The organism is Streptomyces sp. A1277, from assembly GCF_004795015.1.
Taxonomy (GTDB): domain Bacteria; phylum Actinomycetota; class Actinomycetes; order Streptomycetales; family Streptomycetaceae; genus Streptomyces.
Genome location: NZ_SSBI01000022.1, coordinates 1 through 56,779, shown reverse-complemented (window position 1 = coordinate 56,779; position 56,779 = coordinate 1). Strand labels below are relative to the sequence as shown.

The following is a 56,779-nucleotide window of genomic DNA, read 5'->3' as shown; positions in this document are numbered from 1 at the left end:
TCGGGGTCGGCGTCACCCTGGCCGGCACCATCACCTCGTACTACCAGGACGTCCCGCCCGGCGCGACGATCGTGCTGCTGGCCATCGGGGTCTTCGTCGCCCTGACCCTGCTCGCCGCCCCACTGGCCCGCAGCCGCGCCCGGCGCGGCGAAACCGAGACGGAGCGGTGCACCCTGGAAGTACCGGCGGCCCGCCCGGCACCGGACGACGCCCGAGTCTGATCCCCCGGACGGGGCGGGCTGGCACAATGGCCCGACAGATGTACGGGCGACACGAGGAGGCTCCTGTGGCGACGGCGCCGATCAGTGGAACGAACGCGGCTCCGGTCCGCGGCCGGTCGACCCGGCAGCGGGCGGCCGTGGCGGCGGCGCTCGACGAGGTGGACGAGTTCCGCAGCGCCCAGGAGCTGCACGACGTTCTCAAGCACCGGGGCGACTCGGTCGGCCTCACGACGGTCTACCGCACCCTGCAGTCCCTGGCCGACGCCGGCGAGGTGGACGTCCTGCGCACCACGGAGGGCGAATCCGTCTACCGGCGCTGCTCGACCGGCGAGCACCACCACCATCTGGTCTGCCGGATGTGCGGCAAGGCGGTCGAGGTCGAGGGCCCGGTGGTCGAGCAGTGGGCGGAGACCATCGCGACACAGCACGGCTTCGTGAACGTGGCGCACACGGTCGAGGTCTTCGGCACGTGCGCGGACTGCGCGAGCGGCGAGAAGTGAAGTGATCCGGGCCCGGCGTAGGCGTACAGCACGTACGCCCCCGCCGAGCCCGTTGCTCAGCTGCCGGAGGCGGCGGCCTCTTCGGCGCCGCCGAACCGGCGGTCGCGCTGGGCGAACTCCAGGCAGGCCCGCCACAGGTCACGGCGGTCGAAGTCCGGCCACAGCACGTCCTGGAAGACCATCTCGGCGTAGGCGCTCTGCCAGATCAGGTAGTTCGAGGTGCGCTGCTCGCCGCTGGGCCGCACGAACAGGTCGACGTCCGGCATGTCCGGGTAGTAGATGTACTTCGCGAACGTCTTCTCGTTGACCTTCGACGGGTCGAGCCGCCCGGCGGCGACGTCCTGCGCGATCCGCTGCGCGGCGTCCGCGATCTCGGCCCGGCCGCCGTAGTTGACGCAGAAGTACAGCGTCATCCTGTCGTTGTCCTTGGTCTGCTCCTGGGCGACCTGGAGCTCCTGGACGACCGACTTCCACAGCTTGGGCATGCGGCCCACCCAGCGGATGCGGATGCCCAGCTCGTCCATCTCGTCACGGCGGCGGCGGATGACGTCCCGGTTGAAGTTCATGAGGAACTTCACCTCCTCCGGGGACCGCTTCCAGTTCTCCGTGGAGAAGGCGTACAGCGAGAGGTTCTTGACGCCCATCTCGATGCACCCCTTGAGCACGTCCATGACGACGCCCTCGCCGACCTTGTGCCCCTCGGTGCGGGGCAGGCCCCGCTCCTTGGCCCAGCGGCCGTTTCCGTCCATCACCACGGCGACGTGCTTGGGCACCAGCTCACCGGGGATCTTCGGGGGCGTGGCACCGGACGGGTGCGGCTCCGGGGTCTTGTAGTCGCGCCGGTTACGGCCGCCGAGCATCCCGCGTACTGCCATGAGCTTCTCAGTCTCCCTGTGTCACTTCTCTACGTACCGCAGTGAACGCAGCCCGCGCTCCAGATGCCAGTGCAGATAGGCGGACACCAGCCCGCTCCCCTCCCTGACATGACGCGCCTCGCACGCGTCCGCCGTCTCCCAGTCGCCGGTGAGCAGGGCGCTCAGCAGGGCGACGGCCTCCGCCGAGGGTACGACGCTGCCGGGCACCCGGCAGTCGCCGCATACGATGCCGCCCGCCGCGACGGAGAAGAAACGGTTCGGTCCTGGCAGCCCGCAGCGCGCGCAGTCGTCGAAGCTGGGAGCGTAGCCGTTGACGGCGAGGGAACGCAGCAGGAAGGCGTCCAGGATCAGGTGCGGCTCGTGCTCGCCCCGGGCCAGCGTGCGCAGCCCGCCCACCAGCAGCAGGTACTGCTGGACCGCGGGTTCGCCCTCGTGGTCGGTGAAGCGCTCGGCGGTCTCCAGCATCGCGGTGCCCGCGGTGTAGCGCCCGTAGTCGGTGACGATTCCACCACCGTACGGGGCGATCGTCTCGCTCTGGGTGCAGAGCGGCAGCCCGCGTCCGACCAGTTCGCTGCCGCGCGCGAAGAACTGCACGTCCACGTGGGAGAACGGCTCCAGCCGGGCCCCGAACTTGGATTTGGTGCGGCGCACGCCGCGCGCGACGGCCCGCACCCGGCCGTGGCCCCGGGTCAGTATCGTGATGATCCGGTCGGCCTCGCCCAGCTTCTGCGTGCGCAGCACCACGCCGTCGTCCCGGAACAAGCTCATGCGTCCATTGTCCGGTACGCCACCGACACGCGGGGCCGGCCCCCGTGCCCCGGCCCGGTCAGTGCCCCGCCGCGCCGCCGCCCGCGGGCCCGACCGGCCCCGGTTCGTAGGCGACGATCACCAGCTGGGCCCGGTCGCGGGCGCCTGGCTTGCCCATGATCCGGCTGACGTGGGTCTTGGCGGTGAGCGGGCTGAGGCCGAGGCTCTCGGCGACCCCGGCGTTGTTGAGGCCGCGCGCGACCAGGGCGAGGACCTGGCGCTCGCGCTCGGAGAGCCTGCCCAGGGCGCCGGGGCCCGGCCCGGCGGGGGCTTCCGGGAAGGGTGCGGCGCTCCGGTTACTCCCCGGGGCGTACCGGGGCGGTGGGGGCCTGCGGCCGGGCGGGCCCGTGGGGGAAGCGGTCCCAGTGGGGGTCGTCCCAGCGGTCGGCGGCGAGGCCGAGCAGCCGTATCCGGTCGATGAGTTCCGCCGGTGCGCCGTGGGCGCGGAGCCGGGCGGGGGCGTACCGGACGAGCCAGGCGGTCAGCGCGGCCCGGATCTCGTCCTCGTTGTCCCAGGCGGTCCAGGGCAGTTGGTCCCCGAGCAGCTCCCACTCCCACGCGGCGACCAGGCCGGCCAGGTGACCGTCCGCCGGGGGTCCGGTCAGCGCCTCCCAGGCGGCGAGCCAGGGCCCGGCGGTGGCGGACGCCTCGATGACCGTCGTCAGGACGTCGTGCGCAGGCACCACCGGGTCCGGCTCGCTCAGGGTGGACGCCCACCAGGCGTGCAGGAACTCCCGGACCGCCGCGGCCTGCGCGTCGGGCCACTCCTGCCAGCGGCCGAGGGAGAACGAGCGGCCGACGTCCGCCGGCCAGGCGTCGTCGAGACCGCCGGCGAGGGCGCGGGCGAACTGCGGCAGGATGCGGCGCAGCACGGCGCCGTGGTCGGTCCAGTCCGGGGCCTGCCAGCTGCGCCGCAGCAGGTCGGGGTCGAGCGCGGTGTCCGGCGTCTTGAGCTGTGCCAGCTCCTCGGGGCCGCCCCAGTGGCACTCGCAGTTGTGCTCGTCGGGGCGGGCGGTCATACCGGCGAAGGTGACGCTCAGGTGGTCCAGCGCGGCGGCGAGGCGCAGGCGTGCGCCGGTCTGCTCGGGGCTCATCGGGGAGCTCGCAATCAGGGCTCCGGGGGCTTGCGCCGTCCGAAGGGACCCAATCTACCGGGGCGCGGGTCCGGAGCGTCAGGAGGGCGTACGCGCCGCCGCGGCGAGGAGGCGGGCGGTGTCCTCGGCGCGGAGCCGCAGCGCCCCGCCGACCGTGGTCAGCACCTCGCGCTCGGCCGGGCTGTACGCCCCGTCGGCGAGGGCGATCCGGGCGCCCTGCAGCAGAATCGATTCACGTCCGGCGGGGGCGAGGTGCGGGGCGAGCGGTTCCAGCGCCTCGTGGAGCTCGATGGCGAGGGCCGCGCCGCATGCCTCGGCCGCGGGGTCGAACGCGGAGCCGTGGCCGATGTCGGCGGACAGGACCTCCACGACGGTGGCGAGCTGCTCCGCCGTACAGTCCTCGAAGCCGGCGCCGCGCACGGTCTCGACGGCGGTCTCCAGGACCGTACGGGAGGTGCTGCCGCCGGCCGCGAGGACGCCGAGGGCCACGGTGTGCACGGCGTCCCTGAGCATCGCGGAGAACCGGGTGGTGGTGGGGTGGTCGAGCGCCTCCGGCTCGAAGTGCTGGTGGCAGGCGGCGCATTCGACGACCGGGCCCGTGGTGCCGCGCCGCACCAGCGGCACGCCGAGCACGGCGAAGCGGCGACGCCCGGTGAGACGGCGGTAGTTGCGGTCGCCTCCGCAGCCGGGGCAGAAGAACTCCCCGTCGCCCACGGCGTCCCACAGCGTGCGGGTGCCGCAGATACGCAGCTTCATGGCGCGTTGTCCCAGGGCTGACCGCACGTCGCACACCTCCGTAACTCCCCCGTGGCCCCAAGGTCGCGGGAGGTACCCCTCGGCATCATTGCCGTGTGAACGTGATGTTAACCACATCCCCGTGGCGCCGTCAGCACCTCGCCTGTCACAACCGTCCGGAGATGGCCGAACCCCGCCCCCCGGAAGCGGGTGGACGGGGTTCACGGACCGTACGACTTCGGGCTCTTTCGGGCGCCGGATCAGCGGGTGGCGCGGTTGACGGCCGAGACGACCGCCTTCAGGGAGGCCCGGGTGGTGTTGGCGTCGATGCCGATGCCCCACAGGACCTTTCCGTCGATGGCGCACTCGATGTACGAGGCGGCCTGCGCGCTCGCGCCCTCGCTCATGGTGTGCTCGGTGTAGTCCAGCAGCCGGGCGTCGATGCCGATGGCCTGCAGCGCTTCGAAGAACGCGGAGATCGGGCCGTTGCCGGTGCCGGTCAGCACGGTGTCCGCGCCGTCCACGGTCGCTTCGACGGTGATCGTGTCGCGGCCGTCGGAACCGGTCGTGCTCTGGCCGGAGCGGATCTGTACGCGGCCCCAGGCGTTGTCCGGGTTGGGCAGGTACTCGTCCTGGAACACGCTCCAGATCTGCGTCGGCGTGACCTCGCCGCCCTCGGCGTCGGTCTTGGCCTGAATGATCCGGGAGAACTCGATCTGCATCCGGCGCGGCAGGTCCAGCTTGTGGTCGTTCTTCAGGACGTATGCGATACCGCCCTTGCCGGACTGCGAGTTGACCCGGATGACCGCCTCGTAGGAGCGGCCGACGTCCTTCGGGTCGATCGGCAGGTACGGGACCGCCCACTCGATGTCGTCCACGGTCTTGCCCCGGGCGGCCGCGTCGGCCTCCATGGCGTCGAAGCCCTTCTTGATGGCGTCCTGGTGGGAGCCGGAGAAGGCGGTGTAGACCAGGTCGCCCGCGTAGGGGTGGCGCGGGTGGACCTCCATCTGGTTGCAGTACTCGCTGGTGCGGCGGATCTCGTCGATCTGCGAGAAGTCGATCTGCGGGTCCACGCCCTGCGAGAACAGGTTCATGCCCAGCGTCACCAGGTCGACGTTGCCGGTGCGCTCGCCCTGGCCGAACAGGCAGCCCTCGATCCGGTCCGCCCCGGCCATCAGGGCCAGTTCGGCGGCGGCGACGGCGGTGCCGCGGTCGTTGTGCGGGTGGACGGACAGGCAGACGAACTCGCGGCGCGACAGGTTGCGCGACATCCACTCGAACCGGTCCGCGTGCGTGGACGGCGTCGAACGCTCCACGGTGGCGGGCAGGTTGAGAATGATCTCGCGGCCCTCCTCGGGCTGCCAGACGTCGCAGACCGCCTCGCAGACCTCCAGGGCGAAGTCCAGTTCGGTGTCGGTGAAGATCTCCGGGCTGTACTGGTAGCCGAAGATCGTCTCGTCTCCCAGGATCTTCTCGGCGTACTCCATGACCAGCCGGGTGCCGTCCACGGCGATCTGCTTGACCTCGTCCCGGGTGCCGCGGAAGACCACGCGGCGGAAGGTGGGGGCGGTCGCGTTGTACAGGTGGACGGTGGCGCGGTGGGCGCCGCGCAGCGATTCGACGGTGCGCTCGATCAGTTCCTCGCGGGCCTGCGTCAGGACGGAGATCGTCACGTCCTCGGGGATCGCGCCCTCTTCGATGATGGAGCGGACGAACGCGAAGTCGGTCTCGCCGGAGGACGGGAAGCCGACCTCGATCTCCTTGTAGCCCATGCGTACGAGCAGGTCGAACATCTCGCGCTTGCGGGCCGGCGACATCGGGTCGATCAGGGCCTGGTTGCCGTCGCGCAGGTCGGTCGAGAGCCAGCGGGGAGCCTTGGTGATCCGCTTCTCGGGCCACGTGCGGTCGGGGATGTCGACGGCCTCGTAGCGGCCGTACTTGTGGACCGGCATCCCGGACGGCTTCTGCAGCACCGTGGCGTTGGTGATCGGCGTGGGGCGGCCGACGGCGTTCGAGGCGGGGGTCTGCGCGGGATTCACTTCGGTCATGGCGTAGGGCTCCTCGGGGTCCTTCTACGGGACGGCCGACTGTGTCACTGCAACACCAGACTCCGCGGGGAGGGGGTCGGCCTACGACTACAGGCCCTCGCCGCGGCAGCTAAGAAGAAGCAGCCCGAAACGCATGATGCGTCGAGACTAGCCGAGGGGCGCCCGAGACGTCGGTGCTGTATCAGTATGCGGGATCGAGCGGCTGAAACACCCAACAGTGCCCAATCACTCTATTTCGTCAATCGCGGTTGCAACCAGTGACATTGCGCTTACGCACTGCCACAGTCGTGTGTATGCAGCCTCGATTCCAGCAGGGGTTCCACCCCGTCTTCTGCACCATCGTTCCGCCCCACCTCCTCGACAAACTGTCCCAGTCAGACGACCCCATCCTCTCGGACCCGGCCCGCCGCACCCTGCAGTCCGACGCCGCCCGGCGCACCCGGCGGCAGATGACCACCGTCGCCCGGCCCACCGCCGCACCCGAGCCGGACGACGACCGGTCCGCCAAACCCGACCGCACCCTCTACGACTGCCGCCACGGCACGGACCTGCCGGGCACCAAGGTCCGCGCCGAGGGCGAGGACCCGACGTCCGACGCCAGCGTCAACCGCGCGTACGCGGGCCTCGGCGCCACCTTCGAACTGCTGCTCAGCGCCTACGGCCGGCGCTCCATCGACGGCCACGGCCTGCCGCTGATCGGCTCCGTCCACTACGACGAGAAGTACAACAACGCCTTCTTCGACGGCGAGCAGATGGTCTTCGGAGACGGGGACGGCGAGATCTTCCTCGACTTCACCGTCGCCATCGACGTGATCGCCCACGAACTGACGCACGGCCTCACGCAGTACACGGCCAACCTGAGCTACTACGGCCAGTCCGGCGCGCTCAACGAGTCGGTCTCGGACGTCTTCGGCTCCCTCGTCAAGCAGCACTCGCTGGGCCAGACCGCCGCGCAGGCGGACTGGCTGATCGGCGAAGGACTGCTGGCACCCCGGGTCCAGGGCGTGGCGCTGCGCTCGATGAAGGCACCCGGCACGGCGTACGACGACGACGTGCTCGGCAAGGACCCGCAGCCCGCCTCCATGGACGACTACGTCCACACCGGCGACGACAACGGCGGGGTGCACCTCAACTCCGGCATCCCCAACCGCGCGTTCTACCTCCTGGCGACCGCGCTCGGCGGCAGTTCCTGGGAGCGGGCGGGCCAGCTCTGGTTCGATGTGCTCACAGGTGGTGAACTGGCGGTGGACGCGGACTTCGCCGACTTCGCCCGCCTGACCGTGGCGGCGGCACGCAGCCGCTTCGGCGACGGCGACGAGGTCGAGGCGGTCCTCAAGGCATGGTCGGAGGTGGGCGTTCCGACCAGTTAGGCACCCGCACCGACCGGCCCGTCCGTCGTGGAAGGACAGCACATGCGGATCCAGGTGAGCAGGACCGGCGGCTTCGCCGGCATCGCGCGCCACCGCGAGATCGACACCTCCGGACTGGCCGACGCCCAGGAGTGGGAGGCCCTGGCCGGCTCGGCACTGGCCGAGGGCCAGGATGCCGCGCCCAGGGGCGTGCCGGACGGCTTCAGCTACCGGATAACGGTCGACGGCCGGACCGTGCACTGCGCGGACCCGCGCCTCACCGACGCCCAGCGCGCCCTGATCTCACGCGTCCTGAAGGAGGGCGCGTGAGAGGGGCGGGCGCGAGCGGGCGGGGCTGAGACGGGGGCGGAGGCAGGCCAGGGCTGAAGCACGTCAGAGCCGGGCTTCAGAACCCCGGCTTCAGAACCCGGGCTTCAGAACCCGGGCTTCAGAACCCGAGCTTCCGCAGCTGCTTCGGGTCGCGCTGCCAGTCCTTGGCGACCTTCACGTGCAGGTCGAGGAAGACCGGTGTGCCGAGCAGGGCCTCGATGTGCTTGCGGGACTTGGTGCCGACTTCCTTCAGCCGCTTGCCCTTCGGGCCGATGATGATGCCCTTCTGGCTGGGGCGCTCGATGTAGACGTTGGCGTGGATGTCCAGCAGCGGCTTGTCCGCCGGCCGGTCCTCCCGCGGCAGCATCTCCTCGACGACGACCGCGATGGAGTGCGGCAGCTCGTCGCGTACGCCTTCGAGCGCGGCCTCGCGGATCAGCTCCGCGACCATCACCATCTCCGGCTCGTCGGTGAGGTCGCCCTCGGGGTAGAGCGGCGGGCCCTCGGGCAGGAGGGGGGCGATCAGGTCGGCCAGCAGCTCGACCTGCTGGTCCTTGACGGCCGAGACCGGGATGATCTCCGCCCACTCGAAGCCGAGCTCCTCGCCGAGCCGGGAGACGGCGATCAGCTGTTCGGCGAGCTGCTTGGAGTCGACCAGGTCGGTCTTGGTGATGATCGCGATCTTGGGCGTCTTCCTGATGCCCGCGAGTTCCTTGACGATGTACTTGTCGCCGGGGCCGAGCTTCTGGTCGGCGGGCAGGCAGAAGCCGATGACGTCGACCTCGGCCCACGTGGTGCGCACGACGTCGTTGAGCCGCTCGCCCAGCAGGGTGCGCGGCTTGTGGAGGCCGGGGGTGTCGACCAGGATCAGCTGGGCGTCCGGCCGGTGCACGATGCCGCGCACGGTGTGCCGGGTCGTCTGCGGCCGGTTGGACGTGATGGCCACCTTCCGGCCGACCAGAGCGTTCGTCAGGGTGGACTTGCCCGCGTTGGGACGTCCCACGAAGCAGGCGAAACCGGCCCGGTGGGGGTCGGTGTTCTCAGCCTGCCGCGCAGCGGCTTCAGGGTTAGGTCGAGCGCTCATGGCGCCCATTGTCCCCGATCGCGGGGGCCGCGGGGCACCGAGGCGCCCGCCACGGCCCCCCGGGCCCCGCTTCAGGCGGTGCGGCGGCGCCTGCGCCGGGCCCGTGCCCACAGCGCCGCGCCCCCGGCGAGCGCGGCCACGAGCACGCCCGCGACCAGCCAGGGCAGCGCGAAGTACGAGACGGAAGCGGACTCGCGGGTCTCGCGGGCGGTCGCGGTGAGCTTGATCTCGCCCCACTCCAGCTGCGGCGCGCCCGCCCACTCCTCGGTGAGCCGGACCGCCTGGTGCGGCAGCAGCTCCGAGGGGACGTGCGTGAGGCCCCGGGCGAGCAGGGTGCGGCCGAAGAGCCCCTGCGCCTTGAGGACGACCTTTGGACTGAGGGTGACGTTGCCCCGGTTGCGCAGGGTGTACGAGATGACGGCCCGGGAGGCGCCGGTGCCCGGGATCAGGGGCTGGGTGTGCTCGACCTTCACGTCGTCCACGGAGAGCGCGGGCATCGTCGGACCGTTGACCCGCAGATAGATCCGGGCGCCCACGGCCTTCTGGATGCCCACGGCGACGGCGCCCGCGTCGGCCGGGTCGATGCGCTCGTCCAGGGCGACGAGGGCTCCGGGGTGGTCGCCCGGCTCGGCGTCCTCGGGGACGCGGATGGTGACGGGCACGGTGAGCGAGCCGTGCGGCTTCACGGTGACCCGGTCGCGGCCCGCCTTCGCCCAGGCGCCGACGGCACGCTGCCGCTCGGTGCGCGCGCGGACCGCGAAGCCGCCGTCGCGCGGGGTGTTGTAGGCGTCGGCCGCGTACAGCCGGAAGGTCAGGGGTGTGCCGGTCTTGTTGGTGACGGTCACCCGGTCGGTGAGGGTGGCGCCGGGGTCGGCGGACAGGTAGAAGTACGGGCGCCCGCCCGCGTCGGCGGTGGCCGGGAAGACCGACCAGCTGCCGTTGTCGGCGGCGCCGGCGGCAGGGGCGCCGAACAGGATCAGGGCCCCGGTCAGCAGGGCCGGCAGGAGGACGGACAGCTTGGAACGCACGGTGCGGGCCCCCAGGGTGCACGCTCGGGCGGGATGGGCCGGCCGGGTGCGCGCCCGGCCCACCGGTCGATCGGTGAGACACACCCGAGGGGTGCTCAGGTGAGGGTGAGGGTGAGCACCCCGGTGTACGCGCCGGGGGCGGTGAACGCCGGTACGTCCAGCGTCAGCCGGGCGTCCACGGCGAACTCGCCTCCGGTGAACGTGCCGTCCGGCGTGGAGGCCAGGGTGGCTCCCGCGCTGCCGACCGTGCCCTTCGACCCGGCCGCACAGGTGCTGGGGCTGCCGGACTTCGTCGCGCAGGCCGGTTCCCAGCCGAGCGCCGAGGCGCCGATCGCGGCCCCGCCCGGCCCCGTGAAGTCGGTGACCTTGCCGGTCAGGGACCAGCCCGCGGGCCCGCCGCGGAAGTCCTTGACGGTCACCGTGTTCAGGGCGCCGGTGGAGGCGCCGCCCTGCCCGAAGTCGACCGCCGACAGGGCCACCGAGTCCCCGGCCTGGGCCATGGAGAGGGTGCCCGCCTTGACGGAGGAGGTCAGCCGCTGGCTGCCGTCCGGGATCTCGCCGCCGCCCTGGGTGACGGTGTATGCCCGCGGCCCGGCTCCCTTGGCGGCGTCCCAGCCGGTGCCCTCGTAGGCGACGACGCCGGTGGTGGCGGGGACGTTGACGGTGAGCTGCCCGCTGAAGGAGCCCGAACCGTCCGCCTTGACCGTCGCGGTGTCGCCGGTCTGCGCGTCCCCGGCCCGGCCGGCGAGCGTGACGGAGGCGCCCGCGGTGAACTTCGACCCGGTCACGGTGACCGGGGCGCCTGCCTTGCCGGAGGCCGCGCCGAGCCGGATGGACCGTTCGTTGACCTGGCCGCCGCCATCGGTGGCGATGATCTTCTGGGAGACGGGGGCGGGCGGATCGGTGACCGTGCAGGGCGTGTCCAGCTCCATGATGTAGCTGGTGTGGATGTTGTAGTCACCGGGCGAGAGGCTGATCTCGCCGGGGGCGGTGACCGTGAAGGTGCCGGTCATCGAGAACGACGGGAAGGTGCCTTTGCCGGGCACCGGGCCGTTCTTCTTCGGGCCCGTCACCGTGACGTCCCCGGACTGCGCACCGGCGACGGTGACCTTGCCGGTCGGCGTCATGATGTCGGCGGGCAGGGCGAGGTCGACCGGGTTGCTCGCGGCCGGTTCGACCACGGTGTAGGTCACCGTGACGGTGTCGCCGACCTTCGGGGCGGCGTTGTCGACGGTGATCCCGGCCGAGGTCGTCCCGTCGATCGGCGGGATGCCCGCGATGGCGGGCGGGATGCAGTGGGTCGGGAAGTCCACCGCCACCGAGGCAGTCGCCATGGCCTGCGCGGGCCCGGCGAGCAGCCCTCCCCCGGCGACGACGAGCACCCCGGCCCCCAGCACGGCGGCCCGGCGCCGGCCCACCAGGCCGGTGAGCCACAGGACGCCGGACCATCGGCCACCGGACCTTCGGTCACCGGCCGCCGCTCGGACGAAAGATCTCCGGGTGCCGGATCTTCGGATGTCGGCACGTCGGCTTGCTGGACGCATGGAGCCCCCTCCCGCGGAATCCGGCGCGACGGCTCGTCCGCGCCGGGCAGGGGGCCATTGATGGCTCCGGCCGAAAAGAAGTCAATGCGATCGGACCGCGCCGACTGATGGGCCATCAGGTGCTGTCAAGATCCGTACGCGCGAACGCCCCACACCAGCCCATGAGGTGTGGGGCATCCGTGCGCGTACGACGGGTCAGCCGGCCGTGACGCTGAGCCGCAGCCGCCCGTCCGGCCCGGCGAGCAGCACGGGCGTGTCGGCGCCGCCCAGGTCCCGTACGGCGGCCCGGTCCTCATCGGAGGGGGCCTCGGCCTCGGAGACGACCGCGGCGGCCTCCAGGGAGGTCGCCCCGCTGGCCACCGCCATCGCGACGGCCGTCCGCAGCGCGCTGAGCTTCAGCGAATCCAGCTCGACGGTCCCCGCCACATACGTGCGTCCGGTCTCGTCCCGTACGGCCGCGCCCTCCGGCACACCGTTGCGGGCGCGGGCGCTGCGCGCCAGGGTGACGATCTTGCGGTCCTCGGCGCCGAGGTCGGTGCTCTCAGTCATGTGCCGAGCATACGAAGCCCGGCGCGGGCCCGGGCACGCGGGAGTCCGGCCGGCGGGATTTCCGGAACACGCCCTACGGCGACACGCCCTACGGCCGGTCCAGCCGCAGCCGCTCCGCCTTCGGGAGGCCGGCCACCACCAGGTCGTAGCTGTCCTCGATCAGCTCGCGCAGCTTCGCATCGGGCAGTCCGGACACCGTGACGGTGTTCCAGTGCCGCTTGTTCATGTGCCACCCGGGCACCACCGCCTCGTACTCCTCGCGGAGCCGCACGGCGTCGTCGGGGTCGCACTTGAGGTTCACCGTCAGCGGCCGGGCGTCCAGCGCGCTCAGCGCGAACATCTTGCCGAGCACCTTGAAGACGGACGCCTCCGGGCCGAACGGGAACTCCTCGACGCTCTCGTTGAAGTCCAGGCAGAACGCCCTCAGCTGCTGCGGCGTCACTCCGGGATCCCCTCCTCCTCGGGAGCCACCGGCTCCACCAGCACCGTGACGATCTTGTTCCGCCGGCCCGCCGGGGACTCGGCGGTCAGCCGCAGCCGCCGCCCGTCGGGGAGTTCGACCTCCGAGGAGGCGCCGGCGATCGGGACGCGTCCCAACGCCTTGGCCAGGAGTCCGCCGACCGTCTCCACGTCCTCGTCGTCGTACTCGTCGAGCCCGAACAGGTCGCCGAGGTCGCCGATGTCGAGCCGGGCGGTCACCCGGAAGCAGCCGTTCTCCAGCGCCTGGACGGGCGGCAGCTCGCGGTCGTACTCGTCGGTGATCTCACCGACGATCTCCTCCAGGATGTCCTCGATGGTGACGACGCCCGCGGTGCCGCCGTACTCGTCGATGACGACGGCGACGTGGCTGCGCTCCTGCTGCATCTCGCGCAGCAGGTCACCGGCGTTCTTCGTGTCGGGCACGAACGTCGCCGGGCGCATCGCCGTGGAGACCGGATCGGCCTCCGACTCCCGGTTGATGTGCGTCTTGCGGACCAGGTCCTTGAGATAGACCATCCCGACGATGTCGTCCTCGTTCTCGCCGGTGACCGGAATCCGCGAGAAACCGGACCGCAGCGCGAGGGTGAGCGCCTGGCGGATCGTCTTGTAGCGCTCGATGCAGACGAGGTCGGTGCGCGGCACCATCACCTCGCGCACGAGCGTGTCGCCGAGCTCGAAGACGGAGTGCACCATGCGGCGCTCCTCGTCCTCGATCAGCGACTCCTGCTCGGCGAGGTCCACCATGGCCCGCAGCTCGGCCTCGCTGGCGAACGGGCCCTTGCGGAACCCCTTGCCCGGGGTCAGCGCGTTGCCGATGAGGATCAGCAGCTGCGGGACGGGGCCCATGATCCTGGCCAGCGGCAGCAGGACGTACGCCGCGGCGGTCGCCGTGTTCAGCGGGTGCTGGCGGCCGATGGTGCGCGGCGAGACACCGATCGCGACGTAGGAGACGAGGACCATCACGCCGATGGCGACGGCCAGCGCCTCCCAGGTCTGCGGGAACTCCTTCAGGCAGGCGTAGGTGACGAGCACCCCGGCGGCCATCTCGCAGGCGACCCGCACCAGCAGGGCCACGTTGAGATAGCGCGTCGGATCGGCCGCGACCTGTTCCAGCTTGTCGCTGCCGCGCCGGCCCGAGCGGACCGCCTCGGCGGCCCGGAAGCTCGACGTACGGGCGATACCGGCCTCCGCGCAGGCCGCCAGCCAGCCGACGACGACCAGCAGGACCACGCCGAGGATCAGGGGCAGGCTCACGAGACGGTCGGGGCGGGGGACGGGCCGGTCAGCCCGTGCTCACCGCGCCAGCCGTCCACGATGGCCGCCTGGAGGCCGAACATCTCGGCCTTCTCGTCCGGCTCCTCGTGGTCGTAGCCCAGCAGGTGCAGCACCCCGTGGACGGTGAGGAGCTGGAGCTCCTCGTCCATGGAGTGCTGCGTCTCGGCTTCCTCGCCCTGCCTCTTGGCGACCTCGGGGCAGAGCACGATGTCACCGAGGAGCCCCTGCGGGGGCTCCTCGTCGTCCTTGGCCGGCGGACGCAGCTCGTCCATCGGGAAGGACATGACATCGGTCGGGCCGGGCAGGTCCATCCACTGGATGTGCAGCTGCTCCATGGCGGCGCTGTCCACCACGATCACCGAGAGCTCGGAGAGCGGGTGGATCCGCATGCGTGCGAGCGCGTAGCGGGCGATGTCGAGGATCGCCTGCTCGTCGACCTCGGTTCCGGACTCGTTGTTGACGTCGATCGACATGGTGCGCTGCTACTGCTTCCCGTTGTGGCGGCCCCGGCCCTTGCCGCTGCCGTCCTGATCGCCCTTGCTGTCGTACTTCTCGTACGCGTCGACGATACGGCCGACCAGCTTGTGCCGGACGACATCCTGGGAGGTGAGCCGGGAGAAGTGCACGTCGTCGATGCCCTCCAGGATCTCCTGCACCTGGCGCAGACCGCTCTTGGTGCCGGTCGGCAGGTCGACCTGGGTGACGTCACCGGTGACGACGATCTTCGAGTCGAAGCCGAGCCGGGTCAGGAACATCTTCATCTGCTCGGCGCTGGTGTTCTGCGCCTCGTCCAGGATGATGAAGGCGTCATTCAACGTCCGTCCGCGCATATACGCCAGGGGCGCGACCTCGATCGTGCCCGCCGCCATCAGGCGCGGGATCGAGTCGGGGTCGAGCATGTCGTGCAGGGCGTCGTAGAGCGGGCGCAGATACGGGTCGATCTTGTCGAAGAGCGTGCCCGGAAGGAAGCCGAGCCGCTCGCCCGCCTCGACGGCGGGACGGGTCAGGATGATCCGGCTGACCTGCTTGGACTGCAGGGCCTGGACCGCCTTGGCCATGGCGAGGTAGGTCTTGCCCGTGCCGGCGGGGCCGATGCCGAAGACGATCGTGTGCTGGTCGATCGCGTCGACGTACCGCTTCTGGTTGAGCGTCTTGGGGCGGATGGTACGGCCGCGGCTGGAGAGGATGTTCTGCGTGAGCACCTCGGCCGGGGTCTCGGTGCCGTCCGCCTTGCCGTTGTCACTGGCCTTGAGCATCGCGATCGACCGTTCCACGGCGTCCTCCGTCATCGGCTGTCCGGTGCGGAGCACCAGCACCATCTCGTCGAACAGGCGCTGGATCAGGGCGATGTCCGCCGGGTCGCCCGTCGCGCTTATGTCATTGCCCCGGACGTGGATGTCGGCCGCCGGGAACGCCGCTTCGATCACGCGCAGCAGCGAGTCGCCCGCTCCCAGGAGCATCACCATCGGGTGAGCGGCCGGGATGCTGATGTGGGCACGCGCCTGCGGCTGTGTGGGTGACTGAGTCATGGGCCGGCCCTCGGGCCTGCGCATACCTCCCGTTGCAGGGTTCTCGCTGCTCGAAAACCTCGTGTGCCTCAAGCCTACGACTCCGCACTGACAACACCAGAGGTTTTCACGGGCGGTACCGGTCGGGGAGGTTACGGGCGGAAGCCGATCGTGGGTACGGCCCGGCGCAGCGGCCAGGGGCGGGCGGCCGCCGGCAGCAGGTCCTGGAGGAAGGCGTAGCGCTGGAGCGCGGCCGGGTCCTGGCCGGCGCAGGTGCGCACCCGCTGCCACCAGGCGCCGATCTCCGCCCAGCCGGGGGCCGACAGGGAGCCGCCGAACTCCTGGACGGAGAGGGCGGCGGTCAGCCCGGCGAAGGCGAGGCGGTCGGCGAGGGGCCAGCCGGCCAGGGTCCCGGTGACGAAGCCGGCCACGAAGACGTCGCCCGCCCCGGTCGGGTCCAGGGCCTCGACCTCGATGGCCGGCACCTCGGCGGCGGCCCCGGTGGCCCCGTCCACCGCGTACGCGCCCTCGGAGCCGAGGGTGACGACGGCGAGCGGTACGCGTTCGGCCAGCACGTGCGCGGCGGCGCGGGGGCAGTCGGTACGGGTGTAGCGCATCGCTTCCTCGGCGTTGGGGAGGAAGGCGTGGCAGTGCTCCAGGCCGCTCAGGGCGTCCAGGTCCCAGCGCCCGGTGTCGTCCCAGCCGACGTCGCCGAAGATCAGGGCCCCCTGGCCGGCGGCCTCGGCGACCCAGGGCTCGCTGCGGCCGGGGACGAGGGAGGTGACGGCGGCCCGGGCCCTGGGCGGGTAGCGGGGGAAGGCGGGGGCCTCCGGCGACGCGGTGGTGGGCAGGGCCGGGGCCTCGTGGCCGTGCGAGACCATCGTCCGCTCGCCCTCGTACGCCATCGAGACGGTCACCGGGGAGTGCCAGCCGCGGACCGTGTGCGACCGCGACAGGTCGATGCCCTCGCCCTGTTCGAGCGCGTCCCAGCAGTACTCGCCGTAGTGGTCGTCGCCGAACGCGGCGGCCAGTGAGGTGTGCAGGCCGAGGCGGGCCAGGGCCGTGGCCATGTTGGCGACCCCGCCGGGGCTGGAGCCCATGCCGCGCGCCCAGGACTCGGTGCCGCGCACGGGGGCGCTGTCCAGGCCGGTGAAGATGATGTCGAGGAAGACCGTGCCGGTGAGGAAGACGTCGCAGTCGGGGTCCTGCGGTGCGCGCAGCCCGCCGAGCGGGTCGATGTCGGGTACGTCAGCGCTCACCTTGCACTCCCCGGTCGTGGCGGTTGCGGCCAGTGTGCCCGATTCCCGGTCGCGTTGGACGCGTGCGCGCCGGGCGTGTGTTCACCGGTGCTGACCTGCGTAAACATGCGCAGTTACCCAACCAGGAACGACGTAAACACAAAGGTGTCCCAGATCACAGCAGGGCGCCTTTCGGTGGGCCGGGGGCGCTTGATACAAATTGGGCCGCGAGCACCGTTGGCGACGTATCCGACGGAAGCACCGATTTCCGCATATCTCAGCATCACCCCCCTCCGCACCACCCCCTTCGCATCACCCCTTCTGCGTCATCCCCCCTCCGCACCACCCCTCTGTCTCCTGCCTCCTCTGGCATGTCTTCAGGAACGCCCATGTCCTCGCGCCCGCGCGCCGCGTGGCCCCTGGTCGCCGTGTTCACCGCCGGTTACCTCGCCTCCTATCTCCTCCCCACCCTCGTGGGACGGCTCTCCGTCTACCTGGGCCTCAGCACGGCCCAGGCCGGGCTGGTCGGCAGCGCCCTGCTGCTGAGTTCGGCCTCCGCGGGCTTCAGCCTGGCGGGACGCGTGGAGACGTACGGGCCGTGCAGACCGGCCAGGGCCGGACTGATCCTGTGCGCGGTGGGGTACGGCTGCGCGGCGCTGGCCGGCTCCGTGCCGCTGGTGGTCACCGGCGCGGTCATCGGCGGCTTCGGCTCCGGTACGGCGACGGCCGTCGCGGCGGCGGGCATCGCCGCCCAGCGCGACCCGCACCGCACCTCGTCCCTGGGGCTGCTGAGCGTCTCGGCGACCGCGGGCGCCCTGTACCTGACGGTCCCGCACCTGGGCGGCGGCCACCGGCTGCCGTTCGCCTCGATCGCCCTGGTCGCGCTGCTCGCCTGGCCGGCCACCTCCCGTCTCGGCGGCTCCGCCCCCTCGGGGCCGGCCGTCCCCGCGGCCGGCCGGCTGCCGCACCGCCGCTCCGGCCTGGTGCTCGCGGGCGGCATGCTCGTCTGGTCGATGGCTCAGAACGCGCTGTGGGGCGTCAGCAGCCGGATCGGCGTGGTCCAGGTCGGGCTGTCCGAGGTGACCATCGGCGCGGTGTTCGCCGCCGCCCTCGGCGCCGGGCTGCTCGGCGTGATGGGCGCCGGGGTGCTCGGCTCCAAGCTCGGGCGCGCGGTGCCGATCGGCGTGGGCACCGCGGTCATCGCGGGGAGCATCGTGCTCAGCTCGTCGGCCGGGAGCCTGCGCTCCTTCGCGACCGGCGAGATCCTGTGGAACACCGTCTACCCGGTGGTCCTGTCGTACCTGATCGGCCTGGCCGCCTCCCTCGACGTACGCGGCCGCTGGGCGGTCCTGGCGGGCTCGGCCTCATCGGTCGGCGTGGCCTGCGGGCCGGTGCTCGGCAGTGTGCTGTCCGAGGAGGCCGGCTACGCCGGGATGGGGCTGATCCTGGGCGCGGCGACGCTGCTGGTCGCGGTGCCGGTGACGGCCGTCGCGCTGCATACCGGTGGCCGTCCGCTGGTGCCCGGCTCGGTGCGCCGCAGGGGTGGCGCACCGGCGGCCCTGCTCGCGGTCACCACGGGTGCGGTGCCCGGGGCCGTGCCCAAGGTGGGCGCGCCCGAGCAGGCCGTCACGGAGATCAGCATCCCGGCCCTGCGGCGCAGGCGCCTGGGCAGGAGCGCGTTCCGGACGGCCGGCCCGGCGGGCGGTCAGTCGAACGCGTACGCCTCGACCTCCGACAAGTAGCGTGCCCTGCGCTCCTCGTCGTGGTCGAGGAAGGCCGCCTCGAAGGAGTTGCGGGCCAGGGTGCGCAGCTGCTCGTGGTCCAGGCCGAGGGCCTCGTGGACGGCGTGGAAGGTGTCTGCGACGTACCCGCCGAAGTAGGCGGGGTCGTCGGAGTTGACCGTGCAGAGCAGCCCGGCGTCCATCATGGCGGGCAGCGGGTGCTGCTCCAGGGTGTCGATGGCGCGCAGCCGTACGTTGGACAGCGGGCACAGCGTGAGCGGCACCCGGTCGGCGACCAGCCGCGCCACGAGCTCGGGGTCCTCCAGGCAGCGCAGTCCGTGGTCGATGCGTTCCACGCCCAGGACGTCGAGCGCCTCGCGGATGTAGGCGGGCGGGCCCTCCTCCCCCGCGTGGGCGACCTTGCGCAGCCCGAGCGCCCCGGCCGCCTCGTACACCTCGCGGAACTTCGCGGGCGGATGGCCGACCTCGGCGGAGTCCAGACCCACGGCGCTGATCCGGTGCAGGTGCGGCCTGGCCGCCTCCAGGGTCTCCAGGGCCGATTCGGCGGGCTGGTCGCGCAGGAAGCACATGATCAGCTGGGTGGAGATGCCGTGCTTCTCCTCGCTGCGCTCCAGCGCCCGGCCCAGGCCCTCCACGACGGTCCCGATGGGCACGCCGCGTGCGGTGTGGGCCTGGGGGTCGAAGAAGATCTCCGCGTGGCGCACGCCCTGGGCCGCGGCGCGGGTGAGGTAGGCGTCGGCGAGTGCGGTGAAGTCGTCCTCGGTCCGCAGCACCGCCATCAGCGCGTAGTAGAGGTTCAGGAAGCTCTGCAGGTCCTCGAAGAGGTACGCGGTGCGCAGGGCCTCGGTGTCCGCGTACGGCAGGGTCACGCCGTTGCGCGCGGCGAGCGCGAAGGCCAGTTCGGGTTCGAGGGTTCCCTCGATGTGGAGGTGGAGTTCCGCTTTGGGGAGGTGCACGGTGTTTCTCGCTAACGCATGTGGTGCTGGGTGCTGGGTGGTTCCAAGGTGGCTTTACGGGTGGCGGCTCGGTACCGGGACCCGCGTCAGATCCTGCGCGACGGTCAGCTCGCCCTCGTACCCGGCCCCCCTGGCCTCGGCCTCGAATGCCTCCGGCTCCGGGTAGCGCTGGGAGAAGTGCGTGAGGACGAGATGCCGTACGCCCGCCTCGCGCGCGACCCCGGCCGCCTGCCCGGCGGTCAGGTGGCCGTGGTCGGCGGCGAGTTTCCGGTCCTCGTGGAGGAAGGTCGACTCGATGACCAGCATGTCGCACCCTTGCGCGAGCGTGTGCACGCCGTCGCAGAGCCTGGTGTCCATGATGAACGCGAACCGCTGTCCGCGCCTGTGTTCGGAGACCTGGCCGAGCGTGACACCGCCGAGGGCGCCCTCGCGCTGGATGCGTCCGACGTCCGGTCCCGCGATGCCGTGCTCGGCGAGCTTCGCGGGCAGCATCCGCCGCCCGTCGGGCTCGGTGAGCCGGTAGCCGTACGACTCGACGGGGTGCGAGAGCCGGTGGCTGTCGAGCGTGTACGCGGCGGTGGTGGCCAGCGGTCCGTCTGCGGCGACGGGGGCCTCGGTCAGCTCGACGGACTCGCGGTAGGCGGTGGCGTACCGCAGCCGGTCGAAGAAGTGCTGCCCGCTCGCCGGGTAGTGGGCGGTCACCGGGTGCGGGACCTGGTCGAGGTTGATCCGCTGGATCACCCCGGCCAGGCCCAGCGAGTGGTCGCCGTGGAAGTGCGTGACGCAGATCCGGTTGATGTCGTGGGCGGCGACGCCGGCCCGCAGCATCTGGCGCTGGGTGCCCTCGCCGGGGTCGAAGAGGATGCCCTCGCCGTCCCAGCGCAGCAGGTAGCCGTTGTGGTTGCGGTGGCGCGTCGGGACCTGGCTGGCGGTCCCGAGCACGACGAGTTCACGCGCGGACACTATCCGGGAGGCCATTCCAGGCCGCGGCCGCCGAGCACGTGGGCGTGGGCGTGGAACACGGTCTGCCCGGCGCCGGCCCCGGTGTTGAACACGACGCGGTACCCGGTCTCGTCGATCTTCTCGTCGGCGGCCACGTTCCCCGCCTCGCACAGCACGTCGGCGAGCACCTGCGGCTCGGCGGCACCGAGGGACGCGGCGTCGGGGTGGTGCAGCCGCGGGATGACGAGGACGTGCGTGGGGGCCTGGGGGTTTATGTCGCGGAAGGCGACGGTGGTGTCGGTCTCGCGGACGATGGTGGCCGGGATCTCCCCCGAGACGATTTTGCAGAACAGGCAGTCGGGCTGCGGTTCTCCTGCCATTGCTTGCGCGCTCCTCTGTCTCGGTGATCCGTTACGGGGCAGCCTATCCGGGCGGGCCCGGGACCGACCGCCTTCGGGGGCGCTGCCCCCGGACCCCCGCGTCGACGGGCAAGATCCAGCCCCGCCGGCGCTTGAGGAGCGGGGCCCGGGGCAGCGCCCCGGTTACGGGAAGGGGCGGGTAGGGGAACAGGCCCGCCGCAGGCACAGCACGCCCGCACCGCCCACCCCGCCCCGCCCCTCACCTCACCTCACCTCACTCCGAGAGCCCCGGCACCCCCGGCGCCACCTTCGCCGGCACCCGCGTCAGCGACTCCAGCGCGATCCGGATCGCCTCGTCCAACTGCGGGTCACGCCCCTCCACGTGGTCGCGCGGGGTCATCACGACCTCCACGTCCGGGTCGACGCCGTGGTTCTCGACGCCCCACCCGTATCCCTCCAGCCAGAACGCGTACTTCGGCTGTGTGACCAGCGTGCCGTCGACGAGCCGGTAGCGGCTGTCGATGCCGACCACGCCGCCCCAGGTGCGCGTACCGACCACGGGGCCGATCTTCAGGGCCTTGATCGCCGCGTTCACGATGTCGCCGTCCGAGCCGGAGAACTCGTTGGCGACGGCGACGACGGGCCCGCGCGGCGCGTCGCCCGGGTAGCTGTAGGGGCGCATGCCGCGCGGCAGGTCCCAGCCGACGATGCGGCGGGCCAGCTTCTCCACGACGAGCTGCGAGGTGTGGCCGCCCCGGTTCTCCCGTACGTCCACGACCAGGCCCTCGCGCGCCACCTCGGTGCGCAGGTCGCGGTGGATCTGGGCCCAGCCGGAGCCGACCATGTCGGGGACGTGGAGGTAGCCCAGGCGCCCTCCGGACCGCTCGTGCACGTACGCGCGCCGGTCGGCGACCCACGCGTGGTAGCGCAGCGCCTCCTCGTCGTGGACGGGCACGACGACCACGTGGCGCCGGTCGCCGCCGTCGGCCGGCGAGACGGTCAGTTCGACGGGCTTGCCGGCCGAGCCGGTGAGCAGGGGCGCGGGGCCGGTGAGCGGGTCGACGGGGTGGCCGTCGACCGCCAGGATCGCGTCCCCGGGCCGTACGGCGACCCCGGGCGCGGCGAGCGGCGAGCGGGCGGCCGGGTCGGAGGTCTCGGACGGCAGGATGCGGTCGATGCGCCAGCTGCCGTCCTCCGCGCGCGAGAGGTCCGCCCCGAGCAGCCCCTGCCGGGCCGACTCGTCGCGCCACCCGCCGGGCGGGGTCACGTAGGCGTGGGAGGTGCCCAGCTCGCCCTGGACCTCCCAGAGCAGGTCGACGAGGTCGTCGTGGGTCGCGACGCGCTCCAGGACCGGCCGGTAGCGGTCCAGGACCCCGTCCCAGTCGACGCCGCCCATGTCGGAGCGCCAGAAGTTGTCCCGCATGATGCGCCCGGCCTCGTCGTACATCTGGCGCCACTCGGCCGCCGGGTCGAGGGTGCGGCGGATGCGGGAGAGGTCGACGGTGACGGCGTCGTCGTGGTCGTCGTCGGAGCTCGCGGGCACCCGGCTGTCGGACGGGACGACGGACAGCTTGCCGTGGCTGACGAGGGCGAGCCGCTTCCCGTCGCCGCTGACCGCGAAACGGCTGACGTCGGAGGTGAGTTCCTCGCAGCGCAGCTTTTCGAGGTCGTACCGCTCCAGGACGGTTTCCGGGCGGCGGGCGTCGGGGCCCGCCCCGCTCGTGCCGAGGACCCCTGTGACCGGGTGGCGCAGCCAGAGCAGACCGTCCCGTGCGGCCCGGAGCGAGGAGTAGACGCCGGCCTCGACGGGAAGGGGCACGATCCGGTCGGCGAGGCCGTCCAGGTCGATGCGGGTGATGGGCAGGGCGGTGGGGTTGTCCTCGCCGTCGCCGCCCTTCTCCTTCTCGGTCGGCCGGCCGTGCAGCTGCGGCCCGAACGGGGAAGGGGTGGTCGCGGCGAGCGTCAGCAGGTGCGGCCGGCAGGACCCGATGAACGCCATGTCGAAGACGTGCGCGTCGTAGATCGGGTCGAAGGCGCGCTCGGAGAGGAAGGCCAGGTGCTTTCCGTCGGCGGTGAAGGCGGGCGCGAAGTCCCGGAACCGCAGCGGGGTGGCCTCGGAGACCGAGAGGTCGGCGATGTGGGCCAGTTTGAGCTGGCTGAGCGGCTCGGGGCCGGGGTGCGACCAGGCGAGCCAGGCGGAGTCGGGCGACCAGGCGAGCCCGGAGGCGTCGCCGTTCTCACTGCGGTCCACCTCGTGGATCTCGCCGCTCTCCCGCTCGACGACCAGGACCCGGCCGTCGTGGGCGGCGACCGCGAACCGGCTGCCGTCGGGGGCGGGGGCCAGGTCGAGGACGCGGCCGAGCCGGCCGGCGGCCAGGCGGCGGGGCTCGGCGCCGGGTGCGGTGCCGGTGGCGGGGGCGCACTCCAACGCGTCGTCGCCCTCGGCGTCGGTGACCCAGACCACGTGCTGGTCGCCGTCTGCCTGGAACGTGCGGGGCAGCCTGGCCCGTACGCCGGGCTCGGCGGCGAGCGCACGGGCGGGGCCCTCCCGGTGGGTGACCCAGTGGACGGCGCCCCGGGTGCAGACCGCGCTGCCACGTCCGGTGCGGTCCGGCGACGCGCTGGTCAGGTGGCTGTCGGCGTGCAGCGGGTAGGGCTGGAGGTCGGCGCGCTGGCCGCCGAGCCGGATCTCGACGCGGCGGGGCTCGTCGCTCTCCAGGCTGTCCAGAAGCCGGAGTTCACCGGCGGAGGCGTAGGCGACCCGGGTGCCGTCGGTGCTGGCGTGCCGGGCGTAGAAGCCGTCGGTGCCGGTGTGCCGGCGCAGGTCACCGCCGTCGGGCAGGGAGGAGTAGAGGGCGCCGACGCCCTCGTGGTCGGAGAGGAACGCGATGCGCTCCCCCACCCACATCGGGCACTCGATGTTGCCGTCGAGGTCCTGGTGGACCCGGACGAACTCCTGCGGGTCGTCCTCGGCCGCGATCCAGAGCTTGCCGGCCGTGCCGCCCCGGTAGCGCTTCCAGGTGGCGGCCTCGCGCCCCATGGTGGCCGAGAGCAGCAGGACCCGTCCGCCGGGCCCGTACGCGAGGTTGCCGACGGGCCCGTACGGGAGGGTCCGGGCGGGTCCGCCGTCGACCGGGACGGCCCGGGCCCAGCTGCGGCGCAGCGAGACCTGGCCCTGGGTGCTGGTGACCAGTACGTCCCCTTCAGGGGTCCAGCCGCGCACGGTGGTGCGGGCGTCGCCCCAGTGGGTGAGCCGCCGCGAGGGACCGCCGTCGGCGGGTGCGAGGTGCACCTCGGGCGCTCCGTCGCGGGTGGAGGTCCAGGCGACGAGGGTGCCGTCGGGAGATATGCGCGGCTGGGCGACGGGACGGTTGTCGGCGCTGACGCGCCACGCCCGTCCGCCGTCGAGCGGGGCGAGCCAGACGTCGTCCTCGGCGGTGAAGGCGATGAAGTCACCCTGGACATGGGGGTACCGGAGGTAGGAAGGCTGTGTCACACGGAGCAGCCTAGGCCGCGAGCGTGCCAGGTGGCACGGGGTTGGCCGGAGTCCGTCGTGTGGCGGCACCGGTGGCACGCGTATGCCCCTGGAATATGCGGCCCCGAGGTGGCGGCGGAAGCCTCCGCCAATCGCCCCCGTGGCGCCCTCACTTGCCGGGGTACGCGGTGACCGTCACCGTCACGGTGGCGGTCGGGCCGCCGCCCCGGCCCGGGGCTCCGGCGGGCGGCGCGGTCGTGGCCGGGGCGGTGCAGTTGCCGAGCAGGGTGGCCCGGAAGACGGCGCGCCCGCCGGTCTTGGCGGTCATGTCGCCGCGTACGCACCGGCCGTTGACCGCATGGGTCACCTGGCCGTCGAGCGTGATGTCCTGGCCGGTCTCCGTCTTGCCGTCGCAGTGGACGTCGGCCACCCGGCGCGCGGAGGCGGTGGGCGCCTCGGAGCGGGTGGCGGAGTCCTTCGCGCTGTCCTTGCCGAGGGAGGCCGTGCAGCTCAGCCAGCGCACGTCGACGCCTTCGTGCTCCAGCGCGCGGGTGGCGGTCCGGTCGGTGGTCACGGCGACGGTCGCGGTGTTCAGCGTGCCGAGGCCGTCGGCCGGCTCACAGGCGGTGAGGCCGGTGACGGCCGCGGCGGCGAGGCAGAGTGCGGCCGGAAAGCGATGGACCGCGCGACGGCCCCATGCCCTTGATGTCCCCATAAGGGCAGCTTCCCACCACTCCTGACGGTGCGGTAGACCGCTTGTGGCCACAACCACCCCATGGAGGCCGGGTTACGACCAGCGCCCCGTGCGCCCCAGCAGCAGGGCGGTCGCCGCGGTGCCCGCCGTGGAGGTGCGCAGGACGGTCGGGCCGAGCCGGCAGACGCGGGCCCCGGCGGCAGCGAACGCGGTCAGCTCCTGCGGCGACACCCCGCCCTCCGGGCCGACGACCAGGACGATCTCACCGGCCTCGGGCAGTGCGACGGTGGCCAGCGGCTCGCTGTCGTGGCCGCGGTCCTCGTGCAGGACGGCCGCGAAGTCCGCGGTGGCCACCAGCGCGGCGACCTGCTTGGTGGACGCCGCGTCCGCCACGTCCGGGAACCGCACCCGGCGGGACTGCTTGCCGGCCTCCCGGGCCGTGTTGCGCCATTTCGCGAGGGACTTGAGGCCCCGGTCGCCCTTCCACTGGGTGATGCAGCGCGCGGCCTGCCAGGGCACGATCGCGTCGACGCCGGTCTCGGTCATCGTCTCGACGGCGACCTCGCCCCGGTCCCCCTTGGGCAGCGCCTGCACGACGGTGATCCGGGCCGCCGGGCGGGGCTCCTCGTGGACCGGGTCCAGGCCCTCCACCAGCAGCCGGTCCTTGCCCTCGGCGGCCTTCACGACGCCCTGCGCCCACCGGCCCCGGCCGTCCGTCAGGACGACCTCCTCACCGGTGTGCAGGCGCTTCACCGAGACGGCGTGCCGGCCCTCGGGCCCGTCGAGGACGAACTCGGGCCCGCCGGGCAGCTGTTCGACGACGAAGACGGGTGCCGTCACTGTGTACTCCTTGTACTCACTGCCGCCCGTGCGGCGTCCAGTTCCTCGGCGAGCAGCCGGACCAGCCGGCCGGCGGGCAGCTCGCGGGCCATCCGGTGGCCCTGCCCCGCCCACAGCGCCATGCCCTGTGCGTCCCCGGCCCGGGCCGCCGCCTTGCGCAGCGGGGAGGTCATGTGGTGGACCTGGGGGTAGGCGGCGGGGGCGTACGGCCCGTGCTCGCGCACGAAGCGGTTGACCAGGCCGCGGGCCGGTCGGCCGGAGAACGCCCGGGTCAAGGTGGTGCGGACGAACAGCGGGTTGGCCAGGGCCTGTTTGTGCAGCAGATGGGCGCCGGACTCGGGGCAGACCAGGAAGGCGGTGCCGAACTGGGCGGCGTCGGCGCCCGCCGCGAGCACCGCGGCGATCTGGGAGCCGCGCATCAGCCCGCCCGCGGCGATGACCGGTATCTGCACGGTCTCGCGCACCTGGGTCACCAGGCACAGCAGCCCGGTCCCCTCGCCATCGGTCTCGGGGTCGTCGCGGAACGTGGAGCGGTGGCCGCCCGCCTCGGTGCCCTGGGCGCAGACGGCGTCGGCGCCGGCCCACTGCGCGGCCTGGGCCTCCTCGGGCGAGGTGACCGTGACGACGGTGTACGTACCGGCCGCGGCGAACGCGTCGAGGGTGTCGCGCGAGGGGCAGCCGAAGGTGAAGGAGACGACCGGGACCGGGTCCTCCAGCAGGATGGCGAGCTTGGCCTCGTAGCCGTCGTCCCCGCCGGTGTCGGTGTCGCCGAGGGGCGTCTCGTACCAGGCGGCCTCGCCCGCGAGCTGGTGGCGGTAGACCTCCAGGGCGCCCTGGTCGGCGAGGTTCTGCTGCGGCATGAAGAGGTTGACGCCGAAGGGCTGTCCGGTCAGCCCGCGGACCTGCTTGATCTCCTGGTACATGCCGTCCGCCGTCTTGTACCCGGCGGCCAGGAAGCCGAGCCCGCCGGCCTCGGCGACGGCCGCGGCCAGCTGCGGGCAGGAGGGACCACCCGCCATCGGGGCCTGCACGATCGGATACCGGCAGAGATCGGTCAACGCGGAGGACATGACCGCATCGTGCCATGTCCTTCCTGTCCCGTGATGCCCGCCCCACGGCAGCGTTTTGTCCGGGTGCGGTACGGGCCCGGCGGCCGGGCCCGTACCGCGTGGACGGGTGCCGTCAGCGGCCGTTGAACGCGTCCTTCAGGCGCGAGAACAGGCCCTGCTGGCCGGGCTGGAACTGCCCGGTGGGCCGCTCCTCGCCGCGCAGTTTCGCCAGCTCGCGCAGGAGGTGTTCTTGCTCGGCGTCCATCTTCGTCGGGGTCATCACCTCGACGTGCACGATGAGGTCGCCGCGCCCGCCGCCCCGCAGGTGGGTGATGCCGCGGCCGTGCAGCGGGACGGACTGGCCGGACTGGGTGCCCGGCCGGATGTCGACCTCCTCCAGGCCGTCGAGCGTCTCCAGCGGCACCTTGGTGCCGAGGGCCGCCGCCGTCATGGGGATGGTGACCGTGCAGTGCAGGTCGTCGCCGCGGCGCTGGAACACCGCGTGCGGCAGCTCGTGGATCTCGACGTAGAGGTCGCCGGCGGGGCCGCCGCCGGGGCCGACCTCGCCCTCGCCCGCGAGCTGGATGCGGGTGCCGTTGTCGACACCGGCGGGGATCTTCACGGTCAGCGTGCGCCGCGAGCGGATGCGGCCGTCACCGGCGCACTCCGGGCACGGGGTCGGCACGACCGTGCCGAAGCCCTGGCACTGCGGGCAGGGCCGCGAGGTCATGACCTGGCCGAGGAAGGACCGGGTGACCTGGGAGACCTCACCGCGGCCGCGGCACATGTCGCAGGTCTGCGCGGAGGTGCCGGGGGCCGCCCCCTCGCCGCTGCACGTCGTGCAGACGACGGCCGTGTCGACCTGGATGTCCTTGGTGGTGCCGAAGGTCGCCTCGGAGAGGTCGATCTCCAGCCGGATCATGGCGTCCTGGCCGCGCCGGGTGCGCGAGCGGGGCCCGCGCTGCGACGACGTGCCGAAGAACGCGTCCATGATGTCGGAGAAGTTGCCGAAGCCGCCCTGGCCGAACCCGCCCGCGCCGCCGCCCCCGGACTGGGAGAGCGGGTCGCCGCCGAGGTCGTAGACCTGCTTCTTCTGGGCGTCCGACAACACCTCGTAAGCGGCGTTGATCTCCTTGAACCGCTCCTGGGTCTTCGGATCGGGGTTCACGTCCGGGTGCAGCTCGCGGGCGAGCCTCCGGAATGCCTTCTTGATCTCGTCCTGAGAGGCGTCGCGGCGCACGCCGAGTACGGCGTAGTAGTCCGTGGCCACTTACGACTCCGCCAGGATCTGTCCGACGTAACGTGCCACTGCGCGTACCGCTCCCATCGTTCCGGGGTAGTCCATGCGGGTCGGTCCGACCACGCCGAGTTTGGCGACTGCCTCGTCGCCCGAACCGTAGCCGACCGCGACGACGGACGTGGAGTTGAGCCCTTCGTGGGCGTTCTCGTGCCCGATACGTACGGTCATGCCCGAGTCCGTGGCCTCGCCGAGCAGCTTCAGCAGCACGACCTGCTCCTCCAGTGCCTCAAGCACCGGCCGGATCATCACCGGGAAGTCGTGTCCGAAGCGGGTGAGGTTGGAGGTGCCGCCGATGATCAGCCGCTCCTCCGTCTCCTCGACGAGGGTTTCGAGCAGGATCGAGAGCACGGTGGACACGGTTCCCCGGTCCTCGCTCTCGAAGGATTCCGGCAGGTCCTGCACCAGCTGCGGGACGTCCGCGAAGCGGCGTCCCACCACCCGGCTGTTGAGCCGGGCCCGCAGATCGGCGAGGGAAGCCTCGCCGAACGGCGCCGGGCAGTCGACCAGCCGCTGTTCGACCCGGCCGGTGTCCGTGATCAGCACGAGCATCAGCCGCGCCGGAGCCAGGGACAGCAGTTCCACGTGCCGCACCGTCGAGCGGGTCAGCGAGGGGTACTGCACGACGGCGACCTGCCGGGTCAGCTGCGCGAGCAGCCGCACGGTCCGGCCCACGACGTCGTCGAGGTCGACCGCGCCGTCGAGGAAGTTCTGAATGGCGCGGCGCTCCGGCGACGAGAGGGGCTTGACGCCCGCGAGCTTGTCCACGAAGAGCCGGTAGCCCTTGTCCGTCGGGATGCGCCCCGCGCTGGTGTGGGGCTGGGCGATGAAGCCCTCGTCCTCCAGCACCGCCATGTCGTTGCGGACGGTGGCCGGGGAGACCCCCAGCTTGTGCCGCTCCGTGAGCGCCTTGGAGCCGACGGGCTCCTCGGTCCCCACGTAGTCCTGGACGATGGCGCGCAGCACTTCGAGTCTGCGTTCGCTGAGCATCGCGCGCACACCTCCAGCTGTCCATCTCGGTGGTTCTCGGGCCGTTCCCGGGATTCCTCCTGGCACTCGGTGCGTACGAGTGCCAGCGATCCCCGGCCAGTGTACGGCGACGGGGTGGCTCCCTAGCAAGGGCGACCGGCCACGCTACCGCGAGAGAGCGCAGGTCGCTGCCGATAGCGTCGCCCCATGGACGTCTCTTGGGAAGAGTTCGGGTGGGAGCGGCTCGGCCGCGGAATGGGCCGTCGACGCCTTCCGGTGTGGGACGCGACGGCCCTGCTGGTGGCCGGGACGGACGGGGTGCTGCTCTGCGACACCGGTTCGTCACTGCGTGAAGGCGCCGAACTGCGCATGCAGGCACAGTCGCTGCTCGGCCGGAGGGTGACGCACATCGCACTCAGCCACCCCCATTTCGATCATGTCCTGGGCACGGCGGCCTTCGCCGGGGCGCGGGTGTACGGCGCTGCGGGCACGGCGGAGCTGCTGCGGCGCGGGGCGGACGAGCTGTACGCCGACGCGGTGCGCCAGGGCCTGCCCGAGTCGGACGCCGCCGAGTCCGCCGATGTGCTGGCCGTCCCGCGCCGCGAGGTGGACGGGGAGCGGACGCTCGACCTGGGCGGCGGCCGGGAGGTGGTGCTGGTGAACGTGGGCGCCGCGCACAGCGGCCACGACCTCGCGGTGCTGGTCCCGGGCTCCTGCGGCTCCCCCGCGCTCGTGTTCTGCGGTGATCTGGTCGAGGAGTCCGGCGCACCGCAGGCGGGCCCGGACGCCCACCCCGCCCGCTGGCCGGGCGCGCTGGACCGGCTGCTGGCGCTGGGCGGCGAGGACGCGCTGTACGTGCCGGGGCACGGGGCGGTGGTGGACGCGGCGTTCGTCCGGGCGCAACGCGAGGCGCTGGCCGACCGGTTCGGCAGGTCACAGGGCGACCGGCCGGCCGCCGGGTTCGGCGTGTCGTAGCCCTTCCCCGCTTATCGTCGTGCGATGCGCAGCTACCAGCCGGACCTGACCCCGCCGTGGAAGAAGTCCGCCCCCGCCCCCGAGGTGCCCGCCGAGCCCGATCTGGTCGTGGAGGAGGCCGTCACCGGCTTCTGCGGTGCGGTGATCCGGTGCGAGAAGACCGCGGAGGGGCCGACGGTGACCCTGGAGGACCGGTTCGGCAAGCACCGGGTCTTCCCGATGGCGCCGCGCGGCTTCCTGCTGGAGGGCCGGGTCGTCACGCTGGTGCGCCCCTCGGCCGGCGGCCCGGTGCGGCCCGCGCGCACGGCCTCCGGATCGGTGGCGGTGCCCGGGGCACGGGCGCGGGTGGCGCGGGCCGGGCGGATCTACGTGGAGGGACGCCACGACGCGGAGCTGGTCGAGCGGGTCTGGGGCGACGACCTGCGCATCGAGGGCGTGGTCGTGGAGTACCTGGAGGGCATCGACGACCTGCCGGCGATCGTGCGGGAGTTCTCGCCCGCGCCGGACGCCCGGCTCGGGGTGCTGGTCGACCATCTCGTGCCCGGTTCCAAGGAGTCCCGGATCGCGGCGCAGGTCTCGGACGGCGACGTCCTGGTGGTCGGCCATCCCTACATCGACGTGTGGGAGGCCGTGAAGCCGTCGTCGGTGGGGATCGCCGGCTGGCCGGTGGTGCCGCGCGGCCAGGACTGGAAGACGGGCGTGTGCCGGGCGCTGGGCTGGCCGGAGAACACCGGGGCGGCCTGGCAGCGCATTCTGTCCTCGGTCCGCTCCTACCGGGACCTTCAGCCCGAACTCCTGGGCCGGGTCGAGGAACTGATCGATTTCGTCACCCTTCCGGACTGATGCCCGGCATGCCTTCGGGTCGATCCCGCACCGATACGGACGATGGCCTGCGCCTCGCACGCGTCTGAGCGCCCGCCTCAGTCCACGAGGTCGCGCACCACGGCGTCGGCCAGCAGGCGTCCGCGCAGGGTGAGCACGGCCCGCCCGCCGTCGAAGGGCGCCGGCTCCAGGAGCCCTTCGTCCACCGCCCGGCGGGCCGCCGCGAGCCCGGCGGGGGCCAGCAGGGACAGCGGGCAGCCGTCCACGAGCCGCAACTCCAGCAGGATGCGCTCGACGCGGCGGTCCTCGGCGGAGAGGATCTCGCGGCCGGCCCCCGGCGACCGCCCCTCGGCGAGCGCCTGCGCGTACGCCCCGGGGTGCTTCACGTTCCACCAGCGCACGCCCCCGACGTGGCTGTGCGCCCCGGGTCCGGCGCCCCACCAGTCGGCCCCGCGCCAGTACAGCTCGTTGTGCAGGCAGCGGCCCTCGGGCGTGCGGGCCCAGTTCGACACCTCGTACCAGGAGTAGCCGGCGGCGGCCATCGCCTCGTCCGCGATGAGGTAGCGGTCGGCGTGCGCGTCGTCGTCCGTCATCGGGATCTCGCCGCGCTTGATCCGGCGGGCGAGCCCGGTGCCCTCCTCGACGATCAGCGCGTACGCGGAGACGTGGTCGGGTCCGGCGCCGATCGCCGCGTCCAGGGAGGCGCGCCAGTCGTCGTCGGACTCGCCGGGGGTGCCGTAGATCAGGTCCAGGTTGATGTGCTCGAAGCCGGCCGCCCTGGCCTCGGCGACGCATGCCTCGGGCCGGCCGGGGGTGTGGGTGCGGTCGAGGATCTTCAGGACGTGCTGCCGGGCGCTCTGCATGCCGAAGGAGATCCGGTTGAAGCCGCCCTCGCGCAGCTCGGCGAGGTAGGCCGGGCCGACGGACTCGGGGTTGGCCTCGGTGGTGATCTCGGCGTCGTCCGCGAGTCCGAACTCCTCGCGGACCGCCGCCAGCATCCGGACCAGGTCGGCCGCGGCCAGCAGGGTCGGTGTGCCGCCGCCGACGAAGACCGTGCGCACCGGGCGGGGGTCGTCGCCGAGCACCTTGCGGGCCTGGCGGATCTCGCCGACGAGGTGCGAGGCGTAGTTGTCGCGGGAGGCGAGGGCACCGCCGGAGCCGCGCAGCTCGGTCGCGGTGTAGGTGTTGAAGTCGCAGTAGCCGCAGCGGGTGGCGCAGTACGGGACGTGCAGGTAGAAGCCGAGCGGGCGGTCGGCTGCGCCTTCCAGGGCATGGCGGGGCAGCGCCCCGTCGTCGGGCACGGGTTCACCATCGGGCAGTACGGAAGGCATACCGTCCATTGTCGCGCGCCTCCCGGCAACCGGACGCCACGCCCGTGTCCCCGCCTACTCGGCCTGGAGCACCAGCAGCGCCAGGTCGTCGTCCGGCGGGCGTTCGGCGAACGCGTGCACGGCGTGCTTGATGCGGTCCGCGATCTCCTCGGCGTTCAGCCCGGCGCAGCCGGACAGGGCCCGGGCGAGCCCGTCGCCGTCGTCGAACATCAGCGGACCCGAGCGCCGCTCGGTGACCCCGTCGGTTACGCAGAGCAGGCTGTCGCCGGGGGCCAGGTCGAAGCTCTGGGTCTCGTAGACGGCGTCGTCCATGAGGCCGAGCAGCAACTGCGGCTCGGCGGCGGGCCGCACGCTGCCGTCGGGGCGCAGCAGCAGCGGCAGCGGGTGGCCCGCGCTGGCCAGGGTGCAGCGGGCGCCGCCGCCGGGCAGCGGCACCAGCTCCCCGTAGAGCAGGGACAGGAAGCGGGACTGGCCGCTGTCCGCGGAGTGCTGGCCGCCGGCCGCGGCGACCATGAGCGCGGCGGCCTCGGCGGCCTCCATGGCGTCGTCCAGGAGCAGCCGGTTGAGCCGGACCAGGACCTCGTCGGCCTGGAAGCCCTCGCGGGCCAGCAGCCGCAGCCAGGGGCGGGCGAGCCCGGTGACGACGGCGGCCTCGGGACCGCTGCCCTGGACGTCGCCGAGGACGAAGCACCAGCGGTCGCCTGGGCACGGGAAGATGTCGTAGAAGTCACCGCCGACGACCCCGTCGTCGCTCGGTTCGTAGACCAGGGAGCTCGCGACGCCCGGTATCCGGGCGACCTTGCTGGGCAGCAGCCCGCGTTGCAGGATGCGGCTGATGGTGGCCTGCCGGGTGTAGGCGCGGGCCGCGCCGACGGCGAGGCCGACCCGGCGGACGAAGTCCTCGATGAGTGCGGTGAGCTCGTCGGGGACGCGCGCGGTGGACTCGCGGCCCAGGAGTACGGCTCCGAGGGTGCGGCCGCCCGAGGTGATCCGGTAGGCGAGCGCGACGCCCTCGGCCTCCGCCTCGTCCTTCTCCGGTGTTTCGCCGTCCTCGGCGCCGCCGGGCCACGGCATGGAGACGGCGCCGGTGCCGACCCGCTCGGGGAGCCGGAGCGGGTCGCCTTCCAGGAGGGCGCGCAGCTGCGGGATGCTCTCCTCGTCCACGTGCCAGACCTTGGCGAGGCGGGGGACGGCCGAGGGGCCGCCGCTCTCCGGCTCCAGCCAGATCGCGCACCAGTCGGCGAGCCGGGGGACGAGTAACTGTCCGGCGAGCGCCGCCACGATGTCCTCGTCCAGCTGCCCGGCGAGCAGGTCGGATGCCTCGGCGAGGAAGGAGAGCGCGCCGCGCCCGGCCCAGTCGCCGTCGTCGCGCCCGGCGCGCCGGGTGGTGGGGGCGAGGAGTTCGGCGGTGCGCAGTCCGAAGCCGGGCTCGCCGCGGGCGTCGGGGAAGGGGTTCCAGTCGTCCACGGGGAGACGGGCCCAGACGGTCTTGAGGCCGGTGCGGTAGGTGACGCCCCAGCGTTCGGCGAGGGCGGCGACGAGCTCCAGGCCCCGCCCGTAGTCGGCGGGCTCGCCCGCGCTCTCGGCGCCGGGCCCGTGGTCGCTGCGGACCGCGCGGGCCGGGTGGTGGTCGGAGACCTCCAGGACCAGGGCGGACGCCTCGTCCTCGGTGGCCTCCTCCAGCCGGAAGAGCAGTTCGACGGTGGTGCCCGCGTGGACGACGGCGTTGGTGACCAGTTCGCTGACGATCACCGCCGCGTCCTCGGACAGCCGGTCGCTGAATCCGACGGCGGCGGGCAGCCCGAGCGCGGTCCACTCGGCGAGGGCGGCGGTGACGAACCGCCGGGCCGCCGAGGGCGCGAGGAGGTTCCCGGGGAGGCTGGTCCGGGCGACCGGCTGCGTACCCGCGGCGGTGGTTCCGGGACGCTGCACGATGTCCCGCTGCAAGGGAATGGACCCCACAGGGCGGCTCCTGACCTGTTCTCGCTCTGCCTGTTCTCCGTTATGCGCCGCTGACGACACGGACAGAGTGACAGATCGGCCCTCCCCATACGCGCCGAGTTACCGAAGTGGGTGGTGAAGACGGTGCGACCGGAGTGCGCCGGCCCCACGCGCCGGAGCGCGCGGGGGGCTTTCTGGGGGCGTGCGAGGGTGGGGCGCCCGTCACGCCTCTCGGGAGCCGGCGTACATCTCCTCGATCAGGTCCTTGTACGTGCGCTCGACGACGGGCCGCTTCAGCTTCAGGCTGGGCGTCACCTCGCCGTGCTCGATGTCCAGGTCGCGCGGGAGCAGCCGGAACTTCTTGATGGTCTGCCAGCGCTGCAGGCCCTCGTTGAGGCGCTTGACGTAGCCGTCGATGAGCTCGACGGTCTTCGGGGAGGCGACGACGTCCGCGTAGGACTTGCCCTCCATCCCGTTCTCGGCGGCCCAGCCGAGGATGGTCGGCTCGTCCAGGGCGATCAGCGCGGTGCAGAAATTGCGGTCCGCGCCGTGCACCAGGATGTTGGAGACGAACGGGCAGACGGCCTTGAACTGGCCCTCGACCTCGGCGGGCGCGATGTACTTGCCGCCCGACGTCTTGATCAGGTCCTTCTTGCGGTCGGTGATCCGCAGGTAGCCGTCCACGGACAGCTCGCCGATGTCGCCGGTGTGGAACCAGCCGTCGGCCTCCAGCACCTCTGCCGTCTTCTCCGGCAGCCCCTGGTAGCCCTGCATGATGCCGGGGCCGCGCAGCAGGATCTCGCCGTCGTCGGCGATCCGCACCTCGGTGCCGGGCAGCGGTTTGCCGACCGTGCCGGTGCGGTAGCTCTCGCCCGGGTTGACGAAGGATGCGGCGCTCGACTCGGTGAGGCCGTAGCCCTCCAGGATGTGGATGCCGGCCCCGGAGAAGAAGAGGCCGATGTCGGGAGCGAGGGCGGCGGACCCGGAGACGCAGGCGCGGAGCCGGCCGCCGAACGCCTCGCGGATCTTGGCGAAGACCAGGGTGTCGGCGACCTTGTGCTTGGCGCCGAGGGCGAAGGGCACGGTCGCCTTGCCGGTGCGCCGGAAGTTGTCCTGGGAGACCTTGGCGTACTCGCGGGCGACGCCGGCCGCCCACTGGAAGATCTTGTACTTGGCCCCGCCGCCCGCGCGCGCCTTGGCCGCGACGCCGTTGTAGACCTTCTCGAAGATGCGCGGGACCGCGGCCATGTAGGTCGGCTGGACGACCGGCAGGTTCTCGATGATCTTGTCCACGCGGCCGTCCACCGCGGTGACGTGGCCGACCTCGATCTGGCCGGAGGTGAGGACCTTGCCGAAGACGTGGGCGAGCGGCAGCCAGAGGTACTGGACGTCGTCCTTGGTGATCAGGCCGGTGGCGACGGTGGCCTTGGCCATGTACGACCAGTTGTCGTGCGGCAGCCGCACGCCCTTGGGGCGGCCGGTGGTGCCCGAGGTGTAGATGAGGGTCGCCAGTTGCTCGGAGGTGATGGCGTCGACGCGGCCGCGGACGGCTTCCGGGTCCTTCGCCAGGTGCTCGGCGCCCAGGGCCTCCAGGTCGGCCAGGGTGAGCACCCAGCCCTCGGGGTCGCCCTCGTCCTCTCCCACGCCCTGCGCGTCGATCACGACGACGTGGGCGAGGTCCGGCAGCTCGGCACGCCGCTCGCGGGCCTTGGCCAGCTGGGCCGCGTCCTCGGCGATCAGGACCCGGCTCTCGGAGTCGGAGAGGATGAACGCCGACTCCTCGGCGTTGGTCGAGGGGTAGATCGTGGTGGTCGCGGCGCCCGCGCACATCACACCGAGGTCGACGAGGATCCACTCGACCCGGGTGGAGGCGGCGAGCGCGACGCGCTGCTCGGGCCGCACGCCCAGCGCGATCAGCCCGGCGGCCACGGCGTAGACCCGCTCGGCGGCCTGCGCCCAGCTGAGCGACTTCCACTCGTCGGGCCCCTGGCCGTCGGCCGCGGGGACGGGGTAGCGGTATGCCTCCCCGTCCGGGGTGGACGCCACCCGGTCGATGAAGAGGGTCGCCACGGAGGGCGGACGGTTCTCGATCATGGTCTGTGTGTCGCTCACGACATCCTCCGGGCCTGCGGCAGTACTTCACGACCGGCTGCTGGTTGCGGTGCGCTCTGTGCCTGTGGGTGCTTGCTGCTGCTTGCTCTGCGTACTGGAATCCTGCTTGCTTAACTGGCGAGTAACTAAGAAGCCGTGATCAGGGTAGAGCGCCCGCGCGCCCCGCGTAAGAGGCAATCGGACCCCGCTTGATAACGAACGGACCCCCGTACCGCAGCGTTCCTGCGATGCGGGGGCCCGCGTACCTACCTGCCGGTAGGACTCCTCGTGCTGCTCCGTGCCCTACTTCTTGCCCTTGCTCTCCCCGGCGGACTCGTCGGTCGACAGCACGGAGATGAACGCGTCCTGCGGCACCTCCACGTTGCCGACCATCTTCATCCGCTTCTTGCCCTCCTTCTGCTTCTCCAGCAGCTTGCGCTTACGGGAGATGTCGCCGCCGTAGCACTTGGCGAGGACGTCCTTGCGGATGGCGCGGACGGTCTCACGGGCGATGACCCGGGAGCCGATGGCCGCCTGGATCGGCACCTCGAAGTTCTGCCGGGGGATGAGCTTCTGCAGCTTGGCGACGAGCCGCACCCCGTAGGCGTACGCCTTGTCCTTGTGCGTGACCGCGGAGAACGCGTCGACCTTGTCGCCGTGCAGCAGGATGTCGACCTTGACGAGCTGAGCGGACTGCTCGCCGGTGGGCTCGTAGTCGAGGGAGGCGTATCCCCGGGTCTTGGACTTCAGCTGGTCGAAGAAGTCGAAGACGATCTCGGCGAGCGGCAGGGTGTAGCGGATCTCGACCCGGTCCTCGGAGAGGTAGTCCATGCCGAGGAGGGTGCCGCGGCGCTGCTGGCAGAGCTCCATGATCGCGCCGATGAACTCGCTGGGCGCCAGGACCGTGGCCCGGACGACCGGCTCGTGCACCTTGTCGATCTTCCCCTCGGGGAATTCACTCGGGTTGGTGACGGTGTGCTCGGTGCCGTCCTCCATCTCGACCCGGTAGACCACGTTGGGGGCGGTGGCGATGAGGTCGAGACCGAACTCGCGCTCCAGCCGCTCGCGGACCACGTCGAGGTGGAGCAGGCCGAGGAAGCCGACGCGGAAGCCGAAGCCGAGCGCCGCGGAGGTCTCCGGCTCGTACACCAGCGCGGCGTCGTTGAGCTGGAGCTTGTCCAGGGCCTCGCGCAGGTCCGGGTAATCCGAGCCGTCCAGCGGGTAGAGCCCGGAGAACACCATCGGCTTGGGGTCCTTGTAGCCGCCGAGAGGCTCGGTCGCCCCGCCGCTCAGCGAGGTGATCGTGTCACCGACCTTGGACTGCCGCACGTCCTTCACGCCGGTGATGATGTAGCCCACCTCGCCGACGCCGATCCCGTCGGACGGGGTCATCTCGGGCGAGGAGACACCGATCTCCAGCAGCTCGTGGGTGGCGCCGGTCGACATCATCCGGATGCGCTCGCGCTTGTTCAGCGAGCCGTCGACGACACGGACGTACGTGACGACACCGCGGTACGAGTCGTAGACCGAGTCGAAGATCATCGCGCGGGCGGGCGCGTCGGCCACGCCGACGGGCGCCGGAACGTCCCGCACCACGCGGTCGAGCAGCGCGTCCACGCCGATGCCGGTCTTCGCGGAGACCTTGAGCACATCCTCCGGCTGGCAGCCGATGAGGTTGGCCAGCTCCTCGGAGAACTTCTCGGGCTGGGCGGCCGGCAGGTCGATCTTGTTGAGCACCGGGACGATGGTGAGGTCGTTCTCCATCGCCAGGTAGAGGTTGGCCAGGGTCTGGGCCTCGATGCCCTGCGCGGCGTCGACCAGCAGGATCGTGCCCTCGCAGGCGGCGAGCGACCGGGAGACCTCGTAGGTGAAGTCGACGTGCCCGGGCGTGTCGATCATGTTGAGGACGTGGGTGCTGCCCTGGCCCTCACCGGTGGTCGGCGCCCAGGGCAGCCGGACCGCCTGGGACTTGATGGTGATGCCGCGCTCGCGCTCGATGTCCATCCGGTCGAGGTACTGAGCGCGCATCTGCCGCTGGTCGACCACCCCGGTCAGCTGGAGCATCCGGTCGGCGAGGGTCGACTTGCCGTGGTCGATGTGCGCGATGATGCAGAAGTTGCGGATCAGCGCCGGGTCGGTACGGCTCGGCTCGGGCACGTGGAGAGGAGTCGCGGGCACGCAGGGTCCTGATTCTTGAGACGCCGAACGCCGTGTCTCGGGTCGATGTCGGGTCGGGGCGGATCGGGGGGGCGGATCTGTACGTAGCTTCCATCGTCCCACGCCTGCGGGGCAGCGACCGGTTTGGGCCGGTCGGACCGCTCCTGCTACCGTGGACAGCTGTGCCCCGTGGCTTTTGGGCCCCGCGGACACACCCAGAAGATCCAACGAACCTGAAAAGGCTCTTTCGTGGCGAACATCAAGTCCCAGATCAAGCGGAACAAGACGAACGAGAAGGCGCGCCTGCGCAACAAGGCCGTCAAGTCGTCGCTCAAGACCGCGATCCGCAAGGCCCGTGAGGCCGTTGTCGCGGGCGACGTCGAGAAGGCCACCGTGGCCGTTCGCGACGCTTCGCGCGCCCTCGACAAGGCCGTCTCGAAGGGTGTCATCCACAAGAACTCCGCCGCCAACAAGAAGTCGGCGCTGGCTGCCAAGGCTGCCACCCTTCAGGGCTGAGCATTCTGATGTAACCGCCGGAACGGACCAAGCGGGCCCTCTCTCCCGCTCCTGCCCGGCACCCGCGCCGCACACCGAACCTGCGTTCGCCACGCGGGTGCGACGCACCCATTCTCATCCCGAGGCCCCGCCCGGTCCCTTCCCCAGGGACCGGCCGGGGCCTTCGGCATGGAGGCACACGGATGACCCGCCCCGGCCACAACCAGCCCGCCCGGCGCTTGAGGACACCTGAACGGCAAGTTCAAGCCCGTCCGGCGCTTGAGGACACCGCGGTCAGCCGGCCACCCCACCGCACCGCTACCGCGCGCTCCGCGCGCCACGCGCGGCGCCCGCCACCGCAACCACCGCCTTCTCCAACGCGTACTCGGGATCGTCCCCGCCCCCCTTGACCCCCGCATCCGCGTCCGCGACCGCCCGCAACGCCACCGCGACCCCGTCCGGCGTCCAGCCCCGCATCTGCTGGCGCACCCGGTCGATCTTCCACGGCGGCATGCCCAGCTCGCGCGCAAGGTCCGCCGGCCGCCCCCCGCGCGCCGACGAGAGCTTGCCGATCGCCCGTACGCCCTGCGCGAGCGCGCTGGTGATCAGGACGGGGGCCACCCCGGTCGACAGCGACCAGCGCAGGGCCTCCAGGGCCTCCGCCGCCCGCCCCTCGACCGCCCGGTCGGCGACCGTGAAGCTCGACGCCTCCGCCCGCCCCGTGTAGTAGCGCCCGACGACCGCCTCGTCGATCGTGCCCTCGACATCCGCGACCAGCTGCGACACCGCGCTCGCCAGCTCCCGCAGATCGCTGCCGATGGAGTCGACCAGCGCCTGGCACGCCTCGGGCGTCGCGGAGCGCCCCAGCGCACGGAACTCACCGCGCACGAAGGAGAGCCGCTCGGCCGGCTTCGTCGTCTTCGGGCACGCCACTTCACGGGCCCCCGCCTTGCGGGCCGCGTCGAGCAGCCCCTTGCCCTTGGCGCCGCCCGCGTGCAGCAGGACGAGGGTGATCTCCTCGACCGGGTCGTCGAGGTACTTCTTGACGTCCTTGACCGTGTCGGCGGCGAGATCCTGCGCGTTGCGCACGACCACGACCTTGCGCTCGGCGAACAGCGAGGGGCTCGTCAGCTCCGCCAGCGTGCCCGGCTGGAGCTGGTCGGGGGTGAGGTCGCGGACGTCCGTGTCGGCGTCGGCGGCGCGCGCGGCCGCCACCACCTGCTGCACGGCGCGGTCCAGGAGCAGGTCCTCCTGCCCCACGGCGAGCGTGAGCGGGGCGAGCGGGTCGTCGGTGGAATTCCTTCTGGTGGCCATCGCCGTCCAGCATCCCACGGGCCACTGACAGCCCGGTCGTGGCCGGGTCCACCGCGCTTCGCCCCGTACCCGAGAATGGACGGGTGAGCGATGAGAGACACGTACTGGTGCTGCCCGACCGCGACGCCGCCCAGGAGGTGGCGGACGCGCTCGCCGACCGCTTCGGGGTCGCCGAGGAGCCGCAGCTCGTACGCGATGCGCTGGCCGGCGAGGACGACGCCGAGGACGCCCAGTGGCTGGTGGTCGTGGAGGACCCGGACCGCCGGCTGGACTCCGCGGCGCTCGACGCGTTCGCCGCGGAGTACGAGGGATGGCTGGAGGCGCCGTAGCCCGACCGCCCCGCAGGTCAGCCCTTCGGCACGATCTGGATGTCCATGTCGATGGAGATGCTGGGGCCGACCACGGCGATGCCACGGGCCAGCATCGTCTGCCAGGTCAGCGTGAAGTCCTCGCGGTGCAGCTGGGTGGTGGCGCGGCAGGCCGCCCTGGTCTCGCCCTCCAGCCCGTTCCCCAGGCCGAGGTACTGGGTGTCCAGCGTCACCGTACGGCTCACGCCGTGCAGGGTCAGCGCCCCGCTCACGCCCCAGCGGGTCCCGCCCCGGTGCACGAAGCGGTCGCTGTAGAACTCCAGCGTCGGGTAGCGGCCGACGTCCAGGAAGTCGCTGGAGCGCAGGTGGTCGTCGCGCATCTGGACGTTGGTGTCGATCGACGCGGCGTCGATGATCACGTGCATCGCCGAGTCCTCCATGCGGTCGGAGATCCGCACCGCGCCCGCGAAGGTGTTGAACCGTCCGTGGATGCGGGCCATCCCGATGTGGCGGGCGGTGAAGCCGATCTGCGAGTGCGTCGGCTCGATCTCCCAGTCGCCCGGCTCGGGCAGCTGCGGCGGCGCGGAGACCTGGAGGGTCACATCGCCCAGGCTCGCGTGACCGCCCTCGGTGACCGTGGCCGAACCGTGGAACGGAGTGAACCCCTCCGCCGTGAGGGCAAGCCGGTACTCCCCCGCCGGCACCGTGGCGAACACACTGCCGTACGGGTCCGTCTCGCCCCCGACCACCTTGCGTCCCGCCCGGTCCGACAGTACGAACTCGGCCTGCGGCACCGCCTCGTTGACCGGGTCGAGCACCCGGCAGCTGAGGACACCCGCCGAGTCCGGTACCACCAGTCCGGCAAGGGCGTTGCCGCGCGCGGCGCCCGTCGCAGTTTTGTTTCCGAACCAACGGCCGAACATCTCCACACACTCCCGGGCGCGCTTTCACCTCGGGCCGAAGGGCAGACGTCGTTGTCGGAGCAGCGGCCCGCCGACGAGTATGCATTCGACCACCCTTGGTGCGTTCGAGGCAAACAGAGCATCTCGCAGTGGCTTGGGCGCAGGTGTTACCGAAGGTCCGATTTGACGGGCAGTCGGTCCAAGTGCACCCCGAAGTGCTCGCGATAGGCGGCCAGCACCTCGTCGTCGCTCTCCAGCGGCGTCTCGCGCCGCTCGGCGCCCGCCGTCGTGAGCAGCTTGCGCCCGGTGAGCGTGATCCGGCCGTCGTCCGTGCAGCGCGAGCAGACCGGGGCGCGGGTGAAGTGGGAGTCGGGTGAGGTGCGGTGGTACCAGGCGCCGGCCCGGAAGTCGGCCGGCACCCGGGGCCGCGGGTCCAGGCGGAGCCGGGGCTCGCCGTCGCACAGCACATCGAGGTCGCCGAAGTCCTCGCCTCCCCCGGCCGGAACGGGCGCGATCCGGAAGACGCCGCCCGGGTCCTGCTGGTCCGTACGGTCGGCGAGTGCGAGCGGATGCCGGGCGTGGTCGCCGAATCCGACATCGGCGAGCCACGGCCCGGTCCCGTCGTCCGTCTCCACGCGCAGCGCCATGTGGTCGTACGGGATGCCGAGCCGGCCACCGTCCCCGTGGACCCGCGCCTGGAGCAGGGTGACGCGGAAACCGAGCGCCCGCAGCAGTACGGCGAAGGCGCCGTTGAGTTCGTAGCAGAAGCCGCCGCGCCGGCCGGCCACGATCTTGTCCAGGAGCGGTTCCTCCTCCAGCACGATGTCCTCGCCGAGATGGATCGAGAGGTTCTCGAAGGGCACGGTGAGCAGGTGGCGCAGTTGCAGTTCGCGCAGGGCCGGGGCATCGGGGCGGGCGGGTCTGACCGCGCCGATGCGTTCCAGGTAGGCGTCGACGGTCTGCGGCAGGTGCGGGTCCATGGGCCCAGTCTGTTCCGGCGCAGAGGCACCGCGCCATGAGCCACTGGTCCTGAGTGTGTTGGTCGGACAGATTGGTGACGCGGCCCCTGCGCACCGGCTAGCGTGCGCGGCATGACCCGCCCGGAACCGGCCCGCAGCAGGGAACAGCGCAAGCGGGATGTACTCGATCGCCTGGAGAAGGACAAGGACGCCTGGGTGTCGACGGCCTCGGCCGATGGCGTTCCGACCCTGGTGCCGCTGTGGTTCGTGTGGGACGGGGAGGCCCTGCTGATGGCCACCCGGCGCACCAACCCGACGGCGTCCAACGTGACGTCCAACGGCCGGGCGCAGATCGCGCTGGGCCACACCCGCGATGTGGTCATGATCGAGGCGACGGCCGAGGTGGTGGAGGGCTCGGACTTCCCGATGGCACCGGGCGATGCCTTCGCCAAGAAGTTCGACTGGGACCTGCGGGGGCGCTCCGCCTGGGTGTGCCTCCGCTTCACCCCGTACGCGGTCAGGGCGTGGCGGGAGTCCAACGAGCAGCCCGGCCGCGACCTGATGACCGACGGCCGCTGGCTGGTCTGAGGCCGAGCGCCCCGGGTCCGAGGCGGCGAGCTCAGGGGCAGGAGCCGCGCGCCCCGGGCCCGGCCCCGCGAACCCGGGGCGACGGGCGCGGCCGGCGACTCCGCCCACCGGGGAGCAGCCCATGGCTCCTTCCACCGGGATGCGTAGGCCCTCATGACCGCCCCACCGCACGCAGCCGGCTCCCCGTGCCCGTCACCGCGATCGCCCCGTCCTGGTCGGTCCGTAGCACCACCGCCCCCTGCGCCGTGAGCGCGTCGAGCGTCCGGGGTGCCGGATGTCCGTACGGGTTGTCCCGGCCCACGCTCACCAGCGCGAACCTGGGCCTGGCGGCGTGCAGCAGGGCACTGTCCTGGTGAGCGGAGCCGTGGTGGGCGACCTTGAGCACGTCCACCCCGGGCAGCCCCGGATGGCTGCGCAGCAGCGCCTGCTGGGCGGGGGGCTCCAGGTCCCCGGGCAGCAGCAGGGTGAGCCCTCCGGCCCGCACGAACAGGGTGACGCTGGCGTCGTTCGGGTCCTGCGGTACGGGGCCGGCCGCCGGGCCCGTACCCGCCTCGCCCGGCGGCCACAGCACCTGCCAGTCGAGCGCCCCGATCCGCCGCCGTTCACCGGGGGCGACCCGCATCACGGGAATACGCGCCTCGGCCGCCGTTCTCCGTACGAAGGCGGCCTGCTCCGGCGGGTCGTCCAGGCTCGTCGTCTGGATCGCGCCCACCGCTCTGCCCCGCAGCACGCCGGGCAGGCCCCGGACATGGTCGGCGTGGAAATGGGTGAGCAGGAGCAACGGGACGCGGCTGACGCCCAGTTCGCGCAGGCAACGGTCGGCGAGCCGGGGGTCGGGGCCCGTATCGACCACCACGCCCGCACCGCGCCCGGCGGCGAGCACCAGCGCGTCGCCCTGCCCGACGTCGCACATAGCGAACACCCAGCCGGGCGGCGGCCATCCGGTCAGTACCCGGGTCAGCGGCACCGGTCGGAGCACGACGAGCACCAGCAGCAGCGCGGCGGCCCCGCAGATCCAGGGCCGGCGCCCCACCCACCGGGCGGCGGGCACGAGCACCAGGGTCAGCGCGGCGAGCAGCGCGGCGCCGGACAGGCCGTCGGGCCAGTGGGTCTCCGCACCCGGAAGCGCCGCTCCGGTCCTGGCCACCGAGGCGATCCACCCGGCCGGCCATCCGGCCACCCGGGCGAGCAGCACGGCCGCAGGCATCGCCACCGGTGCCAGGGCCAGCGTGGCGAACCCGAGCACCGTGGCCGGCGCCACCGCGAACTCGGCGAGCAGGTTGCACGGGATCGCCACCAGGCTCACCCGGGAGGCGAGCAGCACCACGACGGGCGCGCACACCGCCTGCGCGGCGGCCGCGGCGGCCAGCGCCTCCGCCAGGCGCGGCGGCACCCGGCGCCGTTGCAGCGCCTCGCTCCACCGCGGGGCGAGGGTCAGGAGCGCGCCGGTGGCAAGTACCGACAGGACGAAGCCGTAACTGCGCGCCAGCCACGGGTCGTAGAGCACCAGCAGCAGAACGGCGGCGCACAGCGCGGGGATCAGGGTCCGGCGCCGTCCGGTGCCGATGGCGAGCAGCGTGATCAGCCCGCACGCGGCGGCCCTGAGCACACTCGGTTCGGGCCGGCAGACCAGGACGAAGGCGAGCGTGAGTCCGCCGCCGAGCAGTGCGGTCATCCGCAGGGAGATCCCGAGCCTGGGCGCCAGTCCGCCGCGTTCGGCCCGCAGCGCCCTGCCGGGCGGCCCGATGAGCAGGACGAGCAGGATCGCCAGGTTCGCCCCGGATACGGCCATCAGATGAGTGAGGTCGGTCGCGCGGAATGCCTCGTGCAGTTCCGGAGTGACCCGGGTGGTGTCGCCGACGACGAGCCCGGGCAGCAACGCCCGTGCGTCGGCGCCGAGTCCGTCGGTTGCCTGGCGCAGTCCGGCGCGCAGCCGTCCCGCAGCGCGCTGGAGGAGGCTGGGCGGTCCCGTCACGCGGGGCGGGCCCTTGCCCTCGGGCCGCAGCACGGCGGCGGCACGCTCGCCCTTGTGCAGCGGTGGCGCCAGCCGGCCGGCGATCCGCAGACGGGTGGAGGGGAGCAACTGCTGCCATGCCGCCGTCGCACCGCCGGGCGGGACGATGACCAGCACCGGCGTGCGCAGCCGCACGGCCGTTCCGCCGGGCCGCGTCAGCAGGGAGACCTCCGCGTCCAGGAGCAGGGAGGCGGGTGTGCTGTGGTCGCCGTGCACCCGGGGGTACGTCCGCCGGGCGTCGGAGGTGAGGGTGATCTCCGCCTCGACCCGCGCGAACTGCCTGGCCAGTCCGGGCACCGGTCCCCGGCGCACATCGGCACCGTGCAGCCCCGCGGAGGCCGCCCCGGCCGCCGCGCAGAGCAGCACCGCCGCGGCGGCCGTGGCACGCACCCTCCGACGTCCACGGGCCGCGACGCGCCCGTCGGCCGTGCCGCTGCCAGCCGTGCCGCCGCCCGCGCCGTCTCGGCCACCCCGTCCGCCGTTGTCGTCGGCCGCGGTGCCTCCGCTGTCCCGTCGTCCGCCGTTGTCGCCCCGCCCGGCCACCGCGCGGGGCGACAGGGGGAGGCCCGGCGCTGCGAAGAGACCCGGCGCCGCGAGGAGGACCACCGCCGCCCCCAGGCAGAGCACCACCCCCATCGCCGTCCACTGCCCGGGGGCGCCCACGGCGAGCGCGGCACCGGCCCAGGCCGCCGCTGCCGGGGCGAGCAGCCGCAGGTCGGCCGGGCCCTCCTGGCGCGGGTCGGAGACGCCCAGCCGCAGCCCCGATGCCGCGTGGACGTCCTGCGTGCTCACGGCTGCACCAGGGGGCGCAGATCGGCGAACCGGCGGTCGCCGATCCCGTTGACCTCGCGGAGTTCGTCGACGGACCGGAATCCGCCGTGCTGGGTGCGGTAGTCGACGATGTGCTGGGCGAGGACGGGGCCGACGCCCGGCAGGCCCTCCAGCTGGTCGGCCGTAGCGGTATTCAGGCTCACCGGCCCGGCGCCGCCCCCGGCAGTCGTCGGGCCGCCCGCACCCGCCGCCGGGACCGGGGCAGGCGGGGCGCCCACCACGATCTGCTCGCCGTCCATGAGCAGCCGGGCCCGGTTGAGGCCCGCCAGGTCCGTCCCGGGGCGCGCCCCGCCCGCCGCCTCCAACGCATCGTCCACCCGCGCCCCGGAAGGCAGTCGGCGCAGCCCCGGGTTCCGCACCTTGCCGCTCACGTCCACCACGATCTGCCCGCCCGCCCCGGCGACGGCCGCCGGGCCGGGAGACGGGTCGGGCACGCCGGTCGCACCGATGTCCGCGTCCGGCTCCGCCACCGGGCCGGGCGCGTGCCCCGCCTCGCCGACGACGTCCGGAGCCCGTACACCCTCGGGGCGGGCGGACCAGAAGTGCATCCCGGCGAACACGGCGGCCGCGACCAGGATCACGACGAGCGCGGCGAGGGTCTTCGGCTCCAGGCCGCATCTGAGCTGCACCCACATCGGCAACCGCTCCCGCACCGCGAGAACTGCCGTCGCCCACCGCCCCACCGAAGCCAAGGCCGGGGCCGAGGCCGGGGCCGAAGCCGAGGCGGGACCCAAAGCCGCGGCCGAATCCGAAGGAGCCGGAATCGGGGCCGGAACCGGAGCCCGAACCCGGACCGCATCCGGGCCCGTGACCGGCGAAGCCGGACCCGCGCCCCCCGGGGCGGACACCTCAGGCCCCACCACCAGCCCCGCAGCCCCGGACATACCAGGAGCCCCAGACGTCCCAGACATCCCAGACGCCCCAGGAGACCCAGAAACCCCGGGAGTCCCAGGAGCCCCCGCAGCCTCAGAGCCCGTCACCGCCGCGCCCACGCCCCACCGCGCGACGCGCCCCCCGTACCCGCCCGCCATGAGCGCGTCGGCCCGGCTGCGGGCCGCAGCGGCCACCGCGGCCGCTTCGGTGCGGCCCGTGGTCCGACGCCGCCGGCCGGGGCCGGGGCCCGCCGTCCGCCGGAGGCGCCCGTCGGAAGCCGGGTCGCGTCCGGGCCCGCTGCCGGGTCCGCCACTCGGTCCGCCGAGTCCGCTGGTTGCACGATGTGATCGGGAAGCCATGCCCCAGGACGCTAGGCACTCCCGCCCCATCCCGCTGAGCGCACGCGATTTCCGTGGAAAACCGGCCCGTTGTGTACAACTCGGCCACTCCGGAGAGTGACGTCAGCGCGGCGAGACCACCGCTCCCAGCAGCCCCGGGCCGGTGTGGGCGCCGATCACCGCGCCCACCTCGCTGACATGGAGGTCCACCAGCCCGGGCACCCGCTCCCGCAGCCGCTCGGCCAGCCGCTCGGCCCGCTCCGGCGCCGCCAGGTGGTGCACCGCGAGGTCCACCCGGCCGCTGCCCGCGCGTTCGGCGACGATCTCCTCCAGCCGGGCGATGGCCTTCGAGGCCGTCCGTACCTTCTCCAGCAGTTCGATCCGCCCCCCGTCCAGCTGAAGCAGGGGCTTCACGGCGAGGGCCGAGCCGAGCAGCGCCTGCGCGGCGCCGATCCGGCCGCCGCGCCGCAGGTAGTCCAGGGTGTCGACGTAGAAGTACGTGGAGGTGCTCGCCGCGCGCTTCTCGGCCGCCGCCACCGCCTCGTCCAGGTCGGCGCCCGCCTCGGCCGTCTCGGCCGCCGCCAGGGCGCAGAAGCCGAGGGCCATCGCGACCATTCCCGTGTCCACCACCCGCACCGGCACCGGAGCGTCCTTCGCCGCCACCAGCGCCGCGTCGTACGTACCGGAGAACTCCGCGGACAGATGGAGCGAGACGATGCCGCGCGCACCGGCCTCGGCGGCGGCCTCGTACGTGGCGGCGAAGACCTCGGGGCTGGGGCGCGAGGTCGTCACGGGTCGGCGCTTCTGGAGGGCCAGGGCCAGGGAGCGGGCCGAGATCTCGGTGCCCTCCTCCAGGGCCTGGTCGCCCAGGACCACGGTCAGTGGCACCGCGGTGATGCCGTGCCGCTCCATCGCGTCGGGCGGCAGGTAGGCCGTGGAATCGGTGACGATCGCGACATGGCGGGACATGAGCGGGAGGTTACCCGCAGGGGCGGGGAGTCGGCAGTCCGACCCCGCGCGAATGATCAGTCACGGTCGCTTCGTTTCGCATCCTGCCACCCTCGGTCGCCGGTGGTCCCGGCGTACCTCCGTCCCGGCCGACCCGCCCGGGCCGGGCCCGGAGCGGCGATCGCGACCGCGGCCGCACACGTCCCGGCAGGCTCAGTTCGTCGTCTCGGGCCGGGCCGTCTTCTGCCACGGGTAGGCGTTCTGCCGGCGGGGGTCCCGGGCCGTGATGGCCTCCGGAGGTGTCCGGTCCCCGCCCGGCGCGCCCGGCGCTTCCGGTTCCCCGCCCCGGTCCGCCGGCCGCCCGGGCCGCGCCGCCGGCTCCTCCGTCGTCCAGTGCCGCAGCGCCCCGGCCTCCACGTCGATCTGCGCGTTCAGGGTCGAGAGGTCGTCGGCGGCGAACTGCCGCGCCCGGTCCCGGGCGGCCCAGCGCAGCGCGTCGGCGGACCCGGTGATCTGCGCGGTGCGCTCCTTGAGGCCCGGCAGCCGAGAGGCGATCGTCGCCTTGTCCGGCTCGCGCTCCAGCGCCTTCAGCTCCTCGTCCAGCTCCCGGCCGTGCACCCCGAGCCGTTCGAACAGGCCCAGGGACTCCGAGAGCGAGGCGTCCTCCGCCACGCCCGCACGCAGGGCCTCCTGCGTGGCGCGCATCGACGTCCGCAGCGTCAGGCGCAGCTGCGCCAGCTCCGCGCCGACGCCCAGCTGTCCGTAGCTCTTCGCCCGCAGGGTGGTGTCCTCGACGGTGCGGCGGGCCTGTGTGATCGTCCGGTCCACGCCGCGTCTGGCCGCCCCGACGACCTTGACGGTCGCGTAGACGCCCAGGGCCATGAAGACGACGAGCAGCCCCAGGATCAGGATCACGGCTTCCATGAGCGCCCCTCTGAAGGTGTGACGGCCGCCGGCACACGTTCACCGGTCCCCTCCACCGTAAACGGAACGGGCAGGTTGGGGGTTCCGTCGGAACCCCCAACCTGCCCGTAGGGGAAAGCCCTCACGCCTTCCCCACCGCAGTCGTGGCTATGCGGGGACGATGTTCACCAGCTTCGGCGCCCGGACGATCACCTTGCGGATACCCGCTCCGTCCAGCGCGGCGACGACGGCCGGGTCGGCCAAGGCCAGGGCCTCCAGCTCCGTGTCCGTGATCGACGGGGAGATCTCCAGGCGGGCCTTGACCTTGCCCTTGACCTGCACGACACAGGTCACGGTCTCGTCCACGACGTACGCCGGGTCGGCCACCGGGAAGTCCTGGTGCACGACCGAGTCCGTGTGGCCCAGCCGGTGCCACAGCTCCTCGGCGATGTGCGGGGCCAGCGGCGCCACCAGCAGCACCAGCGCCTCGGCGACGGAGCGGGGCAGCGGCCCGCCCGCCTTGGTCAGGTGGTTGTTCAGCTCGGTGACCTTGGCGATGGCCGTGTTGAAACGCATGCCGGCCATGTCGCCGCCGACGCCGTCGATCGCCTTGTGCAGCGCGCGCAGCGTCTCCTCGCCGGGCTCGGCGTCCACGACGGTGACCTCGCCGGTCTCCTCGTCGACGATGTTGCGCCACAGCCGCTGCAGCAGCCGGTACTGGCCGACGACCGCACGCGTGTCCCAGGGCCGCGACACGTCCAGGGGGCCCATGGCCATCTCGTACAGGCGCAGTGTGTCCGCGCCGTACTCGCCGCAGATCTCGTCGGGCGTGACGGCGTTCTTCAGGGACTTGCCCATCTTGCCCAGGACGCGGGAGACCTTCTCGCCCTGGTAGTAGAACGCCCCGTCGCGCTCCTCGACCTCGGCCGCCGGGACCGCGATGCCGCGGCTGTCCCGGTAGACGAATGCCTGGATCATGCCCTGGTTGTACAGCTTGTGGAACGGCTCGGCGGAGGAGACGTGGCCCAGGTCGTGCAGCACCTTGGACCAGAAGCGGGCGTAAAGCAGGTGCAGGACGGCGTGCTCCGCGCCGCCCACGTACAGGTCGACGCCCCCGGTCGGCTGCCCCTCGCGCGGGCCCATCCAGTACTCCTCGATCGCCGGGTCGACCAGCTTCTCGGAGTTGTTCGGGTCCAGGTAGCGCAGCTCGTACCAGCAGGAGCCGGCCCAGTTGGGCATGGTGTTCGTCTCACGGCGGTACTTCTTCGGGCCGGCGCCGTCGCCCAGGTCCAGTGTGACGTTGACCCAGTCGGCGTTGCGCGACAGCGGGGTCTCGGGCTGGGTGTCGGCGTCGTCCGGGTCGAAGGTGCGCGGCGAGTAGTCGTCGACCTCGGGCAGCTCCAGCGGCAGCATCGACTCGGGCAGCGGGTGGGCGATGCCGTCCTCGTCGTACACGATCGGGAAGGGCTCGCCCCAGTAGCGCTGGCGGCTGAACAGCCAGTCGCGCAGCCGGAAGTTGACGGTGCCCTCGCCGACGCCGTGCTCCTTCAGCCACTCGGTGATCCGGGCCTTGGCGTCGGCTACGCCCAGACCGTTCAGCGAGACCTCGTCGTTGGCGGAGTTGACCAGCTTCCCGTCGTACGAGGCGAAGGCGTCCTCCCACGTCGAGGCGTCCGTGCCGCGGTCGTCCGACGGCTCGACGACGCAGCGCATCGGCAGCTCGAAGGCGCGCGCGAAGGCGAAGTCGCGCGCGTCGTGCGCCGGTACGGCCATGATCGCGCCGGTGCCGTAGCCCATCAGGACGTAGTCGGCGATGAAGACGGGGATCTTCTCGCCGCTGACGGGGTTGGTGGCGTACGCGCCGGTGAAGACACCGGTCTTGTCCTTGGCCTCGGCCTGCCGCTCGACGTCGGACTTGGCCGCGGCCTGCTTGCGGTACGCGGTGACCGCCTCGGCCGGGGAGGCGTGGCCGCCCGTCCAGACCGGGTGGGTGCCCTCGGGCCAGGCGGCGGGGATGATCCGCTCGACCAGCTCGTGCTCCGGCGCCAGCACCATGTACGTGGCGCCGAACAGGGTGTCCTGGCGGGTGGTGAAGACGGTGACGCTGCCCGCGCCGTCGACGGGGAAGTCGACGCGCGCCCCCTCGGAGCGGCCGATCCAGTTGCGCTGCTGCAGCTTGATCGCCTCGGGCCAGTCCAGCCCGTCCAGATCGTTCAGCAGCCGGTCGGCGTAGGCCGTGATGCGCATGTTCCACTGGCGCAGCTTGGCCTTGAAGACGGGGAAGTTGCCGCGCTCGGAGCGGCCGTCGGCGGTGACCTCCTCGTTGGCCAGGACGGTGCCCAGGCCGGGCGACCAGTTGACCGGGGCGTCGGAGGCGTAGGCCAGCCGGTACTCGCCCAGCACGTCGGCGCGCTCGGCGGCGTTCAGCGCGCTCCAGTCGCGGCCGTCGGGGGTGGCGCGCTCACCGCTCTCGAACTGGGCGACCAGCTCGGCGATCGGCCGGGCCCGGTCGGCCTCGGTGTCGTACCAGGAGTTGAAGATCTGCAGGAAGATCCACTGGGTCCACTTGTAGTACTCGGACTCGATCGTGGCGAACGAGCGGCGCTTGTCGTGGCCCAGGCCCAGCCGGCGCAGCTGCGCCGTCATGTTCGCGATGTTGGCCTCGGTGGAGATCCGCGGGTGGGTGCCGGTCTGTACGGCGTACTGCTCCGCGGGCAGGCCGAAGGCGTCGAAGCCCAGGGTGTGCAGGACGTTGTGTCCGGTCATCCGCTGGTGGCGGGCGAAGACATCGGTGGCGATGTAGCCCAGCGGGTGGCCGACGTGCAGGCCCGCACCCGAGGGGTACGGGAACATGTCCATGATGAACTTTTTCGGCTTGGCGGCCAGCTCCGGATCGCCCGCCAGGTCACCGGTCGGGTTGGGCGCCTCGTACGTGCCCTCGGCGTCCCAGAAGTCCTGCCAGCGTGCCTCGATGTCGGCGGCCATCGCTGCCGTGTAGCGGTGCGTCGCGGCAGCGTCGGCTGCGGAATTCGTCTCGCTCATGATCCTCAAAACTCCATCGATCGTCATCTGCCGGCGCCCACGTTCACGGACACGCGTCCACGGAAACGAAAAATCCCCTCGCACAGGAGGGGACGCCGCGCCGATGCCGACCAGGCATTCTCACCGGTCGGGACTGATCAGCGCGGCTCGCTAAGCAGAAGGCCTACGGCACGCATGGCGTCAGGGTACCGCACGGGGCCGGTCCGCCTCCGGGCGGTCGTCCGCGATGGACACCGCGCACACGAAACAGCGGGCCGTCCGATCCGGACGACCCGCTGTTCCTTCTTCACTGTGGAGCTAAGGAGAATTGAACTCCTGACCTCTTGCATGCCATGCAAGCGCTCTACCAACTGAGCTATAGCCCCTCGCTGCGCCGCCCGGTCTCCCTGGCGACATCGAGAACAGTACCGGTCCCCCCGGCCGTCCACCAAATCGATTCCGGTCCGTCCGGTTTTCGCCGGCCGGAAGCAGGGAAGCGGTCAGGCCGTGGCGAAGGAGTAGAAGCGCTTGAGCGTGCAGTGCTCCTCCAGGAGCCGGCCGTAGATCGGCTCCCCCTCCAGCTCCCGGTAGGTCTCGATGGGGTCGCCTTTTATGATCAGCGCCCGCGCGCACTCCTCGCACCAGTACTGGTAGTCCGCGTTGACCGGGTCCATGTCCCTGACGATGGGCGTACCGCTGCCGCACCAGTCGCACTTCCGCCTGTGTGCACCCATGGATCAGCTCCGGCTCCGGCGGACGAGAGGCGGCTTCGGGACCTCGTGGCGGCTCCCAGGCATCGCGCACACCCTCCCGTTCGGTCCGTCGCCCCCTCCGGCGGTCCGATTCTGCCATGACCCCGCAAGGGGGTCAGCCCGCCGGAGTTCCCGCCCGCCGCCGTCGCCGTACGAGACCCGCCGCGGCCCCCGCGCACGCGATCGCGGCCAGCGCCAGCTCGCAGACCCACAGCGCCTGACCCGACCCCTGCGGACCGGGCGCCGCAAGGCGGTTGAGGTAGAGCGTGCCGATCGTCGCGACGCCGATGACCTGGCCCAACTGCGTGACGGTCACCAGGACTCCACTGGCGTCGGCGGCGTCCTGCGGCCGTACGTTCGCCAGGGCGCCCGCGAGGTTCGGGCTGAACGCGAGCGCCATTCCCCCACCCGTGAACACGAAACCGGCGTACAGCACGGCGCCCCCGCCACCGCCGCCCCGCAGCGCCAGGCCGACCAGCGCCGCACCGGCCGCCATCAGCACGAAGCCGCCGGGGACCAGGGCCCGCTGGAGCCGGGCGGGCCACCGCCGCCACGTCAGCCCGGCAACGCCGAAGACCACCGCGGTCGGCGCGCACATCAGCCCCGCGCGCAGCGCCGAGTACCCGAGGCCGCCCTGGAGGTGCAGGGTCAGCGTGAAGAGGAAGCCCGCGTTGGTCGCCATCACCAGCAGGATGCGCAGGGCCGCCAGACCGATCCCGGGCAACCGGAGCACACGGGGCGCGATGAGGGGCGCACCGCCGCGCGCCGCGAGCCTCGTCTCGTACAGCACGAAGCCGGTGAGGACCGCCGCGCAGGCGAGCAGGCTGATCCAGGTCCAGTCCGGCCAGCCCAGTTCCTGGCCGAGCACCAGCGGGACGGTCAGCAGGGTGACCCCCACGGCGAGCATGACGAGCCCCACCGGATCGAAGCCGCGCGCCCGCGCCTCCCGCCGGGCCTGTCCGGTACGGGGCTCGCCCGGCAGCGCCCGAGCGCCGAGCCACAGCAGGGCCAGTCCGATCGGTACGTTGACCAGGAAGGCCGGCCGCCAGCCCATCCCGAACAGGTCGGCGCTCACCAGCACCCCGCCGACCACCTGTCCCGCGGCGGCCCCGACGGCCAGTACGGCGCTGTAGGCACCGATCGCCCGGACCCTCGCCGCCCCGGTGAAGTGCTGCTGGATCAGGCTGAGCACCTGCGGGATCATCACCGCCGCGCCCGCGCCCTGGATCACCCGGAAGGCGATCAACTGGCCCTCGCCCGCCGCCAGTCCGCAGGCGAGCGAGGCTGCGGTGAACACCGCGAGCCCGGCCAGATGCGCGCGGCCGTGCCCGAACACGCCGCCGAGCCGGGCGCCGGCGACGAGCAGGACGGCGTACGAAATGGTGTATCCGGCCACCACCAGCTGCAATCCGGCTCCGGAGGCGCCGAGTTCGGTGCGGATGGTCGGGGCGGCGACGTTCACGATGAAGAGGTCGAGCATCGCCATGAACTGGGCCGTCAGCACGACGGCGAGCAGCCGGGCAGGCGCCTTGTCAGTGGTGGGGGTTTTACTGGTGACGGAGCGTGAGGCCGTCGTCTCGGATGTCGCGGTCATGGGCTCCAGACTGGTGCCGCGTGCATACGGGTAACGAGAGCCCGCTGATGCTGGTACTGGCAGCACCTGGCAACACCCGGGTGCAGCACCGACGATGGGGGCGTGACGACGGTGACGACACGACAGCGGCGGACGGCGCACACAGGACGGGACACCGGGGGCGGCCCGGCGCCCGGGCAGGACGGACGCGGCCAGGACCGGCGCGGCCCGGCGCCCGGCCGGCGGCCCGAACTCGCCGCCTTTCTGCGCAGCCGCCGGGCACGGGTGACCCCGGCCGACGTGGGCATGCCCCCGGGGCTGCGGCGCCGCACACCGGGCCTGCGCCGCGAGGAGGTCGCCCAGCTCTCCGGCGTCGGCGTCACCTGGTACACCTGGCTGGAACAGGGCCGCCCGATCAACGCCTCCCCGCAGGTCCTGGACGCGGTGGCGCGGACGCTGCGGCTGGACCCGCCGGAGCGCGAGCACCTCTACCAGCTGGCCGGGGTCGCCTTCATGCCGGGCCGGGAGTCCGACACGCTGGAAGTCGGCGAGGAGATCCAGGGCATCATCGACGCGCTCGACCCGCACCCGGCGGCCGTCTACAACGCGCGCTACGACGTGCTGGCGACCAATCCCGCCTACCTCGACCTCTTCGGCATCCCCCTCATGGATGAGTCCCGGGTCCGCAACGTGCTGTGGACGCTGTTCACGACGTCGGAGCGGGCCTGCCCGGTCGTCCACCGCTCCCAGGAGCTGCCCCTGATGGTGGCGACCCTGCGCAGCGGCTACGGGCGCCATGCGGGCGAGCCGGCCTGGGAGTCGTTCATCGAGGCGCTGTCCGCGGCCAGCCCGTACTTCACGAAGCTGTGGCGCAGCGGGGACGTCGCCCCGCCGGGGCGGCGCGTGAAGACCTTCCGGCACTGGGCGGTGACCGGCGACATACGGCTGACGTCGGTCTCGCTGACCGTCAACGGACTGCCGGAGTGCCGGATCGTCGCGTACACCCCCGCCGACGAGGAGAGCGTGGGGCGGCTGGCGGAGCTCCGCGCGCGCCGCAGGGGGCCGTGCGAGGCCGGGCCTAGGGCCGCGCAAGCAGAAATCCCGCCCCCTGACTGGGGACGGGATTTCGATTGTGGAGCTAAGGAGAATTGAACTCCTGACCTCTTGCATGCCATGCAAGCGCTCTACCAACTGAGCTATAGCCCCGCTGTTCGCTGTGTTTCCCTGCGTTTCCGCGCTGCGAACAAGAAGAACTTTAGCCTGTGACCAGCCGGAAAGTGAAATCCGGCCGCTGCCGCCCCGGGGCGGCTCGGGGCGGACCGGTCAGGCGTCGTCGCCGAGCACCGGTTCCGGCAGGGTGCCGGCGTTGTGCTCCAGCAGGCGCCAGCCGCGGGCGCCCTCGCCCAGCACGGACCAGCAGCAGTTGGAGAGCCCGCCGAGCCCTTCCCAGTGGTGCGCCTCCAGGCCCAGCAGCCGGCCGATGGTGGTCCGGATGGTGCCACCGTGGCTGACGACGACGAGCGTGCCGTCGTCGGGCAGCTTGTCGGCGTGTCCGAGCACCACGGGGGCGGCCCGGTCGGCGACCTCGGTCTCCAGCTCGCCGCCGCCGCGCCGCACGGCCTCGCCGCGCTTCCAGGCGGCGTACTGCTCGCCGTAGCGCTCCACGATCTCCTCGTGGGTCAGGCCCTGCCAGGCGCCCGCGTAGGTCTCACGCAGGGCCGGGTCGTGCGCGATGTCGAGCCCGGTGACCGCGGCGAGCTCGGCGGCCGTGGCCGCGGCCCGCCGCAGGTCGGAGGCGACGATCGCGTCCGGCTTCAGCGAGGCGAGCAGCCGGGCGGACCTGCGGGCCTGCGCGACGCCGGACTCGGTGAGCTCGATGTCCGTGGTGCCCTGGAAGCGGCGCTCCAGGTTCCACGCGGTCTGGCCGTGCCGCCAGAGGACGATCCTGCGGCCCCTGCCGCTTCTGCTGCCGTTCAGTTCTGCTCCCCTTCCGTACCGCCGTTGAGCTCCGCGTGCTCAGCGGCCTTGCCGCGGGTCTTCACCGCGTCCTCGGGCAGAGCGATCTCGGGGCAGTCCTTCCAGAGCCGCTCCAGCGCGTAGAAGACGCGCTCCTCGCTGTGCTGGACGTGGATGACGATGTCGACGTAGTCGAGGAGGATCCACCGGGCGTCGCGGTCGCCCTCGCGGCGGACCGGCTTGGCGCCGAGCTCCTTCTGGAGCCGCTCCTCGATCTCGTCGACGATCGACTTGACCTGGCGGTCGTTGGGGGCCGAGGCCAGCAGGAAGGCGTCGGTGATCGACAGCACGTCGCTGACGTCGTAGGCGATGATGTCGTGCGCGAGCCGGTCGGCGGCCGCCTGGGCGGCGGCGTTGATGAGCTCGATGGAGCGGTCAGTGGCGGTCACAAGCAGGCTTTCGTCGTCGGTCGGATAGACCCCTAGGGTCTCACGGGGAACCGACAGTCCACGCAGTCGTATTCCGACAGCCGCCCAGGAGCGGCCCCGGCACCTCTCGGGAGGAGGGCCGGGGCCGCCCGCCCCCCGCTACTCGATCTTGTAGTCCTGGCCGAGGAGGACGGACACGTCCGCGTTTCCGGCGGGCTTGCCCTTCGTCACCGTGCTGGTCGGCAGTCCGAGGGTCTTGGCGACCTGGGTC

Annotated in this window: 50 protein-coding genes, 2 tRNA genes and 1 pseudogene (1 of these 53 cut by a window edge); 11 read left to right on the top strand and 42 right to left on the bottom strand. The window is 72.5% G+C overall.

Going from position 1 to position 56,779, the window contains the following annotated elements; all coding sequences use genetic code 11:
- A protein-coding gene (locus E6R18_RS16870; protein ID WP_136317713.1) for a metal ABC transporter permease crosses the window boundary here: on the top strand, positions 1-221 show its 3' end. The gene continues 673 nt to the left of window position 1, outside the view; 221 of the gene's 894 nt are visible here — the last part of the coding sequence; the start codon falls outside the window, past its left edge; the stop codon is at positions 219-221.
- Positions 222-286: 65 nt separating this feature from the next.
- Positions 287-721 carry a Fur family transcriptional regulator gene (locus E6R18_RS16865; protein WP_136317712.1) on the top strand — a complete coding sequence of 145 codons (435 nt, stop codon included), beginning with the start codon at positions 287-289 and terminating at the stop codon, positions 719-721.
- A gap of 56 nt (positions 722-777) precedes the next feature.
- Here E6R18_RS16865 and E6R18_RS16860 read toward each other — a convergent pair whose 3' ends face one another.
- From E6R18_RS16860 to leuA, 6 genes and pseudogenes are all read right to left on the bottom strand, one after another.
- The gene (locus E6R18_RS16860; RefSeq protein WP_136317711.1) at positions 778-1,596 is read right to left on the bottom strand and encodes an isoprenyl transferase; all 819 of its coding nucleotides are present in this window, start codon (positions 1,594-1,596) and stop codon (positions 778-780) included.
- Between the two features lie 21 nt (positions 1,597-1,617).
- On the bottom strand, positions 1,618-2,364 hold the full coding sequence (gene recO / locus E6R18_RS16855; RefSeq protein ID WP_018103271.1) for a DNA repair protein RecO: 747 nt from the start codon (positions 2,362-2,364) through the stop codon (positions 1,618-1,620).
- Positions 2,365-2,422: 58 nt separating this feature from the next.
- Positions 2,423-2,650, bottom strand: a pseudogene (locus E6R18_RS16850) (helix-turn-helix transcriptional regulator); the annotation flags it as partial.
- 49 nt (positions 2,651-2,699) lie between these two features.
- Positions 2,700-3,497 carry a hypothetical protein gene (locus E6R18_RS16845; RefSeq protein WP_136317710.1) on the bottom strand — a complete coding sequence of 266 codons (798 nt, stop codon included), beginning with the start codon at positions 3,495-3,497 and terminating at the stop codon, positions 2,700-2,702.
- A 78-nt stretch (positions 3,498-3,575) separates the two neighbouring features.
- Entirely contained in the window at positions 3,576-4,253 is a 678-nt protein-coding gene (locus tag E6R18_RS16840) for a TerB family tellurite resistance protein (RefSeq protein ID WP_136317709.1), read from the bottom strand.
- 239 nt (positions 4,254-4,492) lie between these two features.
- The gene (leuA, locus tag E6R18_RS16835) at positions 4,493-6,280 is read right to left on the bottom strand and encodes a 2-isopropylmalate synthase (protein ID WP_136317708.1); all 1,788 of its coding nucleotides are present in this window, start codon (positions 6,278-6,280) and stop codon (positions 4,493-4,495) included.
- 293 nt (positions 6,281-6,573) lie between these two features.
- Here leuA and E6R18_RS16830 point away from each other — a divergent pair, with 293 nt between their 5' ends.
- Together E6R18_RS16830 and E6R18_RS16825 are read left to right on the top strand one after the other, a co-directional pair.
- Positions 6,574-7,650 (top strand): M4 family metallopeptidase, encoded by a 1,077-nt coding sequence (locus E6R18_RS16830; protein WP_136317707.1) that lies wholly within the window; start codon positions 6,574-6,576, stop codon positions 7,648-7,650.
- 42 nt (positions 7,651-7,692) lie between these two features.
- Complete coding sequence (locus E6R18_RS16825) at positions 7,693-7,959, top strand: protealysin inhibitor emfourin (RefSeq protein ID WP_136317706.1); 267 nt, start codon at positions 7,693-7,695, stop codon at positions 7,957-7,959.
- A gap of 118 nt (positions 7,960-8,077) precedes the next feature.
- Here the strand turns inward: E6R18_RS16825 and era are convergent, their stop codons facing one another.
- The 9 genes from era to E6R18_RS16780 form a co-directional block, all read right to left on the bottom strand.
- Complete coding sequence (gene era, locus E6R18_RS16820; RefSeq protein ID WP_136317705.1) at positions 8,078-9,043, bottom strand: GTPase Era; 966 nt, start codon at positions 9,041-9,043, stop codon at positions 8,078-8,080.
- Between the two features lie 71 nt (positions 9,044-9,114).
- Positions 9,115-10,071, bottom strand: coding sequence for a DUF916 domain-containing protein (locus E6R18_RS16815; protein WP_240799762.1), 957 nt, complete (start codon positions 10,069-10,071; stop codon positions 9,115-9,117).
- Positions 10,072-10,166: 95 nt separating this feature from the next.
- Positions 10,167-11,489, bottom strand: a complete 1,323-nt coding sequence (locus E6R18_RS16810) for a beta-xylosidase (RefSeq protein WP_136317756.1) — start codon at positions 11,487-11,489, stop codon at positions 10,167-10,169.
- A 321-nt stretch (positions 11,490-11,810) separates the two neighbouring features.
- The gene (locus E6R18_RS16805) at positions 11,811-12,164 is read right to left on the bottom strand and encodes a cytidine deaminase (protein ID WP_136317704.1); all 354 of its coding nucleotides are present in this window, start codon (positions 12,162-12,164) and stop codon (positions 11,811-11,813) included.
- A gap of 88 nt (positions 12,165-12,252) precedes the next feature.
- Positions 12,253-12,606, bottom strand: a complete 354-nt coding sequence (locus E6R18_RS16800) for an MmcQ/YjbR family DNA-binding protein (protein ID WP_136317703.1) — start codon at positions 12,604-12,606, stop codon at positions 12,253-12,255.
- Positions 12,603-13,898, bottom strand: coding sequence for a hemolysin family protein (locus tag E6R18_RS16795; protein WP_136317702.1), 1,296 nt, complete (start codon positions 13,896-13,898; stop codon positions 12,603-12,605). The genes E6R18_RS16800 and E6R18_RS16795 overlap by 4 nt, the downstream gene beginning before the upstream one ends.
- Entirely contained in the window at positions 13,895-14,392 is a 498-nt protein-coding gene (gene ybeY / locus E6R18_RS16790) for an rRNA maturation RNase YbeY (protein ID WP_136317701.1), read from the bottom strand. The genes E6R18_RS16795 and ybeY overlap by 4 nt, the downstream gene beginning before the upstream one ends.
- A gap of 9 nt (positions 14,393-14,401) precedes the next feature.
- Positions 14,402-15,448, bottom strand: a complete 1,047-nt coding sequence (locus tag E6R18_RS16785) for a PhoH family protein (RefSeq protein ID WP_136317700.1) — start codon at positions 15,446-15,448, stop codon at positions 14,402-14,404.
- Positions 15,449-15,579: 131 nt separating this feature from the next.
- Positions 15,580-16,686, bottom strand: a complete 1,107-nt coding sequence (locus E6R18_RS16780; protein WP_136317699.1) for a PfkB family carbohydrate kinase — start codon at positions 16,684-16,686, stop codon at positions 15,580-15,582.
- 368 nt (positions 16,687-17,054) lie between these two features.
- Between E6R18_RS16780 and E6R18_RS16775 the strand changes: the two genes are divergently transcribed.
- Positions 17,055-18,407, top strand: a complete 1,353-nt coding sequence (locus tag E6R18_RS16775) for an MFS transporter (RefSeq protein ID WP_136317698.1) — start codon at positions 17,055-17,057, stop codon at positions 18,405-18,407.
- Here the strand turns inward: E6R18_RS16775 and E6R18_RS16770 are convergent.
- From E6R18_RS16770 to hrcA, 9 genes are all read right to left on the bottom strand, one after another.
- Entirely contained in the window at positions 18,371-19,363 is a 993-nt protein-coding gene (locus E6R18_RS16770; protein ID WP_136317697.1) for an adenosine deaminase, read from the bottom strand. The genes E6R18_RS16775 and E6R18_RS16770 overlap by 37 nt on opposite strands.
- Before the next feature lie 54 nt (positions 19,364-19,417).
- Positions 19,418-20,326 (bottom strand): ribonuclease Z, encoded by a 909-nt coding sequence (locus E6R18_RS16765; protein ID WP_136317696.1) that lies wholly within the window; start codon positions 20,324-20,326, stop codon positions 19,418-19,420.
- Positions 20,326-20,685 (bottom strand): histidine triad nucleotide-binding protein, encoded by a 360-nt coding sequence (locus tag E6R18_RS16760; protein WP_093708888.1) that lies wholly within the window; start codon positions 20,683-20,685, stop codon positions 20,326-20,328. Before E6R18_RS16760 ends, E6R18_RS16765 begins: the two co-directional genes overlap by 1 nt.
- 253 nt (positions 20,686-20,938) lie before the next feature.
- Positions 20,939-24,160, bottom strand: a complete 3,222-nt coding sequence (locus E6R18_RS16750) for a S41 family peptidase (protein ID WP_136317694.1) — start codon at positions 24,158-24,160, stop codon at positions 20,939-20,941.
- Positions 24,161-24,308: 148 nt separating this feature from the next.
- Positions 24,309-24,854, bottom strand: coding sequence for a hypothetical protein (locus E6R18_RS16745; protein WP_240799761.1), 546 nt, complete (start codon positions 24,852-24,854; stop codon positions 24,309-24,311).
- A 72-nt stretch (positions 24,855-24,926) separates the two neighbouring features.
- Positions 24,927-25,673: a 16S rRNA (uracil(1498)-N(3))-methyltransferase gene (locus tag E6R18_RS16740; RefSeq protein ID WP_136317693.1), complete on the bottom strand. Its 747-nt coding sequence runs from the start codon at positions 25,671-25,673 to the stop codon at positions 24,927-24,929.
- Entirely contained in the window at positions 25,670-26,743 is a 1,074-nt protein-coding gene (locus E6R18_RS16735; protein ID WP_136317692.1) for a nitronate monooxygenase, read from the bottom strand. Before E6R18_RS16735 ends, E6R18_RS16740 begins: the two co-directional genes overlap by 4 nt.
- Positions 26,744-26,855: 112 nt before the next feature.
- Positions 26,856-27,992: a molecular chaperone DnaJ gene (dnaJ, locus tag E6R18_RS16730; protein WP_136317691.1), complete on the bottom strand. Its 1,137-nt coding sequence runs from the start codon at positions 27,990-27,992 to the stop codon at positions 26,856-26,858.
- A complete protein-coding gene (gene hrcA, locus E6R18_RS16725) occupies positions 27,993-29,009 on the bottom strand; it encodes a heat-inducible transcriptional repressor HrcA (protein WP_136317690.1) in 1,017 nt (338 codons plus the stop codon).
- Positions 29,010-29,195: 186 nt separating this feature from the next.
- Between hrcA and E6R18_RS16720 the strand changes: the two genes are divergently transcribed.
- Positions 29,196-29,963, top strand: a complete 768-nt coding sequence (locus E6R18_RS16720; protein WP_136317689.1) for an MBL fold metallo-hydrolase — start codon at positions 29,196-29,198, stop codon at positions 29,961-29,963.
- A 24-nt stretch (positions 29,964-29,987) separates the two neighbouring features.
- Complete coding sequence (locus E6R18_RS16715) at positions 29,988-30,806, top strand: DUF3097 domain-containing protein (protein ID WP_136317688.1); 819 nt, start codon at positions 29,988-29,990, stop codon at positions 30,804-30,806.
- Between the two features lie 77 nt (positions 30,807-30,883).
- Here E6R18_RS16715 and hemW read toward each other — a convergent pair whose 3' ends face one another.
- The 4 genes from hemW to lepA form a co-directional block, all read right to left on the bottom strand.
- The gene (hemW, locus tag E6R18_RS16710; RefSeq protein ID WP_136317687.1) at positions 30,884-32,116 is read right to left on the bottom strand and encodes a radical SAM family heme chaperone HemW; all 1,233 of its coding nucleotides are present in this window, start codon (positions 32,114-32,116) and stop codon (positions 30,884-30,886) included.
- A gap of 54 nt (positions 32,117-32,170) precedes the next feature.
- Positions 32,171-34,063, bottom strand: coding sequence for an ATP-binding SpoIIE family protein phosphatase (locus tag E6R18_RS16705; protein ID WP_136317754.1), 1,893 nt, complete (start codon positions 34,061-34,063; stop codon positions 32,171-32,173).
- 216 nt (positions 34,064-34,279) lie between these two features.
- Complete coding sequence (locus E6R18_RS16700) at positions 34,280-36,169, bottom strand: long-chain fatty acid--CoA ligase (RefSeq protein ID WP_136317686.1); 1,890 nt, start codon at positions 36,167-36,169, stop codon at positions 34,280-34,282.
- Between the two features lie 282 nt (positions 36,170-36,451).
- Positions 36,452-38,326, bottom strand: a complete 1,875-nt coding sequence (gene lepA, locus E6R18_RS16695) for a translation elongation factor 4 (protein ID WP_136206430.1) — start codon at positions 38,324-38,326, stop codon at positions 36,452-36,454.
- A gap of 228 nt (positions 38,327-38,554) precedes the next feature.
- Between lepA and rpsT the strand changes: the two genes are divergently transcribed.
- Positions 38,555-38,821: a 30S ribosomal protein S20 gene (rpsT, locus tag E6R18_RS16690; RefSeq protein WP_018551637.1), complete on the top strand. Its 267-nt coding sequence runs from the start codon at positions 38,555-38,557 to the stop codon at positions 38,819-38,821.
- Between the two features lie 297 nt (positions 38,822-39,118).
- Here rpsT and holA read toward each other — a convergent pair whose 3' ends face one another.
- Positions 39,119-40,114 (bottom strand): DNA polymerase III subunit delta, encoded by a 996-nt coding sequence (holA, locus tag E6R18_RS16685; RefSeq protein WP_136317685.1) that lies wholly within the window; start codon positions 40,112-40,114, stop codon positions 39,119-39,121.
- A gap of 83 nt (positions 40,115-40,197) precedes the next feature.
- Between holA and E6R18_RS16680 the strand changes: the two genes are divergently transcribed.
- The gene (locus E6R18_RS16680) at positions 40,198-40,443 is read left to right on the top strand and encodes a hypothetical protein (RefSeq protein WP_136317684.1); all 246 of its coding nucleotides are present in this window, start codon (positions 40,198-40,200) and stop codon (positions 40,441-40,443) included.
- Between the two features lie 17 nt (positions 40,444-40,460).
- Here the strand turns inward: E6R18_RS16680 and E6R18_RS16675 are convergent, their stop codons facing one another.
- Both E6R18_RS16675 and E6R18_RS16670 read right to left on the bottom strand, forming a co-directional pair.
- Positions 40,461-41,345, bottom strand: a complete 885-nt coding sequence (locus tag E6R18_RS16675; RefSeq protein ID WP_136317683.1) for a YceI family protein — start codon at positions 41,343-41,345, stop codon at positions 40,461-40,463.
- Positions 41,346-41,491: 146 nt separating this feature from the next.
- On the bottom strand, positions 41,492-42,304 hold the full coding sequence (locus E6R18_RS16670; protein ID WP_136317682.1) for an arylamine N-acetyltransferase: 813 nt from the start codon (positions 42,302-42,304) through the stop codon (positions 41,492-41,494).
- Positions 42,305-42,415: 111 nt separating this feature from the next.
- Here E6R18_RS16670 and E6R18_RS16665 point away from each other — a divergent pair, with 111 nt between their 5' ends.
- Positions 42,416-42,871, top strand: a complete 456-nt coding sequence (locus E6R18_RS16665) for a pyridoxamine 5'-phosphate oxidase family protein (RefSeq protein WP_136317681.1) — start codon at positions 42,416-42,418, stop codon at positions 42,869-42,871.
- Between the two features lie 151 nt (positions 42,872-43,022).
- Here E6R18_RS16665 and E6R18_RS16660 read toward each other — a convergent pair whose 3' ends face one another.
- The 8 genes from E6R18_RS16660 to E6R18_RS16620 all read right to left on the bottom strand — a co-directional run bounded on the left by E6R18_RS16660 (position 43,023) and on the right by E6R18_RS16620 (position 54,145).
- Positions 43,023-45,677 (bottom strand): ComEC/Rec2 family competence protein, encoded by a 2,655-nt coding sequence (locus tag E6R18_RS16660; RefSeq protein ID WP_168712375.1) that lies wholly within the window; start codon positions 45,675-45,677, stop codon positions 43,023-43,025.
- Positions 45,674-46,948 carry a ComEA family DNA-binding protein gene (locus E6R18_RS34890; protein WP_240799760.1) on the bottom strand — a complete coding sequence of 425 codons (1,275 nt, stop codon included), beginning with the start codon at positions 46,946-46,948 and terminating at the stop codon, positions 45,674-45,676. The genes E6R18_RS16660 and E6R18_RS34890 overlap by 4 nt, the downstream gene beginning before the upstream one ends.
- A 102-nt stretch (positions 46,949-47,050) precedes the next feature.
- Positions 47,051-47,896, bottom strand: coding sequence for a DegV family protein (locus tag E6R18_RS16650; RefSeq protein WP_136317679.1), 846 nt, complete (start codon positions 47,894-47,896; stop codon positions 47,051-47,053).
- 192 nt (positions 47,897-48,088) lie between these two features.
- On the bottom strand, positions 48,089-48,799 hold the full coding sequence (locus E6R18_RS16645; RefSeq protein ID WP_136317678.1) for a hypothetical protein: 711 nt from the start codon (positions 48,797-48,799) through the stop codon (positions 48,089-48,091).
- Positions 48,800-48,946: 147 nt separating this feature from the next.
- A complete protein-coding gene (gene leuS / locus E6R18_RS16640) occupies positions 48,947-51,820 on the bottom strand; it encodes a leucine--tRNA ligase (protein ID WP_136317677.1) in 2,874 nt (957 codons plus the stop codon).
- Positions 51,821-52,112: 292 nt separating this feature from the next.
- A tRNA-Ala gene (locus E6R18_RS16630) sits at positions 52,113-52,185 on the bottom strand.
- 114 nt (positions 52,186-52,299) lie between these two features.
- On the bottom strand, positions 52,300-52,533 hold the full coding sequence (locus E6R18_RS16625) for a hypothetical protein (RefSeq protein ID WP_018103228.1): 234 nt from the start codon (positions 52,531-52,533) through the stop codon (positions 52,300-52,302).
- 133 nt (positions 52,534-52,666) lie between these two features.
- Entirely contained in the window at positions 52,667-54,145 is a 1,479-nt protein-coding gene (locus tag E6R18_RS16620) for an MFS transporter (protein WP_136317676.1), read from the bottom strand.
- Between the two features lie 243 nt (positions 54,146-54,388).
- Between E6R18_RS16620 and E6R18_RS16615 the strand changes: the two genes are divergently transcribed.
- The gene (locus E6R18_RS16615; protein ID WP_136317752.1) at positions 54,389-55,276 is read left to right on the top strand and encodes a helix-turn-helix transcriptional regulator; all 888 of its coding nucleotides are present in this window, start codon (positions 54,389-54,391) and stop codon (positions 55,274-55,276) included.
- Here E6R18_RS16615 and E6R18_RS16610 read toward each other — a convergent pair.
- From E6R18_RS16610 to rsfS, 3 genes are all read right to left on the bottom strand, one after another.
- Positions 55,258-55,330: transfer RNA gene (locus E6R18_RS16610), tRNA-Ala, on the bottom strand. The two genes, E6R18_RS16615 and E6R18_RS16610, sit on opposite strands and share 19 nt — an antisense overlap.
- A 117-nt stretch (positions 55,331-55,447) precedes the next feature.
- The gene (locus E6R18_RS16605) at positions 55,448-56,101 is read right to left on the bottom strand and encodes a histidine phosphatase family protein (RefSeq protein ID WP_136317675.1); all 654 of its coding nucleotides are present in this window, start codon (positions 56,099-56,101) and stop codon (positions 55,448-55,450) included.
- Positions 56,098-56,529, bottom strand: coding sequence for a ribosome silencing factor (gene rsfS, locus E6R18_RS16600; protein WP_136317674.1), 432 nt, complete (start codon positions 56,527-56,529; stop codon positions 56,098-56,100). Before rsfS ends, E6R18_RS16605 begins: the two co-directional genes overlap by 4 nt.
- Positions 56,530-56,779 lie beyond the last annotated feature (250 nt).

Coding starts and splice junctions, on each gene's coding strand:
- E6R18_RS16860 (WP_136317711.1), bottom strand. CDS start 1,596: ATGGCAGTACGCGGGATGCTCGGCGGCCGTAACCGGCGCGACTACAAG.
- recO (WP_018103271.1), bottom strand. CDS start 2,364: ATGAGCTTGTTCCGGGACGACGGCGTGGTGCTGCGCACGCAGAAGCTG.
- E6R18_RS16845 (WP_136317710.1), bottom strand. CDS start 3,497: ATGAGCCCCGAGCAGACCGGCGCACGCCTGCGCCTCGCCGCCGCGCTG.
- E6R18_RS16840 (WP_136317709.1), bottom strand. CDS start 4,253: ATGAAGCTGCGTATCTGCGGCACCCGCACGCTGTGGGACGCCGTGGGC.
- leuA (WP_136317708.1), bottom strand. CDS start 6,280: ATGACCGAAGTGAATCCCGCGCAGACCCCCGCCTCGAACGCCGTCGGC.
- E6R18_RS16830 (WP_136317707.1), top strand. CDS start 6,574: ATGCAGCCTCGATTCCAGCAGGGGTTCCACCCCGTCTTCTGCACCATC.
- E6R18_RS16825 (WP_136317706.1), top strand. CDS start 7,693: ATGCGGATCCAGGTGAGCAGGACCGGCGGCTTCGCCGGCATCGCGCGC.
- era (WP_136317705.1), bottom strand. CDS start 9,043: ATGAGCGCTCGACCTAACCCTGAAGCCGCTGCGCGGCAGGCTGAGAAC.
- E6R18_RS16805 (WP_136317704.1), bottom strand. CDS start 12,164: ATGACTGAGAGCACCGACCTCGGCGCCGAGGACCGCAAGATCGTCACC.
- ybeY (WP_136317701.1), bottom strand. CDS start 14,392: ATGTCGATCGACGTCAACAACGAGTCCGGAACCGAGGTCGACGAGCAG.
- E6R18_RS16785 (WP_136317700.1), bottom strand. CDS start 15,448: ATGACTCAGTCACCCACACAGCCGCAGGCGCGTGCCCACATCAGCATC.
- E6R18_RS16775 (WP_136317698.1), top strand. CDS start 17,055: ATGTCCTCGCGCCCGCGCGCCGCGTGGCCCCTGGTCGCCGTGTTCACC.
- E6R18_RS16760 (WP_093708888.1), bottom strand. CDS start 20,685: ATGGCAGGAGAACCGCAGCCCGACTGCCTGTTCTGCAAAATCGTCTCG.
- E6R18_RS16745 (WP_240799761.1), bottom strand. CDS start 24,854: ATGGGGACATCAAGGGCATGGGGCCGTCGCGCGGTCCATCGCTTTCCG.
- E6R18_RS16735 (WP_136317692.1), bottom strand. CDS start 26,743: ATGTCCTCCGCGTTGACCGATCTCTGCCGGTATCCGATCGTGCAGGCC.
- hrcA (WP_136317690.1), bottom strand. CDS start 29,009: ATGCTCAGCGAACGCAGACTCGAAGTGCTGCGCGCCATCGTCCAGGAC.
- E6R18_RS16720 (WP_136317689.1), top strand. CDS start 29,196: ATGGACGTCTCTTGGGAAGAGTTCGGGTGGGAGCGGCTCGGCCGCGGA.
- E6R18_RS16715 (WP_136317688.1), top strand. CDS start 29,988: ATGCGCAGCTACCAGCCGGACCTGACCCCGCCGTGGAAGAAGTCCGCC.
- hemW (WP_136317687.1), bottom strand. CDS start 32,116: ATGCCTTCCGTACTGCCCGATGGTGAACCCGTGCCCGACGACGGGGCG.
- holA (WP_136317685.1), bottom strand. CDS start 40,114: ATGGCCACCAGAAGGAATTCCACCGACGACCCGCTCGCCCCGCTCACG.
- E6R18_RS16675 (WP_136317683.1), bottom strand. CDS start 41,345: ATGTTCGGCCGTTGGTTCGGAAACAAAACTGCGACGGGCGCCGCGCGC.
- E6R18_RS16670 (WP_136317682.1), bottom strand. CDS start 42,304: ATGGACCCGCACCTGCCGCAGACCGTCGACGCCTACCTGGAACGCATC.
- E6R18_RS16665 (WP_136317681.1), top strand. CDS start 42,416: ATGACCCGCCCGGAACCGGCCCGCAGCAGGGAACAGCGCAAGCGGGAT.
- E6R18_RS34890 (WP_240799760.1), bottom strand. CDS start 46,948: ATGGCTTCCCGATCACATCGTGCAACCAGCGGACTCGGCGGACCGAGT.
- E6R18_RS16650 (WP_136317679.1), bottom strand. CDS start 47,896: ATGTCCCGCCATGTCGCGATCGTCACCGATTCCACGGCCTACCTGCCG.
- E6R18_RS16645 (WP_136317678.1), bottom strand. CDS start 48,799: ATGGAAGCCGTGATCCTGATCCTGGGGCTGCTCGTCGTCTTCATGGCC.
- leuS (WP_136317677.1), bottom strand. CDS start 51,820: ATGAGCGAGACGAATTCCGCAGCCGACGCTGCCGCGACGCACCGCTAC.
- E6R18_RS16625 (WP_018103228.1), bottom strand. CDS start 52,533: ATGGGTGCACACAGGCGGAAGTGCGACTGGTGCGGCAGCGGTACGCCC.
- E6R18_RS16620 (WP_136317676.1), bottom strand. CDS start 54,145: ATGACCGCGACATCCGAGACGACGGCCTCACGCTCCGTCACCAGTAAA.